Origin of the sequence: Gandjariella thermophila (genome assembly GCF_005405885.1) — a bacterium.
Lineage (GTDB): Bacteria > Actinomycetota > Actinomycetes > Mycobacteriales > Pseudonocardiaceae > Gandjariella > Gandjariella thermophila.
The window spans coordinates 55910-113580 of the sequence record NZ_BJFL01000004.1; the positions used below are offsets into that span (position 1 = coordinate 55910).

The following is a 57671-nucleotide window of genomic DNA, read 5'->3' on the forward strand; positions in this document are numbered from 1 at the left end:
GTCCGGCGCGGGCATGAAGTCCGGCCAGTAGAAGAACGACCGGGTCATGGTGAGCCCGTGCGCGCGGAGCACCCGCAACTCGTCGCGGATCAGCCGCGGGTCATAGTGCTCCCGCCACATCAGCGGACCGCCGTTTCGGGACCAGAAGTTGGCGCCGAGCCAGTTCACCGCCGTGCCGTCCACCTCGACCATGCCGAAGTCGCGCCGCATCGTCTCCGTCCCTCTCCGCCGGGTCAGGACTTCACCGCGCCGGCCGTCAGGCCCTGCACGAGCGCCTTCTGCAGCAGCAGGAAGCCGAGCACCACCGGCACGCTGACCACCAGCGACGCGGCCATCACCTGGTTCCAGTAGACGTTGGCCTGGGTCGCGTAGGCGCGCAGCCCGATCGCCAGGGTGCGGGTCTGCGGGCTGGTCAGCACCGACGCGAACAGCACCTCGCCCCAGGCGGTGATGAACGCGTACACCGCCACCGCGACCACGCCGGGCAGCGCGGCCGGCAGCACCACCCGGAACAGCGCGCCCAGCGGGCCGGTGCCGTCCACCATCGCCGCCTCGTCCAGGTCGCGCGGGATCGAGTCGAAGTAGCCGACCAGCAGCCAGATGGAGAACGGCAGCGCGAAGGTGAGGTAGGTGAGGACCAGCGCGGTGCGGCTGCCGAGCAGGGCCAGCCCGGTGGCCCGGTCCACATTGACGAAGATGAGGAACAGCGGCAGCAGGAACAGGATGCCCGGGAACATCTGGGTGGACAGCACCATCGTGAGGAAGCCGCCGCGGCCGCGGAACCGGTACCGGCTGAGCACGTATCCGGCGAGCACCGCGATCGCGATCGCGCACGCCGTCGCGCCGGACGCGACGATCGCACTGTTGACGAAGTAGCTGGCCAGCGGAACGGTCCGCCACATGTCCACGAACGGTGCGAAGGTGATCGTGGACGGGATCCAGGTGAACGGGCCCTGCATGTCGCGCAGCGGCTTCACCGAGGACGCCAGCATCACGTAGAGCGGCACGGCGGTGAACACGGTGAGCGCGACCAGCACCAGGCGGCGCAGCCACCGCACCCAGAGCGCATCAGACATCGCGGCGCCTCCGGTTGGTCAGCCACAGGTAGATCGCCGTCAGCCCGAGCAGGAACAGCAGCATCAGCACGGACATCGCCGAGCCGAGGCCGAAGTTCCAGGTGACGAAGGACGACTGGTAGATGTGCAGGGACAGCACGTCCGCCTCGGCCGGCGCGGACTGTCCGAACAGGATGTACGGTACGTTGAAGTCGTTGAACGTCCACAGGAACAGCACCAGCAGCAGCACCGCGTTCACCGGGCGCAGCATGGGCAGGGTGATGTCGCGCAGCCGACGGGACGGCCCGGCACCGTCCACCGCCGCCGCCTCGTACAACTCACCGGGGATGCTCTGCAGCCCGGCGGTGAGGGTGAGGAAGGCGAACGGCCACATCCGCCAGACCGACACCACCACCATGCTGGCGAAGCTGTTCGTGCCGACCAGCCAGAACGGCCGGGAGTGCACCAGCCCGAGGCCGGTGAGCACCGCGTTCACCAGGCCGGTGTCGCGTTGCAGCATGAAGCTCCAGGTGATCACGGAGGTGAACACCGGCAGCGCGAACGGCACCAGGAACAGGGTGCGCAGCACGCCGCGGCCGCGGAAGCGGTGCTGCAGCGCCACCGCGGCGGACAGGCCGAGCACCCAGGAACAGGCCACCACCAGCACGCTGAACGCCACGGTGATGCCCAGCGAGCGGAGCAGACCGGCCCCGACCGGCGAGTACGGGTCCGCGGCCACGGCGAAGTTGTCCAGCCCGACGAACGGCGCCCGGGTCCAGTTGCGCAGGGTGAACTGGTTGAGCCGGAGCAGGCTCATCCCGACGCCGACCGCCATCGGCACGATGTGGATGGCCAGTTCGGCGAGCAGCGCGGGCAGCAGGATGAGGTAGGGCAGCGCCTTCCGCGTGGGGCGGGGCAGGCCGGGGCCCGCCCGGCCGGTCCCCGGGCGGGCCGGCCCGGCGTCGCCGGCCCGTTCCGGGACGGTGAGGGTGCTCATCCGGAACTCTTCATCTGCTGGTTGGCCGCGGCCAGCTTGGCCTGGATCGCGGCGTCGTCCACCGGCTTGCCGCTGGCCGCGTCGGCGAGCAGGTCCTTCACCGCGGTGCCGACGAGGGTTTCGAACTGCGCCTCCTGCGGGATCATCGGCAGCGACTCGGAGGTGTTCGCCAGCACCGAGCGGAACGTCTGGATGTTCCGCGTGTGGAACCGCTGGTCGTCGTATGCCTGCGGGGTCACCGGCAGCGACCCGAACGCGGCGTTGAGGATCTTCTGCTCGTCCGGGCTGGTGAGGAACTCGACCAGGCGGAGCGCCCCGTCATGGTTTTTGGTGTTCGCGAAGACACCGAGGTTGATCCCGGCCACGTGGCTGTTCACCGGCTTGCCACCGGCCGGAAGCGGGTCGGGCAGCGGGATCGGCGCGATACCGTAGTCCTGTTCGGACATTCCATCGCTCTTCAGCCCGGCGGCCGCGTTGCTCTGAATCATCAGCATGGCCGCCCTGCCGGCGGCGAAGTCGCCGTAGAGCTGGGTGTCGTGCGCGTACTCGGCGTTGCCCGGGTTGACCACCTTCTGCTGGGACACCAGGTCCACGTACTGGCGGACGGCCGCGACCATCTGCGGCGAGTCGAACCGCGGGTCGCCGCCGTCGAACAGCGCGGCGCCGTGCTGCCGGCCGAAGACGAAGGCGAAGTGCGCGTTCTCGGTGTACTGGGCGCCCTCGATGGCCAACCCCCACTGCCCCCTGGCCGGGTCGGTCAGCTTCCTGGCGTCGTCCAGCAGTTCGGCCCAGGTGCGCGGCGGCGAGCCGATGCCGGCCTCGGCGAACCGCTTCTTGTTGTAGAACAGCCCGTACGCCAGCCCGTACAGCGGCACCGCGGCGGGCGGCTGCCCCGGCGCCCCGGTCGCCGTCATGCTGCTGGCCAGGAACCGGTCCCGGCCGCCCACCGCCTGCAGGGCCCTGTCGTCGAAGGGCAGAAAGGCGCCGGTGGCCTGCAGCGAGGCGGACCAGGTGTTGCCGATGTTGACCACGTCCGGCCCCTGACCGCTGGAGGTGGCCGCCAGGATGCGGTTCTGCAGGTCACTCCACGGGATCACTTCGAAGTTGACCTTGATGCCGGTGCGGTCGGAGAACTTCTGCAGCTCCGGGAGCAGCACAGACCGGTCGGCGTCCAGCGTGGGTCCCTGATTGCTGGCCCAGTAGGTGAGCGTGTTCGGCTGCGAGTTGTCCGCCCGCCCCGAGCCGCCGCAGCCGGTGACGCCCACGGCGATCAGCGTGCCGGCCAGCAGTGCGGTGATCCTTCGTGACCTCACGTTCGCTCCTCACGTCCGCGTGCCCGGCCTCCGCGTTGAGGCGCCGCCGGAGCCTGAGATGCGGGTCACATCGCATCCGATCAGTTAACCGGTTAAGTCGTCAAGAGTCAGCCGTTAACGGTTTGGTGAACCGGTTCAGCCCACGGCGCCGCACCGGCCGGTGGTGCCGCGGGGCACCAGGATCGGCGCGGCCGTCTCGACGTCCCGCGGCTCGCCGCCGGCCAGCAGGTCGAGCAGCAGCCGGACTGCCGCCGCGCCGTGCTCGGCGATGGGGCGGCGCACCGCGGTCAGCGGCGGGCGGACCAGCCGGCACAGCGCCGAGTCGTCCCAGGCCACCAGGGACACCTGGGCCGGAACCGCACGGCCCAGTTCCGCCGCGACGCCCAGCGCGGCGGCCGCCATCAGGTCGTTGTCGAAGACCAGCGCGGTCGGCGGCGCGCCGGACGCGAGCAGCCGGCGGGCCGCGCGGGCGCCGGCCTCGTCGGAGTAGTCGGTGTGCACGGTCCGGGTGTCCCGCAGGCCGAGCCGCCGCGCGGTGCGCTCGAAGGCCGCCGTGCGCGTGCCGGTGTGCACGAACTCCTCGGGGCCGGCGACCCGGGCGATCCGCCGGTGCCCCAGCGAGAACAGGTACTCCACGACCTCCTCGATCGCGGCTCCGTCGTCGCTCCACACGCACGGCAGCCCGCCGGTCCGCTCCGGCCCGCCGAGCAGCACCGCGGGCAGGCCCAGCTCGCCGACCAGGTCGATGCGCGGGTCGTCCATCCGGAGGTTCATCAGGATCACGCCATCCACCCGGCGCTCCGCCCACCAGCGGCGGTAGCAGGCCAGTTCGGCCTCCACCCCGTCCACCACCTTGAGCAGCAGCGCTCCGGACTCGCTGCCCTCGGTGGCCAGCACGCTCTCGATACCGGCGATCAGCTGCATGAAGTAGGGCTCGACGCCGAGCACCCGGGGCGGCCGGTTCAGCACCAGGCCGAGCGCGCCGGCGCGGCCGTCGGAGAGGGCGCGCGCCGCGCTGCTCGGCGCCCAGCCGAGCCGCTCGGCGATCTCCAGGATGCGCCGGCGCGTGGGTTCGGACACGCCAGGCCGGCCGTTGAGGGCGTAGGAGACGGCGCCCTTGGAGACACCGGCGGCCTGGGCGATGTCGTCGATGGTCACGCGCTTCACGGTGCTCCCCGGAGCTGCTGAACCGGTTTTGCCCTCGAACCTACCTCGTCACGATAGGCGGCGCGGCGCCCTCAGTGCTTGTTCCTGAACGCGCGCCGCGATCGCGTCGCCGGGGGTGCGATCGGGACCCGGCACTCCGGTCGCGCCTGACCAGGCGCTCCGCCCCCGCGATCGCGGAGCTTCGCCCCGGCGCGTTCCCATCCGCGTCATCGCAGGGTCGGTCCGGTCCCGGTACAGACTGCCAGGGGATCAGCGGCCGGCGGCGGGCACCCGAGGAGCCCGAGTCGGCGGTGCCGCTCGGGGAGCCGAGGGGCGTTCAGCCGAGCGCGCTCGGGTCGGCGGGCACGTCCACCGAGTGCTCCCGCAGCATCTCCAGCGGGATCACCTCCAGGGCCCGCTCGTGGGTCGCGGCGAGCACCACCGGCGCCGCCACGCCGGCCTCGTAGGACTCCCGCCACCGGGAGGCACACACGCACCACCGGTCACCCGGGCGCAGGCCCGCGAAGCCGAGTTCCGGCCGCGGGGTGGACAGGTCGTTGCCGATCTTCCGCTGATGCTCGAGGAACTCGGCGGTGACCACCGCGCACACGGTGTGGCTGCCGAGATCCTCGTCGCCGGTGTTGCAGCATCCGTCGCGGTAGAACCCGGTCAGCGGCTCGGTGCCACAGACCTCCAGCTCTCCGCCGAGCACGTTGCGTGGGTTCGTCATGCCCCCAGCGTGCCACCTTCCCCAGCGCCCGTACCCGACGAATCACGCCGGATCGCCAGGGTGTCGCGCGGTGCACGCCGGCGCCGTTGGTTAGCATCGCGCGCCGTCGTCGGCCCGGGAGGCAGGTGTGCACGTGACGGAACGAGCGAACCCACGCCGCAGGGACGCCGCGGCCACCCGGGAGGCGCTGCTGACCGCCGCGCGGGAGTTGTTCGCCACCCGGGGGTTCGACCGGACGACCGTGCGCGACATCGCCGCGGCGGCCGGGGTCAACCAGGCCCTGCTGTTCCGGTACTTCGGCTCCAAGGAGGAGTTGCTCGGCGCCGCGCTGGCCGGGCGGGGGCGGGCGCTGCTCGAGGAGTCGTCCGCCGAGCGGTTGCTGGCCGACCTGCTGCGGCAGATGTTCGCCGAGGAACCCCGGGCGGCGGGCGGCAGCCTGCTGATGCTCGCGCTCAGCGGTCCGCAGCCGGGCGCGGCGGCGGAGATCCTCAGCCGTGAGGTGTCCGATCCGTACGCGCGGGCGTTGGCCTCGCTCACCGACGCCGAGGACGCGGAACTGCGCGCGGAACTGGTGCTGGCCTGGGTGCTCGGTCTGGCGCTGAGCCGGGTGGTCCGCCCGGAAGGGCCGCTGGTGCGCGCCGAGCCGGGCGAGGCCATCCGGCTGGTGCTGGGCGCGGTGTCCACCCTGCTGGAGCGCACCGAGGTCCCGGAAGCCTGACCCCGACGCCGGAGTGCCGCCCGGGGAAGCGGCACTCCGGCGTACACCGCGGCGCCGTCACGCCGGCGCCGCATCGCGCCGCCGTTCCACCGCCATGCGCAACATGTCGAGGACGAAGGCGGCGTGATCCCAGAGAAACCAGTGACCACCGGCGCACAGGTGCAGCCAGCTGTCCGGGGAACCGTGGTCGAGCCAGCCGGCGAGTTCCTGCGGCGCGGCAAGAGGGTCGGACGCGCCGCCGAACGCCACGACCGGATAGCTCATCGGCGGGCGCGGCACGTATCGGTGGCCGGTGCCGAGGCCGATGTCGTGCCGGAGCCGTTCGCAGACGATGTCGACGAATTCCGGGTCGTCCGCGGCCTGCGCGAGTTCGCCGCCGCATGACCGGAGGTAGCGGGCCACGCTGTCCGGCTGGTCGGGATCGGCGGCGGGCCGGGCGCCGCACTGGGGCGGCACCCGGCCGGACACGCCGAGCGCGGACGGCTGGCGGACGCGCCGTTCGCGGAGTGCCCCGGCCACTTCGAACGCGACGAGGGCTCCCATGCTGTGCCCGAACAGCCCGTAGCGGTCGACCGGGCGCTCGGCGAGGTCGGCGGCGATCTCGTCGCCCAGATCCCGCGCAAGCCGCTCGAGCCCACCGTCGGCGGCGTAGCGGGCCGGATCCCAGCCGAGAACCGTCGCGTCGAGTTCGCCGTCGGCGCCCCGGGTGAGCCGTTCGTAGCACCGCGGGCCGCCGCCGGCGTACGGCATCAGATACCACCGCGTTCCCGCCGTCACGCCAGCTCTTCCTGGTTGACGGCGGTGCCGGCGGGCCGGCGGCGCAGTGCCCTGCGGAGGTGCTTTCCGCCCAGGACGAACGCGTTCGCCGCGAGGACGAGAAGCACGCCCAGCACCGCCAGCGGCGACCAGGTGTAGTGCTCGAAGATGGTGGAGAGGGTCAGCGAGACCAGCGGGAACGCCACGGTGGCATAGGCGGCGCGGTCCGGGCCGATGCGGCCGAGCAGGGTCAGGTAGGCGACGAACGCGATGGCGGAGCCGAAGACGGCCAGGTAGAACAGGCCGGCCAGGTACCGGGGCGACCACTCGACGCTGAAGTTCGCACCGATGGCCAGGCAGCCCAGCGTGGTGAACAGCGCCCCGTAACCCATGCTCCACGCGGTGCCCTGCACCACGGGCAGGCCGACGGCCTGGTTCTTCGAGGACATGATGTTGCCGAAGGAGAACAGGAGTGTCGCGCCGAGGCCGAGGAGTACACCGAGGACGACGTCCCGCGCGTGGCTGGTGCTCATCACCTCTCGGCCGAAGATCATGGACAGGCCGACGACGCCGGCGAGCGCCGCCAGGATCACCTCGACGGACACCGGTCTTTTCAGGAAGATTCGCCCGTTGACGATGTTGAAGGCGACCGAAAGGCAGAAAATGATCGAAACGAGCCCGGAAACCAGGTACTTGGAGCAGTAGTAGAAAAGGACGTAGTTCGTGGAGTACATGAGCAGGCCCACGGCGGCGAACCGCAGGTGTTCCGAGGGTCTGAACCGCATGGGAAGGCGCCGCGCCCGGACCCAGATGAACAGGCACAGCGCGGCGAGAATGTAACGATAGGCGACCGATACCGCCGGGTCGACGCTACCCAACTGGAGCTTGATACCGATCCAGGTGGTCCCCCAGAGCAGAACCACCAATCCGTACAGCAACAGGTTCACGTGTCAACCTATCTTTCGTTTCTATCGGAGCGGCGCCGGTTCGGGGGTTTCGACCAGGCGAGCGTCGCTGAGCGCTCGTCCGTCGGCGGTATCGGTCATCGTCACCAGGATCCTGCGGTCGCCGCGGTAGGGCCGGCGGCCATGGGCCGCGGCCACGTTGTCCACCACCAACACGTCGCCGTGGCGATAGGGCTCGGCCACGGTGGCCGCATCGTACACCCTCCGTATCTCCTCGATCACATCACGTGGCACCTCCTCTCCGTTGCCGTGGAAGGTGTGGTACGGCAGGCTGTCCTCGCCGAGTTCCTCCGCGAACTCCTGGAGCTCAGGCTCGAGATTCCACCGGTTGAAGAACACGCCGTGGTTGAACCAGCTCGGCACGCCGGTGTCCGGATGCCGCATCGTGGCCCACCGCCGGTAGCGCACCGTGAGCCGGTCGCCGTGCCACCGGGCACTCATGTTGTTGGCGGCGCAGTACCGGTCGAGTTCGGCCACGTCGCGGACGCCGAACACGGAGCGCCAGTCGAAACCGATGCCCTCCCCGAAGGTGCGCTGGTAGATCCATCCCTCGCGCTCGAAGCGGTCCCGGATCTCGGCGGGGAGTTCCCGGTACACCGTTCTGGTGTCACATACCGGGGTCTCGCCGCCCTGCTCGGCCGGAATGTCACACCAGAAGTACAGGTAGCGCGGCCAGGTCAGGACGTGGGAACTCTCGTTGTGCACGAAGATCGACCGGTCCGCCGGGTACTCGGTGGAGGTGAAGACCGAACCGGCGACGTGCGACCGCGGCGTGGCCTTCTCCTTGTACTCGGACCATTCGCCACCGCTGAGCGCCCGGACGACCTCCTGGAAGGCGCCGGCCGACTCGATCGGGAACCCGCGCAGGAGGACCGCGCCGTGCCGGTGTAGCGCCTCCCGTAACGCCGCAGCGTGGGCTTTCGCCCAACCCGCCGGGTCGGAAACCGACTTCGCGTGCACGAACAGGGGGAACTCGCCGTAGCTGGAGCAGTTCTCGAACATCGTTCTCCTTCTAGTTTCGGGTCGCCTCGACGCTTTCCTGCTCCGCGGCGAGGACGGCGAGAGCCGCCACGTAGTCACCGAAGCGGGGGTTGCGGAACAGCGTCCGCAGCGGAATCTTGAAACCGAGCTTCTCTCTCAGCTGCACGGTGGCCTGTAAGCCGAGTAACGAGTTCCCACCGAGGTCGCGGAAGAAATGGTGGTCGGTGGCCGGTGCCTCGCACTGCAGCACCTCCTGCCATACCGTGGAGACCAACGTGGTGGGTGCCTGTTCGTTCACTGAGCCGCCTTTCTGCGCATCGCGAGTCTGGCCCGCATCCGGTCGATCTTTCCGCTCGCCAGCCGTGGAATCGTCGGGACGACGTGGATCCGCCGCGGCATCGCCGGACCCTCGAGATGGTCGGCGAGGTGGGCACGCAGGCCGGCAGGGTCGAGGTCGGGAGTCCGCGCCTCGACGAGAAGGTCGATCGCATGCCCGCCGTCCTCGTCCACCACCGCGATCGCGACCCGCACCCCGGCGTGGCCGGTGGCGAGAGCTTCGATCTGGGCCAGCTCCACCCGGACACCGCCGATCTTCACCTGGTCGTCGGTACGACCGCGGAACACGAGGTTTCCCTCGGCGTCCACGGTGACCATGTCCCCGGTGCGGAACCAGCGCAGCGGTGAGTCCGGCAGCGTGGTGAACCTCGCCGTCGCGGGATGGTCGGGAGCCAGGTAACCCAGGGCGAGGCCGGCGCCGGCGATCAGCAGCTCGTCCTCGACGATTCGGCACTCGGTGTTGTCGATGGGTCTGCCGATGGGCACCGCGGCCGCATCGGTGACTCCGGTGACCGGGTGATGCGTGGAGTCGACACAGGTCTCGGCCGGCCCGTACTGGTTGACCAGCATCGCCGGAGTGCTCGCCCGCACCCGGGCCGCCAGCGCGCCGGTGAGCTGCTCGCCGCCGGCGTAGAGCAGCCGCAGACTCGGCCAGGACGCCAGCAGACCCGCGGCGTGCACCGTCGCCAGCACGGACGGCACGAAGTGGGCCACGGTCGCCCGATGCGCGATGCCGAACTCCACGGCCTCTTCGATGTCGGTGTACGGCTCGTCCGGCACCAGCAGCAGGGTGGCTCCGTGGGTCAGGCTCGCCGCCGCTTCCCAGATCGAGAAGTCGAAGGTCGGCGCGGTGTGCTGGAGAATGCGGTCGGCGGGCCGCAGCGGGTACTGCCGCTGGCTCCAGTCGACCCGGTTGGCAAGCGCGGACGTGGGAAGCGCCACGCCCTTCGGCGCTCCGGTCGACCCCGAGGTGAACACGACGTAGGCCGCCTCGCCCGGCGCCCAGGCCAGCCGGGGTCCGCGCGGGGCGCCGCCGACGGCACCGGCGCCCGCCGCGCCCACCAGCACGGCACGCCCGGCGAGCTGGTCCAGGATCTCCCTGCGCCGTCCCGGCGGCTCGTGCGCGCGCAGTGGCACGTAGGCGAGGCCCACGCGCCAGCCGGCGAGCATGGCCGCAAGGTGCCGGGCGGACCGCCCGGCCTCGACGACGAGGCAGTCGTGGGCGGGCTGCCGGCTGGCCTCGATCGTCCTGGTGAGCTCGTCGACGAGGAGCCGCAGCCGCCGGTAGGTGATCTCCTCGCCGTCGGCCGTCACCGCCGCCGGCTGGTGCGGCCGGTCCCGCGCCGCCGCCTCGAACCGCCGGTACAGGAATGCGGTGTCCATCCGCGGTCACCCGCGCCGCAGGACGTGGTAGACGCTGTCCAGCGCGCGGAAGGTGGCGCCGATCTCCTCCTCGGTGTTGTAGATGTACGGAGCGATCCGGATGGCCGCGGGGTGGCCGTAGCGCTGGAAGTACGGCTGGGAGCAGAAGAACCCCGACCGGCACATGACCCCGTAGGAGTCACTGAGGCACCGGGCGATCTCGCTCGGCTCGTCGACGCCGGCGACGACGACGCTGACGATCGCCGCGCGGTTCTCGGCGGAGTAGCCGCCGAGAACCGTGAGATAGGGCCGTGCCTCGGCCTCGGACAGCGCGGCCTTCAGCATCCGCTCGTCGTGGTCGCGCAGCGCCTCGGCGCCGATCCCGTCGAGATAGCGCAACGCGGCGCCCAGCCCGTACACCCCGCCGATGTTCGGTGTACCCGGCTCGAACCGGTACGGCGCGCGGCGGATCCGGAACTCGGTGTCCACCACCCAGTCGACGGTGCCGCCACCCAGCATCGGCGGGACGTTCATCGCGTCGATCAGCCGGTCGCTGAGGTAGAGCACCCCGATACCGGTCGGGCCGAGCATCTTGTGCGCCGAGAAGGCCACCGCGTCCATCTCGGGGAGCACGCGCAGCGGCCGGTGTGGCGCGAACTGCGCGGCGTCGACGACGGTGTACGCGCCCGCCCGCTGCGCCATCGGCACGAGACGCTCGAGATCGGCACAGTGGCCGGTGACGTTCGAGCAGGCGGTGAACACCATCACCGCCGGCCGGCGGTCCAGCACCCGGACGAAGTCGTCCCCACGCATCTGCCCGTCTCCCGCGTCGATCCACGCGATCCGGCAGCGGCTGCGCCACGGGAGTTGCGCCGAGTGGTGCGAGTCGACCGGCATCCCGACCACGTCGTCCGGCCGGACCGGCAGGCCGGACGCGACGAGGTTCAACCCGGCCGTGGTGTTGGTGGTGAACACGATGTTTCGGGGCGCCACCCCCAGGTGGGCGGCAACCTGGGCGCGCACTCGCTCGTACTCCTCGGAGGCTTCCTCGGAGAGGATGTGCTTGCCCCGGTGGATGTTCGCCGACACCTCGGAGTAGTAGCCGGCGACCGCGTCGATGACCGAGGCGGGCTTCAGTGTCGTCGCCGCGTTGTCGAGGTAGATGATCTGTCCGGTGTCGACCTTTCGGCGCAGCACGGGAAAGTCGGCCCGTACGTCGGTGACCGTTCTCATCGCCTGGTCTCCCCCTTCCCGGCCGGCCCGCCGCAGTAGGCGAACTTTCCGGATCTCTCCGCTTCGATGTGCGTCACCACGGATGCGCGAACCTCGCCGGCGGTGGGCAGCACCTCACGCAGGCGCTCCTCGACCAGCCTGGTCACCTTCGCGTGGTCGCAGTCGTGCAGCATCAGCCGGCACCGCACCGCCTGCTCGCTCAACTGGTCGACCCGGTAGAACCGGATTTCCTCGATCTCGCCGATGGCCTGGTCGACCATTCTCGCGGTCACCCGGGCGGATCCGTCGCGCACGCACGCCGACGTCCGTCCGTGGTGCACGACCACCGGACCCGGGCTCCCGCACGGGCAGGCATCGGCGACAACCTCGACGAGGTCGCCGGTGCGGTACCGGATGTGCGGCGAGAGCACGTCACCGAGGCTGGTGACCACCAGTTCCCGGATCTCGTCGTCCGCGGTGGGAAGGAACTCGAAGTAGAAGCACTCGGTGTTGAGGTGGCGGGCACCGTACCCGCACTCCATGCCCAGCCACCCGAACTCCGACATCGACAGGACCTCGGCGACCGGAACGTCGTCGCCGAACACGCTCCCGATGGCGCGCATCGCCGGCCGGGCGCACATCGAGTACGTCAGGATGACCGCGGCGCCGGGAATGTGCGTGATGCCGCGCTCGGCCAGTGCCTCGCACAGGAACGCGAGGTGTGTCGGGTCCATGTACAGCCACGCAGGCTGGTACGCCTCGAGTTCCTCGATGATCTGGTCCACCATGGACGGCGGCGTGGCCAGGACGTCGTGCGCCACCGGGAGGACCAGGGTGCCGTCCGGTAGCACGCGGTCGTTCATCGTGGTGAACGGGGTGGCGCACTCGACGTCCGAACAGTTCGGCGCGGCGAGCCGGGCGACCCGCTTGTTGTGGCTGCCGACCACGTTGCGTCGAATCCCGTCGTTCATGGCGACCGTGCTCAGCATCCGTTCGGCCAGCACGTCCCGGTGCACCACCGTGATCAGCCGCTCGCCGGTGGTCCCAGAGCTGCGACTGGTGAACACGAGATCGGGGTTGAGTGACTCGTCCGGATTGACGACCTGGGCGGGAAACCCGCGCCGGTAGTCAGCCTTCACCGTGAAGGGCAGGCGACGGAACCATCTTTCGTCGGGTGGCCCGGCGGGGCGTAACTCGGATCTGTCGAAAAGCTCCCGGAAAAACGGAATGTGTTCGTAGGCATATGCGGCTTCCTCGCAGGCCGCGGCAAGACCCATTGTTCCTCCACAAGGCAAGAAGGTGCTGCGGGCTGATCGGTGGTCAGCGCGCCAGGATGTCGGCGGCCAACGCCGGGTCGATATTTCCGCCCGACAGGATCGCCACCGCCGGCCCCCCGTCCGACCACCGGACGCGCCCGTGCAGCGCCGCGGCCACCGCGACCGCCCCGGAGGGCTCGACGATCTGCTTCGCACCGACAGTCAACTGCCGCAGCGCGTCGACGATCTCCTCGTCGGTGACCGTGACGATATCGTCCACCAGGCTCCGGATATGCTGCCACGGCAGTTTTCCGAGGCTTGCCGCCCGCAAACCGTCGGCCACGGTGCGGTAGGTGTCCTTCTCCGGCCACCGGACGAGGCGCCCACTCCGGAAGCTCTCCGCGGCGTCGCCGGCGAGCGCCGGTTCGGCACCGATCACCCGCGCGGTGGGCCGCAGGGCCTTGACCGCGGTGGCCACCCCGCTGATCAGCCCGCCCCCGCTGACCGGAACGAACACCGTGGCCAACTCGGGTACCTGTTCGACCAGCTCACGACCCAGGCTTGCGTGCCCGGCGATCACCGCCCGGGAGTCGAAAGGGTGGACGAAGGCGGCCCCGGTTCGCTCCACGAGCCGCATCGGGTAGTGATCCCGGTCTTCGGGGGACACCAGCTCGACCGTGGCGCCCAGCGCGCGTACCGCGTCCACCTTGGTCCGCGGTGCGGTCGTCGGCATCACCACGGTCGCGGAAACCCCGAACACCTTGGCGGCGTAGGCGACCGCCTGGCCGTGGTTTCCGCTGGAAAACGCCACCACCCCGGTGTGGCGGGCCTGCGGCAGGATCTGGTGAACGGCGTGCAGCGCGCCCCGAATCTTGAAGGAACCCAACACCTGCGTGTTCTCGGCCTTCAGCAGAAGTTGGGCGTCCTGCGGTATCGGACTGAATGGAATTACTGGCGTTCGACGAACGACGGAGCGGATACATCGTAATGCCTCTGTCGCTTCGTCGATCGTCACAAGACGGTCATCCAAAAGAATCCCCCAGTGGACCCTTGGCTCGTAGCCGACCGCCCCCGCGACCGGCTTGCTCGAAACATTAGCCACCCGGTCAGTGCCGCATGACCTCCATCGGGGTGAACTGTTTCAGAACCCGGGACATCTTGACCATATTTCGACCCTATACTAAGATGCTGCGCCCCGCCGAATTGGCTCGCCGGAAGTCCGCCAAACGGAGCAAAACGCCTATCGAAAGCAGTACTTCCGCGCCGCACGCACGCCCATGCGGACCCAAAAAGTGGTGACTTGTTGTGACGAAGACCGCCGCCGACGCTACTCCATCAGACGGTCGTGTCGGCGACGCTGATCACCAAGCGACACAGCGAGCGCACCCCGGCGCTGCCGCGCGTGACCCGACTGTGATCAGGTGAGGGTGAGCGCACCCGGCCGTGGACGCACGTGTCGAGCGGACCGAACCGGCCGCCGGCCCGGTGCGCGGGTGCGGGGCCGCGCCGGGTTCAGCCGGCGGCCACGGCCTCCACCATCCGGGCGATGAGGGTGGCCGCCTTCTCCGGCTCGGTCAGCATCGCCAGATGGTCGGCATCCCACCGGTCGACCAGCCAGCCAAGCTGCTCCGCCCGCCGCGCCGCGGCCTCGTACGGCTCGCTCAGCCGCAGGTAGCCGCAGCCGCTCGCGGGCGGCCACGCGGCGGCACTCGGCGCCGCCTCCTCGAAGTAGTCCAGCGGGATCTCCGGAAGCTCCGCCACGAACCGGCCGCGCAGGTCGGCCTGCGGCAGCAACGCCGCCACCGCGCTGGCCGGAAACCATTCGTTCCACGGCGGCAGCCGTCCCTCGCGGACCAGGCGGGACAGTTCGGCGCGCTGCTCCACGGGCGCGATGTCCCACCAGCTCGCGCCGGCGTACGGCAACATCGCGTCGACGAACACGGCGGCGGTCGCCCTGCCGGCCAGGGCGTCGGCCACGCCGGGCAGCAGCGCCCCCGCCGCGCTGTGGGCGACCAGCACCACCTGACCTGCCGGATGGGCGCTGTCCACGGCCCGGGCCGCGGCTTTCGCGAGCCTGGCGTGGTACGGCGGACCGCCCGCGACCACACCCGCCAGCGAGGGCACCACGACGGGGTAGCCAAGCCGCCGCAGCCGCGCCGCGGTCGGGGTCCACGTCAGCGGACCGACGAGCGGGCTGTGCACCAACGCCAGGGCCGGCGGGGCGGTCATGTACCGATGATTGCGCACCCTGCCGTGTCCCCGCGCGCACCAGGTGGGCGAGCCGTTCCGGCCAGCGGCAGGCGGTACGGCGCCAGGTCCGGCGGCACCACACCACCGTCCGGGAAGAAAACCGCCCGGCGGCGTTGTTTACCATTCAACCAGTCAGTGGAGGTGCCTGATGCCAGCCGTGACCGTTGCCGACCTGACCGACCTGGCCCGCATCCCCGAGCCGCCGGCGGGCAGCCCCGAGCGCCCGATCGCCTCGGTGACCGATGCCCCGTCGGGCCTGGAGGGTGAGGGCTTCCCGGTCCGCCGTGCCTTCGCCGGCGTCGACCTTCGGCTGCTCGACCCGTTCATCCACATGGACCAGATGGGTGAGGTCGAGTACGCACCGGGCGAGCCCAGGGGCACGGCCTGGCACCCGCACCGCGGCTTCGAGACCGTCACCTACATGATCGACGGGACCTTCGAGCACGCCGACTCCAACGGCGGCGGCGGGGTGATCACCAACGGCGACACCCAGTGGATGACGGCCGGCGGCGGCATCCTGCACATCGAGAAGCCGCCCGAGGCGCTGGTCACCTCCGGCGGCCTGTTCCACGGGCTCCAGCTGTGGGTGAACCTGCCGCGCACGCTCAAGTTCGCTCCCCCGCGCTACCAGGACCTGCGCGGCCACGAGTCGACCCTGCTCAGCAGCGCCGATGGCGGGGCGCTGGTGCGGGTGATCGCCGGCGAGATCGCCGGGCACACCGGTCCCGGGTCCACCCACACGCCGATGATCATGCTGCACGCCACGCTGAGCCCGGGCGCCCGGCTGCGGCTGCCCTGGCGGCGCGACTTCAACGCCCTGGCCTACGTGCTGAACGGGAACGGCACGGTGGGCGTGGAGGGCCGGCCGGTACACACCGGTCAACTCACCGTGTTCGGCCCGGGCGGTGACACGATCACCCTCGGCGGTGCGGCCCACCAGGAGTCCCGCAGCCCGAACCTGGACGTGGTCCTGCTCGGTGGCGCGCCGATCCGAGAGCCGGTCGCCTGGGCCGGGCCGTTCGTGATGAACACCCGCGCCGAGGTGATCCAGGCGTTCGAGGACTACCAGGCCGGCCGGCTGGGCACCGTCCCGGCCGAGCACATGCCGCACGGCTCGGTCGGCGGCAGCACGGCCTAAACCGTGCGGAGCGCGGCGAGTAGCCGCTCGGCCAGGTCGGGCCGGCAGATCAGCAGGTCCGGCAGGTACGGTCGGGGCTGGTTGTAGCGCAGCGGTGCGCCGTCGATGCGGGACGCATGCAGCCCGGCGGCGAGCGCGACGCCGACCGGCGCGGCGGAGTCCCACTCGTACTGGCCGCCCGCGTGCACGTAGGCGTCGGCCTCGCCGCGCAGCACCGCCATGGCCTTGGCGCCGGCCGAGCCCATGGTGTGCACCTCGCCGCCGACGTCCGCGGCGAGCGCGCCGATGAACGCGGGTGGCCGGGTGTCGCTGACCAGCAGCCGCGGCCGGTCCCGTGGTGCGCCGCCGGCCCGCCACGGGGCGCCCTCGCCGGTGTAGACCTCACCACGGGCGGGCTGGGCGACCGCGGCGGCGGTGAGGCCGCGCCCGGACTGCCACAGCGCGACATGCACCGCCCAGTCGGCCCGGCCGGGGATGCCGAACTCGCGCGTCCCGTCGAGCGGGTCCACGATCCACACCCGGTCCGCCGCCAGCCGGGCCGGGTCGTCCGCGGACTCCTCGGAGAGCACCGCGTCGCCGGGCCGCTCCTCGGCCAGCCGCTCCAGCAGGAACGCGTTCGACGCCGCGTCGCCGCGCCGGCCGAGCAGCTTCGGATCGTCGCCGGTCCACTCGGCACGCAGGGCGAGCAGCAACCGCCCGGCCCCCTCGGCGAGTCGCGCGGCAAGACGGGTGTCAGCGGCGTTCACCGGTCGAGAAAGGCGAGCACGCGGCCGGCCATCGTCGCCGGGTCCCCGTCCTCGGGACGGAGCACCACCTCGGCCGAGCGCGGCGCCTCGTAGGGGTCGTCCACCCCGGTGAATCCGGTGATCTCACCGGCCCGCGCCCGGGCGTACATGCCCTTCGGGTCGCGGGCCTCGCAGACCTCGATCGGCGTGTCGACGAAGACCTCCACGAACGGCAGGCCGGCGGCCTGGTGCGCCGCCCGCACTCGATCACGGTCGGCCCGGTAAGGGCTGATCAGCGATACTACCGCCACCACTCCGGCGTCAGCGAGGAGCTTCGCCACCTCACCCGTCCGGCGCACGTTCTCCGCCCGGTCGGCGGCCGAGAAACCGAGATCCGCGTTCAGGCCGTGCCGCAGGTTGTCGCCGTCCAGCAGGTAGGCGGGCCGGCCAGCGGCGACCAGCCGCCGCTCCACCTCGACCGCGACGCTGGACTTGCCCGACGCGGACAGCCCGGTCAACCACACGGTCAGCCCTCGGGTGGCCCGGTCGTCCCGGCCGACCGCGGCCGCGTGCCAGACGACGTTCGCCGCGGGCAGCACCGGGCCGATGATCATGCCGGCGGCCACGGTGTTGTTGGTGGCCTCGTCGACGAGGATGAAGCTGCCGGTGGTGCGGTTCCGGCGGTAGGAGTCGAACAGTAACTGCTGCTGGGTGCGCAGCCGGATGCGGCCGATCTCGTTGAGCGACAACGAGTGCGCGGACGTGTCGCGGTGCAGCGTGTTGACGTCCAGCCGGTAGTCGACGTCCCGCACCACGGCCCGGGTGCTGCGGGTGGTGTGCTGGACGACGTACCGGCTGCCGGGGGTGAGCGTGGACCGCTCGGTGAGCCAGCAGACCATGGCGTCGACGTCCTGGCCGACGTGCGGCCGGTTGCCCCGCCGGCAGATCAGGTCGCCGCGGCCGACGTCGAGGTCGTCGGCCAGCCGCACGGTGACCGCCTGCGGCGGGAACGCCTCGTCAACCGGCTCGCCGCCGGGCGCGTGGATGGCGGACACCGTCGAGGTGAACCCGGAGGGCAGCACCACCACCTCGTCGCCCGGCTTGAACACCCCGCCGGCCACCGTGCCCGCGTAGCCGCGGAAGTCCCGGCCGCGGACGACGTACTGCACCGGGAGGCGGGCGTCGATGAGGTTGCCGTCCGAGGCGACGTGCACCTCCTCCAGGTGGTGCAGCAACGAGGTGCCCTCGTACCACGGCATGTTCGTGGTCCGGTGCACCACGTTGTCCCCGTGCAGCGCGGAGATCGGCACGAAGGTCAGGTCCGGCACGTTCAGCTTCATGGCGAACCGGCGGAACTCCTCGCGGATCTCCGCGAACCGCTGCTCGGACCAGCCGACCAGGTCCATCTTGTTCACGCACAGCACGAGGTGCTGGATGCCGAGCAGGCTGGCCAGGAACGCGTGCCGCCGGGACTGCTCGACCACGCCCCGGCGCGCGTCGACGAGGACCAGCGCCAGGTCGGCGGTGGACGCCCCGGTGACCATGTTGCGGGTGTACTGGATGTGGCCCGGGGTGTCGGCGATGATGAACTTCCGCCGTGGTGTGGCGAAGTAGCGGTGCGCCACGTCGATGGTGATGCCCTGCTCGCGCTCGGCGCGCAACCCGTCGGTGAGCAGCGCCAGGTTCGGGTAGTCCTCGCCGCGGTCCCGGCTGGTCCGCTCCACCGCGGCCAGCTGGTCCTCGAACAGCGCCTTCGAGTCGTACAGTAGCCGTCCGATCAAAGTGGACTTTCCGTCGTCCACGCCGCCCGCGGTGGCGAGGCGAAGCAACTGGCCCATCAGAAGTAGCCTTCCTTCTTCCGGTCCTCCATGCCCGCCTCAGAGATGCGGTCGTCGGCGCGGGTGGCGCCGCGCTCGGTGATCCGCGTGCTGGCGATCTCGGCGACCACCTCGTCCGGGGTGGCGGCGGTGGACTCCACGCAGCCGGTGCAGGTGGCGTCGCCGACGGTGCGGAATCGCACCAGGGCATCGAACGGCCGCTCGCCCTCGGCGAGGGTGACGAACCGGGTGTGCGCGAGCAGCATGCCGTCCCGCTCGAACACCGGCCGCCGGTGCGCGTAGTAGAGCGGCGGGAGTTCGATGCGTTCGTCCCGGATGTACTGCCAGATGTCCAGTTCGGTCCAGTTGGACAGCGGGAAGACGCGGATGTGCTCGCCCCTGCGGTGCCGGCCGTTGTACAGGTTCCACAGCTCGGGCCGCTGGTTGCGGGGGTCCCACTGGCCGAAGGAGTCGCGGAAGCTGAACACCCGCTCCTTGGCCCGCGCCTTCTCCTCGTCCCGCCGGGCACCACCGAACACCGCGTCGAAGCCGTGCGTCTCGATGGCCCGCAGCAGGGTGGTGGTCTGCAGCCGGTTGCGGCTCGCCTTCGGCCCGGTCTCCTCCACCACCCGGCCGGCGTCGATGTCGTCCTGCACGCGCGCGACGACCAGCCGCACGCCGAGCCGCCGCACCGTCCGGTCGCGGAACTCGACGACCTCGTCGAAGTTGTGCCCGGTGTCCACGTGCAGCACCGGGAACGGCAGCGGCGCCGGCCAGAACGCCCTGGCGGCGACGTGCAGCATCACCACGGAGTCCTTGCCGCCGGAGAAGAGCAGCACCGGCCGTTCGAAGGTGGCCGCCACCTCGCGGAAGATGTGCACGGCCTCGGCTTCGAGCATCCGCAGATGGCTCAGTTCATAGGTCGCGGTCACGGTCGAATCCCGCCCTTCACTCGGAGCGAAAGTAGAACGGGTTCTTGCACGATGGTCAAGCCGGGAGGAAGCTGACCCGCAGGTATTCCCCCGACCGAGGGAGGGACGAGCGGTGGACCTGGTGACCATCGAGGAGATCCGCCAACTCAAGTACCGCTACCTGCGGAACCTGGACCTCAAGCGGTGGGACGACTTCGCCGACACGCTCACCCCGGACGTCACCGCGAGCTACGGGGAGAACCTCTCCTTCGGCAGCCGGGACGAGGTGGTGGCGTTCATGCGGGAGATGCTCGGACCGGCGATCATCACCGTGCACCACTGCCACCACCCGGAGATCGAGGTGGACGGCGACCGCGCCGCCGGGATCTGGCACCTGGACGACACGGTGATCATCACCGAGCACCGGATGCTGCTCCGCGGCGCCGCGTTCTACGAGGACAGCTACGTTCGCTGCGACGACGGCCGGTGGCGGATCAGCAAGACCGGCTACCGGCGCACCTACGAGGCCACGCTCTCGCTGGACGACGTGCCCAGCTTCCAGTTGACCGCCAACCGGTGGGTCGAACCCGCGACGCAGCCGGCCGCGGAATAGTCCGGCGTTGACCACCACGTAGAACAAGTTCTAGTCTGGCCTGGTGCTGACCCAGCCATTCGCCGACGCGATCGCCGAGGCCGAGAAGATCATCACCAGCGCGCCGCACGTCCAGGGCGAGCAGGACCTCGTCGAGGGCTACGACTACCTCGCCGGCAGCATCCGCGCGTCGATCCAGATGGCCTGGGCGTACGAGCGGGACTTCCCGTTCTTCGTGCAGTCCACCGGCCCGTACACCAAGATGGGCCTGGACAACCCGGACACCCTGTACTTCCACGCCCACCTGCGGGACGACGCGGAGTACGTGGTGACCGGGAAGCGCGGCACCACCCGCGACCTCAGTTTCCAGGTGCTGAACGGCGACTACTCCCCGGTGGACGTGCCGGACAGCCTGTCCGCGTTCGACGACCGCACCCTGGAGATCGCCGAGGACGGCGGCTTCCAGGTCCGTTTCGGCCCGGAGAAGTCGGGTGTCGGGCCGAACTACTTCCCGCTCGGCAGGGGTTCGGCCATGCTCATCGTCCGCGAGGTCTACAGCGACTGGTCCACCGAGCGGCGCGGCATGATCCGCATCCACCGCGCGGACCGGGTGGGCGCCGCCCCTCCCCCGCTGGCCCGCGACACGCTGACCAAGCGCTACGGCGTGGCCGGCAAGATCCTGATCAGCCGGCTGAAGACGTTCCTCGCCTTTCCCGAGTGGTTCTACCTCAGGCTGCCGGTGAACACGATGACCGAGCCGCGGCCCACGCCCGGCGGGCTGGCCACCCAGTTCTCCTCGGTCGGCCACTACGACCTGGACGACGAGCAGGTCATGGTGGTGACCGTGCCCGCGTCGGACGCGCCGTACCAGGGCTTCCAACTGGGCAGCATGTGGTACCTGTCGCTGGACTACATCAACCACCAGACCAGCCTCACCGCGGACCAGGCCCGCATCGACCCGGACGGGAAGATCCGCTACGTGATCAGCGAGCGGAACCCCGGCGTGACGAACTGGCTGGAGCGCACCGGTCACCGCCGCGGCTACCTGCAGATCCGCTGGCAGCGGCTGTCCCGCGAACTCAAGCCGGCGGACGGGCCGGAGGTCGAGGTGATGGACCTCGCCGAGTTGCCCCGGCGGCTGCCGTACTACGAGCAGGCGCGGATCACGCCGGAGGAGTACGCCGCCCGGATCGCCGAGCGGCAGGCCGCGGTCGCCACCCGGATGCTGGGATGAACGCGCTCCTGCACGACAGGGTCGTCGTGGTCTCCGGGGTCGGCCCGGGGCTGGGCCGGGCCATCGCCGTGCGCAGCGCGCTGGCCGGGGCGGACGTCGTGCTCGCCGCGCGCACCGAGTCCCGGCTGACCGAGGTGGCCAAGGAGGTCACCGAACTCGGCCGGCGCGCGGTCACCGTGCCCACCGACATCACCGACGACGACGCGGCCGCCCACCTGGTCCAGGCCGGCCTCAAGGCGTTCGGCCGGGTGGACACCCTGGTCAACAACGCCTTCGCGATCCCGCCGCTGACCGACCTGGCCGACGCCGACCTGGACCGCATCCGGCAGGCCTTCGAGACCAACGTGCTGGCCGCGCTGCGGCTGACCCGGCTGTTCAGCCCGGCGCTGGAAGAAGCCGGCGGCTCCGTCGTGATGATCAACTCGTCGGTGCTGCGGCACTCCCGGCGCACCTTCGGCGCGTACAAGATGAGCAAGGCCAGCCTGCTCGCGCTCGCGCAGAGCCTGTCCACCGAACTCGGTCCGCGCGGCATCCGGGTCAACTCGGTGGCCCCCGGCTACATCTGGGCCGATTCACTGAAGTGGTACTTCGACTACCTCGCCAGCGAGCGCGGCGTGCCGCCCCGGCAGGTCTACGAGGAGACCGCGGCCACCATCGACCTGCGCAGGCTGCCGGAAGCGGAGGAGATCGCCGACGCCGTGGTGTTCCTCGCCTCCGACCTGGCCCGCGCGATCACCGGTCACTGCCTCGACGTCAACGGCGGCGAGTTCCACCACTGAGGAGTCTCCATGATCGTGCCAGCTCGCGGCACCGAAGCGACCACAGAGCGCGCTCCGGCCGCCAGGCCGCACGATCCCGAAGGCAGGGCACCCCTTCGCAGCATGTCGGTGGCGCACGCGAGCTGTGCCCTGCCGACGGGATCGTGGGCGCGCGGACTCGCGTGGAAGGAACTGCACGATGGGCACCGGTAGGGACAGCGTCGGCACCGTGGACGACCTGCACGCCTCGGCCACCAGGATCACCGGGCTGGACGACTTCGGCACGGACCACTACCGCGACGGGCTGGCCGTGCTGCTGGAGTCCTACGCGCGGGACGCCGGGCTGACTCCACCGGGCAACAAGGTGAAGCGGGCGTTCCTGCGCGGCGCGCTGGTGGCCCGGCTGCTCAGTGAGGCGGCGTGGAAGCAGTACCCGGAGCACGCCGACGTGCGCATCGAGCGCCCGATCTTCGTCACCGGGCTGCCCCGTACCGGCACCACCGCGCTGCACCGGCTGCTCGCCGCCGACCCGGCGCACCAGGGCCTGGAGGTGTGGCTGACCGAGGTGCCGCAACCCCGGCCGCCGCGCGAGAGCTGGGCGGACAATCCGGTGTTCCAACGCATCCAGGCCGGCTACGAGCAGCACCACGTGAACCATCCGGAGTTCATGGGCGTGCACCACATGTCCGCCGAGGCGGTCGAGGAATGCTGGCAGTTGCTGCGCCAGTCGATGCGGTCGATCTCCTACGAGTGCCTGGCCCACCTGCCCACCTACTCCGCGTGGCTGGCCGGGCAGGACTGGGCCGAGGCCTACCGCAGGCACCGGCGCAACCTCCAGCTCATCGGCCTGCCGGACGCCGATCGCCGGTGGGTGCTGAAGAACCCCAGCCACCTGTTCGCGCTGGACGCCCTCTTCGCCGTCTACCCGGACGCCCTGGTGATCCAGACGCACCGATCGCCGCGCACCGCGATCGCCTCGGTGTGCAGCCTGGCCGCGCAGGCCACCGAGGGCTGGTCGGAGACCTTCCGTGGCGCGGTGATCGGCCGGGACCAGCTCGAGCTGTGGGCGCGCGGCCTGGCGACGTTCACCGAGGACCGGGCCCGGCTGAACCCGGCGCAGTTCTTCGACGTGCGCTACGAGGACTTCGTCGCCGATCCGCTGGGCACCGTGGAGGCGATCTACGCGTACTTCGGGCTGCCGCTGACCGGCGAGGCGCGGCACGCGATGCGCGCGCTGCACGCGGAGAGCACCTCGGGCGCGACCCGGCCGGCGCACCGCTACCGGCTCGCCGACTTCGGGCTCACCGCCGAGCAGGTCGATGAGCGGTTCGCCGACTACCTGCCCACGCTGGCCGGCTGAGCCAAGTACCGGGTTTCGCCAGGTCACCGCGTGCGCCTTCGGCGGGCCGGACCACTGCTCACTGTTCATGACCACCGCCCGGGCCGGCGTCTCCGCTCCGGAGCCGGCGGCCGGTGCGCTGTTCCACCTTCGGCCGGGGGCGCGGCCGTTCGCGGGAAATCTCACCGGCTGACCACCCAGGTTGACCTGCGATCGACCGCGAACCCAGTGTCATGGCCAGAATCTCGAATATCGTCTGAAATCTCGTACATCCGGAGAAGGACTTGGAACGAACGAGGAGCTTCCTGCGCTCGCTGGGACTGCCCGGCGGCGACCCGAGCGAGGCGCCCACGAGCACGAAGCGGTTCCCGGACGGCGCCCAGTTCCGGGTGGAGATCCCCAGTGTCGAGGGCCCCGAAGCGCTGGATGCGGTGCTCGACGAGGCGGACGCGCGCGGTGTGCTGGTGCACCGGGTGTCCTAGGGCAGCGGCGGGATGCTGCTCACCGGGCGGGAACTGGACGCCATGGCCCGCGCCGCGGCCGCCCGCCAGGTCGAGGTGAGCCTGTTCGCAACGGAACGCACCTCACCCCGTCCGCGGTGGCGCTGTCCCGGGAACGGGTGCGCCGCGCCGAGATCGGGCTCGAACTGCTGCGCCGGTGCGCGCCGGACGCGGCTGGCTCGATGCCCGCGGCGGCCGACCTGACGGTTCCTGAAGTGTCCGATGTGGACGATCGGGGGCGATGCGGTGAGGATCACCCAGCCTCTTGACACGCCTGGGCGCAGTGGCGCGTGGCCGCCGGCTCGTCGACTGGTCGGCGCCGGCGGCGGGTAAGTTCCCGCGCGGTGTACCCGCCCACCCCGCTGCGGCCCGCCGCTGCCCGGCGGCGGACCGTGCGGCCGGGCACCCGCGGTGTTCTCGGCGTTTTGGGTTTCCTTGATGTTTGCATTCCGCCGATCGCGGCAATGCCGGATGTGCGGTGCGTACGGCCATGACCACATCCCGCTCCCGAAATGGGGCCGGCAAGCTCTCTGGCGAGATGCCTGCGTGATTAACTAGATCGGCGGTATGACACAATCGCCGGCATGACTTTCACGGTTCAGGACGTTCCAGCGCTGAGCACGTTTCGGATCGCGGGCGTTTCGCTGGTGGCGGGGTCCTCCGGCCGGCGGCGGCGCATCCGATGCTCGGTCGTCGCACCGGTTCCTGGCGATGCGGGTCCACTGCTGGGCGGTGAACTCCTGTTGCTACAGAATCCACTGAGCCGTTCCGTCGAGGGCGAAATCGCGCAGGTTGTCGCACAATGGGACGATGTCGGACTGGCCGGTGTGGCGATACCCGTCGGACCGGGCCGAGATCGGCTCCCACTGGCCTGCCTCGCCGAAGCGGAAAAACGACGATTACCCCTGCTGGCGCTGCCGAACAACGCCGCGGTCATCGAGTTGGCCCGGGAAGTCGACCGGGCCGTGCTGGCCGATCAGCAGGCCCGGCTGAACCGGATGCAACGGATCGGGACGGCATTCACCGACCTCACCGTGTGCGGCTGCGGCACGCGCCCGATGGACATCCTCGACCGGCTGGCCGCGTTGGTGAACCGGCCGCTGGTGCTGTTCGACGAGTTCGGCCGGGCCGTGGAAACCCGCCGCCCGGCCGAACTCGACGACCACGTGTTCCGCGAGCACGATCACGCCTGCGCGGCCATGGCGGAGCCGGGCAAGGCCGAGGCGAGCACCGCCGATCCGGACCGACACTGCCTGTGGCTACCGCTGAGCCTGCGCGGCGTGCCGCACGGCTCGCTGCACCTGCTGGCCACGGACCGCCCCTTCGACGAGGTCGACATGATGGCCCTGGACCGTGCGGTGGCGGCGTTGGCCACCACTCTGCTGCTCCGCCAGCGTGACCAACGGCTGTCCCTGCAGGCGCAGCGCAACCTGGTGGCGGACCTGGTCTCCGGGCGGCGGGCCAACGAGCGCGAGTTCGCCCGCCGCGCCCGGGAGCTGGGCGCCAACCTGGCCGGTCGGCAGCTCGCCGCGGTGGTCGTGGTGCCGATGACCTCCGCCGAGGGCGTCACCGAGCCGCCGGAGTGGCCGGCGATCGTGGACTGCCTCACCGCGGCGGCCGGCAACCACGGCGGCACAGCGCTCTGCGGTGGCACCGCCGAGACCACGGTCGCCCTGTTCGGCGTCGGCGACCGGGAGCGCCTGGCGCTGGTGGCCGAGGACGCGCTGAACCGGCTGCACCGCCAGCACGGGCTCGGCGCCGCCGTGGCCACCTGCCTGGCCGACTTCCCGGTGCTGCCGCACGCCTTCGACGCCGCCACCCGGCTGGCCCACTACGGGGCGCAGCGGGCCCCCGGCGTCTACCCGGTCGAGCAGTTCCGGCTGGAGCTGCTGTTCGAACGGCTCAACAGCAGCGCCGAGCTGTACCACTTCGTGCGGGACGAGATCGGTCCGTTGCTGGAGCACGACACCCGTGGCGGCCAGCCGCTGCTGCCCACCCTGCGCGCCTACATCGCCAACCGCTGCTCCAAGACCGTCACCGCGCAGCGGCTGCGCATCGTGCGGCGCACCCTGTACCGGCGGCTGGTCGAGATCGAGAAGATCCTCGGCCGCGACCTGGACGACGGCCACGCGGTCATGCGTATCTCACTCGCGCTCTGGGCCTGGGACCTGATTTCCGCGCGGTAGCGCATCCCGCATTCACTACTCCGCACGAATACATTCAGCCGTACTGACGATTCCCGTGCGCGCCGCGGTGGCGGCGCGGTCAAGTCAGGCGTGTCAAACATAGCCATTCCTTAACACTCACGGACACGTGCGGCGAGCGGCGACCCTACGGGTCGCTGGATGACGCGAACTTCCGAATGAGTCGCGGGTGCTGCCGGAATGCGATTTCCTGTTTTCGTGGACGCCTGAATAAGGCACTGTGATGATCGTCATGCGCGGGTAACGCGCTGTCGGTCCTGAGCTGCACGGTGAGCCGAAACGTGTCACCGGGCGCCGGTCGATGTCCCGACTCGCGCGTTGAAGGGGCGACTCGAACCGGCCACCGTGGTCGGCGAAAGGGGCTGACCGAGGGGAGCGTAAGGACAACGTGAAACGCACAACGGCGGCGACTGCCGATGTCTTGGGGACCGTTCGGCGTCATCTTTCGCCCGGTTTGGCGCTCGGGTACAAGATGATCGGGCATGGCGCGTACGAGGTCGCCGCGGATGGCGCGACCGTGCGCCTGTCGGACGGCCGGGAACTGGTGGACTTCGGTTCCTACGCGGTGGCCCTGCTCGGCCATCGGCACGGCCCCGTGGTGGACGCGGTCGCCGAGCAGCTTGCCAGGATGCCCACCGCGACCAGGGCGCTGGCCAATCCGGCGGTGACCGGGTTCGTGGACGAGCTGCTCGCCCGGTGCGGTCCTCGGCTGCAGCGGGTGTGGCTGGGCAGCGACGGTGCCGACGCGGTGGAGGCCGCGGTGAAGCTGGCCAGGCGCGGCACCGGCCGGCCGCGCGTCCTCGCCGTCGAGGGCGCCTTTCACGGCAAGACGCTGGGCGCGCTGGCGCTGACCTGGTCCCCGGCCTTCCGGCAGGGGCTGGAGAGCGCGCTGGCACCGGTCACCCACATCGCGCCCACCGACCGCGGCGCGGTGGCCCGCGAGGCGGCCGCCGGGGACGTCGCGGCGCTGATCGTGGAGCCGATCCAGGGCGAGAACGGCGTGCGGCCGCTAGACGCCGACATCGTGGCGGGCTGGGCAGCGGACGCCCACGCGGCCGGCGCCTTCGTCATCAGCGACGAGATCCAGGTGGGGCTGCGCCGCTGCGGAGAGTTCTCGCTCGCGCTGGCCCGGGGCTGGCAGCCGGACGCGGTGCTGTTCGGCAAGCCGCTCGGCGGTGGCGTGGTGCCGCTGTCCGCCGTGGTGGCCACGCCCGAGCTGTACGGGCCGCTGACCGCCGACCCCACCTTCCACAGCGCCACGTTCGGTGGTCACCCGCTGGCCTGCGCGGCCGGCACCGCCGCGCTGCGCGCCATCGACGACCTCGCCGGGCGGGGCGCTGCCGTGGCCGATCGGGTGGAGCGAGAACTGCGCGGGCTGGCCGACCGGCATCCGCTGGTCGTCTCCGGGCTGCGCGGGCAGGGACTGTTGTGGGGCATCGACTTTCCCACGCCCGCGGTCGCCGGTTCGGTGCTCACCGACCTCGCCGAGCACGGGCTGCTCGTCTCGCCCTGCCTGAGCGCCTCGCGGACCATCCGGCTGCTGCCGCCCATGGTGACCACCGAGGCGGAACTGCGGCGCGCGGTGGACGCGCTGGACGGGGCGCTGGCGGCGGCCGTGGACTACCTCCCGGAGGTGGCGTCCTGATGCGTGTCAAGCCGGGGCAATCCGGTGCTCGCGACACGGAAGGTGGCTTCCGGTGACCCCGAACCCGGCGCCGCCGGCCGCGATCCGGCCGCGAGCGGCGCTGCCGATCCGGTTGGCCATCTGGGCCGCCGAACGCTTCCCGCCGACCACCGCCGCCGTGGTGCTCGTGGCGTACGCGGCGGTGATGCTCCTCGGCCGGGCCGCCACGCATCCCGGTGCGCTGCCGGCCTCGGCCACCGACCTCGCCACCGCCCTGGGCGCCCTGGCCTTCTACCTGATGGTCCGAGTGTTCGACGAGCACAAGGACTTCGTGCGGGACCGGATCGCCCATCCCGACCGGGCGGTGCAGCGGGGCGTGGTCAGCCTCGCCGACCTCAGGGTGGTCGCCGGCGTCGCCGTGGCGGTGCAGGTGCTCGCCTGCCTGTGGGCGGACCACGGCGTGGGCCCGGTCGGCGCGTGGTGGGCCAGCACGATGGCCTGGATCGCCTTGGTGGCCAAGGACTTCTTCCTGGGCGAGCGGATCGCCGGCCATTCGGTGCGGCAACCGGTGGCCAGCATGCCGGTGTCCGCGCTGGCCTGCCTGTGGATGGCGCAGACCGGCGCGGGAGGCGAGCCGCTGCCCTGGGCGGTGGCCGGCGGGCTCGCCGCGCTCGGGCTGCTCGTGTCGGCCGTGTTCGACCTGGCGCGCAAGCTCGTGCCGGAACCGGGCGGCGCCGGCCGCTCCTACGCGGCCGCGCTCGGGCCGCGGCGGGCGTGCCTGGTGCTGGGCGCGGTGCTGCTCGCCGAGTCGGCGGTCATCGCGGCGGTGCAGCGGCTCGTGGTGCCCGGCCGGGTCGCGCCCGCACTGGTCCTGCTGGCCGCCGCGCCCGCGCTGCTCACGCTGCTGTGGGCCGCCCGGCCCCGGCTCGCCGGCCGGGCAACTCTCGCGGCGTTGCTGGGCCAACTCGGCGTCGTGGTCGCCGCGCTCGTCGGGACCAGGGGAATGGGGTGAACCGCATGGCATCGTCAATGTCCGCCCGCCGGGTGCTGGTCACCGGCGCGACCGGCCTGGTCGGTTTCGAGGTGCTGGACCAGTTGCGCGGTCGGCCCGGACTTGCGGTGCGCGGGGTCAGCCGCCGCGGCTCCACCACCCACCGCGACGTGGTGCGCTGGCACATCGGCGCCGAGCCGGTGCCGGACGAACTGGCCGGGCCCTGGGACGTGATCGTCAACACCGCCGCGGACGTGCGATGGTCGCTGCCGGTGGCGGAGTCCTACCGGGCCAACGTGGCCACAGTGGACGCATTGGCGCCGCTGGTCTCGCCCGACACCCACGTCGTCCAGGTCTCCACTGCCTACGCCGCCGGGCACCGAGGGGACGTCTTGTCCACCGACCCGGCCGACTACCGCAACGCCTACGAGTGGTCCAAGGCGCACGCCGAACGGTTGGCCAGCGAACTGTTTCCCCGGCTCACCGTGGTGCGCCCACCGCTGATCATCGGGCGGCGCCGGGACGGCAGGGCGGCCCGGTTCTCCGGGATGTACACCATCCTGCGCGGCATCGCGACCAGCACGGTGCCGGCCATCGCGGCGGGGGACGGCGCCCGGTTCGACCTGACCCCGGTGGACGACCTGGCGCGCATTGTGGTCGACGCCGTCCTCTCGCCCGAGGCGCACGACGGCAGGGTGTACGTGCTCGCCGGCGGGGAGGACGCGCCGGAGGTCAGCGACGCTGTCGACATCATGGTGGCCACCCTGAACGAGTGGCGCGCCGCTCGCGGTCGCGGCCCCATCACGTCGCCGAGGGTCATCTCGCCGGAGCGGTGGAACCGGTTCTTCCTGCCGTTCTCCCGGCAGCACCTCTCCCGCCGGCAGAACGACATGATCGACCTGCTCAGCGTGTTCGAGCCGTACACCGAGTCCACCATTTCCCTGGACCGCACCCACCACATCCGCGACGTGCGGAACTGTATTCCCGCGGCCGTCCGCTACTGGGCGGACGTGAATCCACGACTCGCCGCGATGGAACCCGTTGCGTGGCGGTCGGCGACCACCGCCTGACCGTCGGCCACCCCTTTCTCCGTACACCCCTTTCGATTGGAGATGACGTATGCAGTCCGTCAGCACCGTCCGCGACCAGGTCCGCTCGCTGGTCATCGACGCCGCCCCGGTCGAGGTCGAGCAGGTCGCCGAGACCACGACGTTGACCGACGACCTCGGCTACGACTCGCTCAGCCTGCTGGAACTGGTGAACATGCTGGAGAACGCCTTCGAACTGCCCACCGTCCCGGACAACGAGGTCGCCGAGATCACGACCGTCGGTGCGGTGCAGGACCTGGTGCTGCGCATGGTCGAGGAGCGGCGCGCGCGGACCGCGGGCTGAGAAGGAAACGCCAACCCCAGCGACGACGAGAATGGGTGACCACATGACCCGATACCTGGTGCATCCGCCGGCCACGGCGGAACCGGCTGGTGCCCGGCTGGGCGCGGAACACGCGCCGCCGATCCCGGAAACGCTTTCCGCGGTGCCCGAGAAGCGCGTGTTCTTCGCCGTGGACAGCTACTTCCGGGACAGTTGGGAGGACCTGCGCGCATTACCGGCAGAGGAGATCGACCACGTGCTGCGGCGGCACGCCACGCTGCTGCTCAAGCCAGAGTCGATGGTGGCCCGACGCGCCGACGTGGCCCTCGAATGGCTCCGCGAGCAGGGTGTGGTCGTCGCCGCCGAACGGGTCCGGATCAACCCGCACCAGACCCGCGCCCTGTGGCACTTCCAGTGGAACGTGGCCACCCGGGAGCGCCGGGATCTCTGCGACCTCATCGCCGCCGCCGGGGATTCGCTGTTCGTCGTCGCGCGGCTGCCCGAGGACCCGGTGCCGGCCACCGTGCGGTTGAGCAACCTCAAGGGGCCCGCCGATCCGGCTCGCCGGCAGCCGTGGCAGTTGCGACACCGGCTCGGCGGCGACAACTTCCTGCTGAACTTCGTGCACGCCGCGGACGAACCGGCCGACCTGGTGCGGGAGCTGGGCATCCTGTTCGACGGTCCGGCACGCCGCCGCATCTACCGCGCCCTGCTGTCCGGAGTGGACCGCTACCCGGACGCCCAGCGCTACGTCACCCGGTTGTACCGCCAGTCGTCCGCGCACGACCTGCGGCTGCGCGGTGTGCTGCGGCGGATGACGGACCTGCTGGGCAACGCCGCCGCATCCCCGGCGGCCGCCGAACTGCTCGCCGCGCTGAACGCGGCGGAGAACGGGCTGCCGGTGCGCTGGACGGAACTCCGCGCGCTGGCCGCGCGCGCCGGGCTGACCGTGCCGCCATGGGATGACATCGTGCTCGGCTCGCACCTCGCGATCACCTCGGACCCGGGCACGCCGATCCTCACCACGGTGTCGCCCGACCAGTGGCAGCGGCGCGACCCCGCGGCGGACCGCGTCCCCGCCGTCCCGCGCCCCGCGGCCCGGCCCGGCGAGCGGCCCGCGCCGCCGACGCTGCACTACGGCCAGGCCATCGCCCGCCGCACCGTGCACAAGGCCGGCATCGAGGAGGTGATGGTCACCGACAGCGCGTCACTGTCCACAGAGGAGTTCCTGGTGGCCGCCGAACTGCCCACCGCGCACTCGTACTACAGCGACACCACCACCCCCGCGCTGCGCTTCGAGCTGATGCCGCTGCTGGAGGCATGCCGGCAGGCCGGGTACGCGGTGATCCACCGCCACCTCGGGCTGCCCACCGACCGGCGGTTCATCATCCGCGGCTACCAGATGCACCTGTGCCCGGAGATCCTGTTCGCCGCGCGGCCCCGGCCGATCCGCGTGTCGATCAACTGCCGGGTGGAGCGGAGCTGGGAGCGAGCGGGTCGAGTGGCCGGCATGCACCTGGGCTACTCAATGTCCACTCCGGACGGTGAGCCGATCGGCACGGCACGCGTGGCGCTGTACTGGGTCGGGCCGGCGCAATGGGCGCAGATGCGTGCGGAGTCGCGGGCCCGCCAGGGGATGCCCGACGAGATCGGAGCGGCGCCCGTCTGGGGCACGCCGGTTCCGGCGCGCAGCGTCGGCCGGGACTGCGACCGCAACGTGGTCCTGGCGGACGTGGACTGCCGGGACGGTCGGTTCGCCGCCGGTGTGGTGGTCAACCCGGGCAACCACGGCATGTTCGAGCACGAGCAGGACCACGTGCCGGGCATGGTGTTGATGGAGGCGGCGCGGCAGTCCGCGATGGTGGCCGTGGCCGAGGCCGTCGGATTGCCGCCCGAGGCGCTGTCCGTCGCCGGCATCGACGCCCAGTTCACCGCCATGGCCGAGCTGGACCTGCCGCTGCGGATCACCGCCAGCGCGCGGACCGCGACGTCCGGCGGCGCACCCGTCGGCACGGTCACCGCGGAGATTCGGCAAGGCGACGTGCGGATCTTCCGCGCCTCGGTGGACGTTGCCGGAGCCACCGTGGCCGAGCCGGCATACGCGGCCGCGGCGGACGGCGGGCGGACCGGATGACCCGGGCCACCGAAGCCGACGTGTTGACCGCGCGGAGCGAACCCGGGCCGGTCGCCCGATTCGCCGGCGGCAAGGGGCACAACCTGTACCGGCTCACCCGCGCTGGTCTGGCCGTGCCGCCCTGGGCGGCCGTCGGCACCGACGTGTTCGCCGCGTTCCGCTCGGCCACCGGGCTCGGCGAGCGGATCGCCCGCGCGGTCGCCGAGCTGAGCCTGGACACCGCCGACGAGGTGGCCGCGCGGATCGCGGAGTCGTTCGCGGCCACCGAACTCGACCCGACCAGCGTGGCCGCGATCGAACAGGCGCACCGGCATCTCGGCGACCGGCCGCTCGCCGTGCGGTCCTCGGCAGGCGACGAGGACAGCGCCCAGCACTCCTTCGCCGGCCAGCACGCCTCGTACCTCAACGTGGTGGGACTCGCCGAGGTGCTGGAGAAGGTCAAGCTGTGCTGGACCTCGGCGTACTCGGCCCGGTCGCTGACCTACCGGCTGATGCACGACCTGCCGACCAATCCGGTGGACATGGCGGTGGTGTTGCAGGCGATGGTGCCCGCCGAGGTGAGCGGGGTGCTGTTCACCGCCAACCCGCTGACCGGCCGCACCGACGAGGCACTGATCAGCTCCGTGTACGGACTGGGTGAGGGCCTGGTGTCCGGCGCCGCGGACGCCGACACGGTGACCGTCGACCGGGCCAGCGGCACGGTCAAGGACACCGTCGTCGGGCAGAAGACCGAACGGATGGACGTCCACCCGGCCGGCTCGGGATGCGTCACCGCTGACGTCGACCCCGCCCAGCGGGACCGGCTGTCGCTGTCCGCCGGACAGCTCGACACGCTGCGCGGCGCCGCCGCGCGGATCGAGGCACTGTTCGGCGGCCCGCAGGACGTCGAGTGGGCCTTCGCGGACGGGCGGCTGTGGGTGCTGCAGAGCCGGCCGATCACCAACATCGCGCCGGACCCGGACGCCGAGATCCGGCTGTGGGACAACTCCAACATCGTGGAGAGCTTCGGTGCGGTCACCGCCCCGCTGACGTTCAGCTTCGCCCGGCACTCCTACCACCGGGTGTACCGGGACTACTGCGCGCTGCTCGGCGTGCCCCGCGCCCAGCTCGACCGGATGGACTCGTGGCTGGCCAACATGCTCGGCTACTTCGACGGCCGGGTGTACTACAACGTGCTGAACTGGTACAAGGTCATCCGCCTGCTGCCCGCGTACCGGCTCAACGCCAGGATCCTGGCCGCCGCCACGGGTGTCCGCGAGCCGTCCGCCGAACTCGCCGCCGGCACTCATCCGCTGGAGTGCCGCTGGCCCGCGCAGGAGGCGATCGTCCGGCTGCGCGTCGCCGTCCGGTTCGGCTGGGCGGCGCTCACCGTGCACCGCCTGGTGGAGCGGTTTCTCCGCGACTTCCACGCGGTGTATGCCCGCTACGACGCCGTCGACTACACCGAACTGCGCCCCGAGCAGGTGTACCGGCACTACCTGGAGGTGGAGCGGGCGCTGCTGTCCCGGTGGGGCGGCACCGCCGTGCTGGACCACGTGATCTGCCTGAGCTACGGGGTGCTGCACCTGCTGACCAACCGCTGGCTCCCGGACATGCCGGAGTGGGTGCGCTGGCAGGTGGTCAAGGTGGGCGAGGACGACGTCGAGTCCACCCAGCCCGCCCGGCGGCTGGCGGAGATCGCCCGCACCGTGCACGCCGACCCGGACCTCGGCCCGGTGGTGCGCGAGCTACCCGCGGAAGGCCTGCAACGGTGGCTCACCGAGGCCACCGGCGAGCCCGCCGCCTGGCTGCGCCGCGAGCTGGACCGCTACCTGGACGACTTCGGCTACCGCAACGCCAACGAGCTGAAGCTGGAGGAGCCCGACCTGCGGGACGACCCGGTGCAGTTGTTCGGCATGCTCAAGGACGCGGTCAACGAAAACACTGCCCGACCATCCACCACGGACGGTGGAGAGTCCTATCTGGACGACCACCTGGGCGGCTGGCGGCGGGCGGTGTATGACCGGGTCCGCCGCCGGGTGCGGGACGCGCTGCGGGAGCGGGAGCGCGTCCGGTTCGCCCGCACCCGCGCGTTCGGCATCGCCCGCCGGATGTTCCGGGCCATCGGCGAGGGGTTGCACCGGGCGGGCGCGCTGGCTGACCCCACCGACGTGTTCTTCCTGCGCCTGGAGGAACTGCGCGACGCCTTCGCCGGCACCATCGCCCACCGCGAGTTGCGCCCGCTGGCCGGGCTGCGCCGCCGGCAGCGGGACAAGCAGCGCATGCGACCCGCGCCGCCGCCCCGGTTCACCACCCGCGGCAGCGTGTACTGGGGCGAACTTCGCCCCGACGTGCCGGCCGACCCGGCCGGCGACGGCGGCACCCGGCTGCGCGGCACTCCGTGCAGCCCCGGTGTCGTCACAGGTGAGGCCCGGGTGGTGGACAACCCGCGCGAGGTCGGCTCGAAGATCGTGGTCACCTACCGCACCGACCCCGGATGGGTGGGCGTGCTGCCGTCGGCCGCCGCACTGGTCATCGAACGCGGCAGCCCGCTGAGCCACGTGGCCATCGTCGCCCGCGAGCTGGGCGTGCCCACGGTGGTGCAGATCCCCGACCTGACCACCCGGGTGCGCACCGGCATGACGCTCACCGTCGACGGCGGCCAGGGGACCGTCGAGATCACCGAAGCCGCGCCCGACGAATGACATCCGAAGGAGACTATGTGGCAACACGGCTGGAGACCGACCGCAGGGAAACCGTGGAGCACCGGCTGCGGAAGTTCCACGATGTCGGCATCGCCGACGTCCTGGAGGTGGTCGGTTACCTGCGCGAGCCCGGCGACAGCGTGATCGCCGGCGGCTCGCTCAGCTTCGGGCTGGGCAACCGGCTGTCCGACTTCGACGTGGTGGTGTGCGGCCGAAGCACCGACACCTCGCTGATGCCGCTACAGCACTGGGTGAAGTCGCTGCGGGTGGACGTGTGGACCCGCGCGCACCGCGACATCGACGCGGTGTTCGCCCTGGCCGACCGCGCGCTGGCCAGCACGGCGCCGATCGCCGGGGCGCTGGGCAGCGTCGAGGAGGAGCAGCAGTTGAAGCTGCTGCACCGGATCGCGTTCGGGCTGCACCTCGACGGGCCGCCGCTGGCGCCGTCGGGCGGCCGCGACCATCTCGAGGTCGCCCGCGACCTGGTGGTCCGGGAGTACGCGGAACGCATGCGGGAATCCGCCTGCGTCGCGCAACTCGCGGCGCGGGCCGGGCGGTGGCTCGCCGCCGCGGTGAACGCCCGCTCGGCGGTGGAGGAGGCGCTACACGCCACCCTCGCCGCCAGCGGCGTGCCGTTCACCGGGGACAAGTGGTTGGCGGAGCGGTTGACGGAGGTGCCCGACCTGCGCGCCGGCCACCAGGACTTCGCCGTGCTGCCCGAGCCCGTCGACGATCCCGCGTTCGTCGCGGAGGCCATCGCCTGGTGTGAGCGGCTCACCGGCCTCGACCTGGACGCCGACCAGCTGCGCCCCGCGCTGCGCTGGATCCATGACGGCCTGCTGCTACACCGCGTCAACCACGAGGACCTGCTGGTCGCCCCGGACGTCGGCGGCCTGTGGCAACTGGACTCCGGCGAGGCCCACGCCTGGCGCGGCCTGTGCGAGATCGGCGAGGCACCGGCCACCGGACCGGACCGGGTGAGCTTCCCGGGCGGCCGCTGCACCGCGGAGCAGACGAGCCTGTGCCTGCGGCTGTACGAGCGCGGGCTGCTGCGACTGGACTGGGACCGCGGGGTCACCGTGGCCGAGCTGACGTTCCCGGAGGTGGCTGGCTCGTGAAGACGATCGACGTGGACGCCCGGCGGTACGCCTGGTGCCGGGGGCAGGCGACCTGGTGGATGGGGCTGCCGGTGGCCGCGCTGGTGGAGGACATGCGCGGCGCGCTCTCCGAGGGCCAGGACGGGCTGGTCCGCCGCAACGCCCGGGTGGTGGGGCAGAGCTGCGCGGTGGTGCTGAACCTGGTGCTGTTCCACGAGCGCCCGCTGCCGGTGCAGCGCATGCGGGCCTCGTGGGCGCTGGACCGGCTGACCGACCACCCGCTGGGCGAGGAGTGCCGGCTGCTCGTCGCCGGACGGCGGGACGACTCCGCCGACGAACTGCTCGCCCGCACCGAACGACTGGTCAAGCAGGTGCGCGCGCTCGTCGGCGACCTGCCCGACCCGCTGGTACCCGAGGGGTACTTCCCGTCCCTGGCCACCGCGCGCGAATGGCTGCAGCTCATCGAGGCGGTCGGCGAGGAAGGATTCCTGCCCCGCGAATGGAAGAAGGACGAGTAACCCGATATGCCACAGGTCACGTTGGACATGCAGATCAACGCGCCCGCCGAGGCGGTCTGGCACGTCGTCACCGACGTCGAGCGCTACCCGGAATCCATGCGGAGCGTGCGCTCGGCCAGCATCCTCGACGAGGAAAGCGAGACGACCCGGCGCACCGCGTGGTCGGTCACGCTCAAGGGCTCCATCCTGGAATGGGAGGAGAGGGAGACCCTCGACCCGGGCCGGATGGTCATGCGGTTCCACCAGCTTTCCGGCGACATGGAGGTCTTCGACGGGGAGTGGACCGTCGAGGCAGTCGACGCCACGCACAGCACCGTGCGGCTCACCGTTGAGTTCGAGATCGGCATCCCGCTGCTCGCCGACATGCTCAACCCGGTGGCCCAGCGGTCGTTGCGAGAGAACTGCATCGAGATGTTGCGGGGCATCGAAGTCCGCTCCACCGGGGCCGTCGCCGACATGGTGGCCAACCGATGACGGGCACGCTGCACGGGGACCGGGAGAAGGTCGCCGAGCGCCTGCTGCATGCGTCGGTGAGGAACTCCTTCGATCCCGAGGTCGACGTGGACTGGGCCGCGCCGCTGGACGAGGACCTGTTCTACGTGCCGCCGCACCGGCTGTCGCTGTACGGCACCGATTTGTGGCACCGGCTCGACCACCGGCAGCGGGTGGAACTGTCCAAACACGAACTCGCCAGCACCGCCAGCATGGGTATCTGGTTCGAACTGCTGCTCATGCAGATGCTGCTGCGCCACGTGTACGCGAAGGACCCGCGCAGCAGGCACGTGCAGTACGCGCTCACCGAGATCGCCGACGAGTGCCGGCACTCCACCATGTTCGCCCGGATGATCGAGCGGATGGGCTGCCCGTGCTACCGGCCGCGCCGCGTCGACGAGGTGCTGGCCCAGCTGCTCGCCGGGATCGCCAGCGGCCCGGCGATGTGGGCCGGCATCCTGCTCGCCGAGGAGATCCTCGACCGGTTCCAGCGGGAGTCCATGGTGGACGACTCGGTGCAGCCGTTGGTGCGCACGGTGAACCGCATCCACGTCATCGAGGAGGCCAGGCACGTCCGCTACGCCAGGGAGGAACTGGTGCGGCAGATGGTCCACTGTCGCGGGCCCGCGCTGACCTACCACCGGCTGATGACCGCGCGCGGCGCGCACGTGATCACGCACAGCCTGATCCATCCGGATGTGTACCGGGCCGTGGGCCTGGACCCCCGGCAGGCCCGCCGGGCCGCGCTGACCAATCCGTCCTATCGGGACACCTTGCGGTGGGCCGGCGCCAAGGTGGTCGACTTCCTGGACGACGCCGGGCTGGTCGGCGGGCCGACCCGGTGGTTCTGGCGGAAGTCGTTCGTGCGGCCATGAGCGCACGCGAGGCGCGTAGCGCCGTGGTGCTGGGCGCGCGCAACCTCGGCGGCGCCGTCGTCGGCCGGCTGGTCCAGGAAGGGTGGCAAGTCACCGCGGTGGCCCGCAGCGACGACACGCTGCGGGCCACCCGCGCCCTCGGCGCCACCGCGGTCCGCGCCGACGCGTCCGACCCGGCGGAGCTGGCCGAAGTCCTCGCCGCGGCCCGTGCCCGGCAGGGCGGGTTACACCTGGTGGTCAACGCGGCCCGGCCGGACCGGCCGGCGGGCGACGTGCCGTTCGGTGGCGGGCCGATCGCCGGTGCGGACCTGGCGACCTTCCGCGCCTGGGCGGTGGTCGCGGCGGAGCAGGCGTTCGTGTTCCTCGCGCAGGCAGGCGCCGCGCTGCGCGGCGCGGGCGGTGGCACCCTGGTACAGGTCACCGGCGGATCGAGCCGGCGCGCCACCGCCGGGCGCGGGCCATGGTCGGCCGGCGCGTTCGCCACCCGGGCGCTCACCCACGCCGCCGCGGAGGAACTGCGCGAGTTCGGCGTGCACGTCGCCCTGCTCGTGGTGGACGGCACGATCGGCGCGCCCGACGCGGCGGCCAGATCCGCCGAACTCGCCGACATCGCCGACGCCGTCGCGGTCCTCGCCACCGAACGTGCCCACCGGCACACCTACGAACTCGTGCTCACCCGAACCTGGCAGGCAGGACCAGGCTAACCGGGCCAGGTATCGGCCCGGTGCGCCGCCGAGAGCCCCGGCGGCCGCGCGCACCCGGAGACCGGTTCCCAACCCGGGGAGAAGGAGCCCTTTGGACACCACTGGCATTCCGCACCCGCCCGGTCGCATCCCGCTGCTCGGCGACGTGCGCGGCATCAACTACCGCACGGCGGTGCAGGATTCCCTCCGGCTCAGCCGCGACATCGGGCCGATCTTCAGATGCGAGTTCCTCGGCACCAAGATCGTCACCGATTGAGGCACAGCGCGTCCGGCTCCGGAGACCAGTTTCAGGAGCTGTGGTCGGCGAACGGGCCGGTGGCGGCGAAGGCGAGCTTGGCGAAGCGCTCGCCGATGCGGACGACGAAGCCGACCGGCGGATCGCTGCTGGTCCGCGTGGCGCTACTTGGCCTGGCCGACGCCGGCCTGCCACTGGTCCCAGGGAACCTCCCAGTCGCCGTAGGTGTCCCACACCGGCAACGGCTGGCCGCCGGAGTTGGTGATCTCCACCACGTCGCCGATGCCGAAGTGGTCGAAGAACCACTGGGCGTTGTCCGGGCTGAGGTTGACGCAGCCGTGCGAGACGTTGCTGTTGCCCTGCTGGCCGACCGACCACGGCGCGGAGTGCACGAACTCGCCGTCGTTGGAGATCCGCAGGTCGAGGTCGACCTTCTCCCGGTAGTAGCCGGGCTGTCCCGGGCAGACGCCGTAGCTGCAGGAATCCATGATGATCGACGGCTGCTTGTCCGAGATGACGTGCGGCCCCTCGTGGGTGGGGAAACCCGGTGCGCCCAGGCTCATCGGCATGGCCTTGACCATCTGGCCGTTGTCGAAGATCTGCAGTTGCTCGGTTCGGCCGTCGGCCTTGGCGATCCACGCGTCGTGCACCTTGTAGGTGGCGGTGTTGTCCTCCGCGCCGTAGACGCCGTTGCCCATGTCCAGTCCGAACACGTGCGCGGTGATGCGGATGGTGGTGCCGGGCTGCCAGTAACTCTGCGCCCGGTAGTGCACGTTCCTGTCGTCCACCCAGTACCAGGCCCCGGGCTGCGGCGGGTCCGTGGTGGCCTCCAGGTGCTTCACCACCTCGGCCTTGTTCGCCACCGGCGCGGTGAACTGGAACACCATGGGCTGGCCGACGCCGATGCCGGTGGCCTGCACCACGTTCGGGCCGGGGACGACGTTCGCGTAGGCGCGCTTGGCCGGGGTCAGCGTGGTCACCGTCGCGTCCTTCTCGGTGGACCGCCCGATCGCGTTCTTCGCCTTGGCGGCGACGCGGTAGCTCGTCGCGTACTCCAGCGGCTGGGAGGACCGCCACGACGTCCGATCGGCGGACAGCGTGCCCGGTACCTGGCGGCCGGTGGCCGCGTTCGTCACGGTCACCTCGGACAGCGTCCCGGCCGTCGCGGTGACCGTGATCGGCGTGGTCGGGTTGATCGGCTGCCCGCCGTCCGGTGCGACGGCCACCACCACCGGTGGCGCCGACGGCGGAACGGGGGTGCCCGGGATCGCCTGGCCGCTGCACCCCGCCACGGTCAGTGATAAAGCAACCACGGCGTGCAGGCACCAGCCCCGCCGCCGGTTCCCCGTTCGCATCGCGCCCCCAACTCGTCGGTATGGGCCTACGATGGCCGCCGCCAACGTCCCCATCTAACACGGTACGGAGCGCGGCGTCGGCGGGCATCGCGAGGGTGAAGACCACCGCCGGTTCACCGTTCGGTCAGGTGACCGAACCGGAACAGTTGGCATGGCGCGTCTAGTGTCCCGGTGTCCGGCGTCCCGAGCCGGCAGAGGAATACGCCATGCGCAGGATCAGCCGCTGGGCCGTGGCGGTCACGGCGCTCGCCGGGCTGGCCGGGGTCGCGGCCGCGGTGGTGCCGAACCACGTGGGCCCGCACGGCGACGGGACGGCCACGGCCACGTACGGCTGGCGGATCACGCCGGCCGGCGACGGGTCGACGCTCTACGCCTCGGCCGGCGGCAACGACAAGGTCCGGGTCTACCGCCGCACCGGCGACCAGGTGACCGAGCAGGCGCCGATCGCGCTGCCCAGAGGGTCGTTCCCGGCCGGGCTGGCGCTCGCCCCGGACGGCGCTCGGCTCTACGTCGCCGACAACGGCGCCGGCGCGGTGTCCGCCGTGGACCCGCGCGCCGGCCGGGTGACCGCCACCGTGGCGACCGGACCGAACCCGTTCACCGTGGGCCTGAGCGCGGACGGCCGCACCGCCTACGTGTCCAACTGGGGCGGCGACACCGTCTCCGTGGTGGACACCGCGTCGATGGCCGTGCGCGGCACGCTGACCGTCGGCAGCCATCCGACCGCGATCATCCGCAACCCGGTCACCGGGGCGATCTACGTCGCCGTGACCGACGCGGACCGGATCGTGACCACCCGCTAGGGTGTTCCCGACCGAGCCGCGCCTGGCCGCGCACACCGACCCGAGCTACGCCGCCCAGGACCTCACCATCACCGACAACAGCCGGGTCGACGAGTGGTCGCGGGAGTTCCACCAGTTCGTCGCCAACGGGCAGCTTCCCAAGGTGGAATTCGTGCGGCTCGGCGGCGACCACACCATGGGCACCACGCCGGGCGCGCGGACGCCGAAGGCCTACGTCGCGGACAACGACCTGGCGGTCGGTCGCATCGTGGACGCCGTCTCACACAGCCCGTACTGGGCGAACACCGCGATCTTCGTCACCGAGGACGACGCGCAGAACGGGCCCGACCATGTCGACGCCCACCGCACCACGGCCCTGGTGGTCAGCCCCTACACACAGACCGGCCGGGTGGACTCCACCCTGTACTCCACGGTGTCCATGATGCGCACCATCGAACTGCTGGCCGGCATCGGCCCACTCACCCAGTTCGACGCCGCGGCCACCCCGATGAGCGCCAGCTTCGCCGGCACCCCGAACCTCGCCCCGTACACCGCGGTCACCCCGGCGCAGCCGCTGGACGAGCGCAACCCGGCGACCGCCCCGATGGCCGCCGACTCCGCCGGGATGGACTTCAGCGACGCCGACCGGGCCCCGGAACAAGCAGCTGAACGAGGCGATCTGGCAGAGCGTGCGGGGCGCGGGCAGCCCGATGCCGGCGCCCCGGCATGCCGTGCCGTCCGCCCCGGACGATGACGACGATCACTGACCGCCGCGCGTTCCCGGCGAACATCCCGCCGGCCGAGCGTGGCGTGCCATAGAGAGGCTCGTAGCAGCGCGGTGCGGCTGTGCTGCCAGCCGTGTTAGAGCAGGGCGACGCGCAGGTGCACCCGCTGCCCCCGGACCATTTCGACGCGGCGATCAGCCGCTTCGGCATCATGTTCTTCGCCGATCCGGTCGCCGCCTTCGGCAACATCCGCGGCGCGCTGCGCTCCGGCGGCCGGCTGGCGTTCGTGTGCATGGCCGAGCCGGGTCACAACGACTGGATGCGGGCGGTGTCCGCGATGCGTGCGCACGTGCCGGCGCCGGATCTCGGCGCGCCCGTCCGCCCCGAGGCACGGAAGCCGCCCGGGCACGGACCTTCGCCCGTACCCGGGCGGCTCGGCAGGCCGGGGCTGGCAGAGCAGCCCTCAGCGGCCGGGGACGAACTCCTGCGCCTTGGTGCTCACGCCCCGGGTGACCACCTCCCAGGCGTCCGGGTCACCGCGCAGCAGCGCCTCGGCGGTGGACTTCATCTGCTCCCAGGTGGCGTGCGGCGGGATCGGCGGGATGTTCGGGTCGCAGCGCACGTCCAGCACCACCGGCCGGTCCGCGGCCAGCGCCCGGTCCCAGGCCGAGCCGAGGTCGCCGGGATCGTCCACGGCGACGCCGTCCAGCCCGATGCCCGTGGCGAAGTCCGCGTAAGACATGTCCGGAATGTCCTGGGACTCGGAGAACTTCGGCGCCCCGCCCATCGCACGCAGCTCCCAGGTGACCTGGTTGAGGTCGTTGTTGTGGAACACGCAGATGATGCACCGCGGGTCCGTCCACTGCCGGTAGTAGCGGCGGATGGTCAGCAGCTCCGCCATCCCGTTCATCTGCATCGCGCCGTCGCCGACCAGCGCGATGGCCGGCCGGTCCGGGTGGGCGAACTTGGCGCCGATCGCGTACGGCACGCCCGGCCCCATCGTCGCCAGCGTGCCGGACAGCGAGCAGCGGATGTTGCCGCGCACCCTCAGGTCACGCGCGTACCAGTTGGCTGCCGAACCGGAGTCGGCGGTGACGATGGCGTTGTCCGGGATGCGCGCGGACAGCTCCCAGACGATGCGCATCGGGTTGACCGGGTCGGCGTCCACCATGGCCTGGCGTTCCATCACCCGCCACCATTCGGCGACGTTCTTCTCCACCTTCTCCCGCCAGGACCGGTCGGTCTGGCGGGTCAGCCCCGGGATGATCCTGCGGAGGGTGGCCTTCGCGTCGCCGACCAGGTTGACCTCGGTCGGGTAGCGCATGCCGATGAACTTGCCGTCGATGTCCACCTGGATGGCTCGGGCCTGGCCGAACGGCGGCAGGAACTGGCTGTACGGGAAGTTCGAGCCGACGATCAGCAGGGTGTCGCAGCCCTCCATCAGCTCGTAGGTGGGGCGGGTGCCGAGCAGCCCGGCCGCGCCGGTCACGTAGGGCAGTTCGTCGGAGAGGACGTCCTTGCCGAGCAGCGCCTTGGCCACGCCGGCACCGGTCAGCTCGGCGATCTCCCGCACCTCGGCGGCGGCGCCGCACGCGCCCTGACCGACCAGGATGGCCACCTTCTTCCCGGCGTTGAGCACCTCCACCGCCCTGGCGACCTCCTCGTCGGGTGGCACCGGGGCGCTGTGCGCGTGGCTCGGCGGGCTGGACGGCACGTGCTTGAACACGTGCTGCGGCGGGCGGTACGGCTGCTCCTGCAGATCGGACGGGATGATCAGCGCGGTGGGCGCGCGCTCCGCCTCGGCCACCCGGATCGCCCGGTCCAGCGCGTTGGGCAACTGCTCGGCGACGTTGACCTCGACCAGGTACTCGCTGGCCACGTCCTTGAACAGCGCCTGCAGGTCGACCTCCTGCTGGTAGCTGCCGCCCATCGCGCTGCGCGCGGTCTGGCCGACGATGGCCACCACCGGCACGTGGTCGAGCTTGGCGTCGTACAGGCCGTTGAGCAGATGGATCGCGCCGGGACCGGAGGTGGCCATGCAGACGCCGGTGCGCCCGCTGAACTTCGCGTAGCCGACGGCCTGGAACGCCGCCATTTCCTCGTGCCGCGCCTGGATGAACTGCGGCTGGTTGCCCGCCTTGTCGAACGCGGCGACGATGCCGTTGATGCCATCGCCGGGATAGGCGAAGACCTGCTCCACACCCCAGTCCCGGAGCCGGTGGATCAGGTAGTCAGCGACGGTCTCGGCCATGTTTCCTCCATCAACTCGCCGGGAATTCCCGCGCATGGGTTACCCGCCCACGGGGGCGGGCACACGCGCGGACGAGGGAGGCTCCATGGCCGTCGGCCGGTTGATCAGACCACCCGCCACCACCATCAGCCCTCGGGCCGCCGAGGTTGACGCCGACCGCCTGGCGGCGGAGCTGCACACCCGGGTGCGCGGCGAGGTGCGGTTCGACCCGGGCAGCCGGGCGACGTATGCCACCGACGCGTCCAACTACCGGCAGGCGCCGATCGGGGTGGTGTTGCCGGAGACGGTGGACGACGGCGCCGAGGCGGTCGCGGTGTGCCGGGAGTTCGGCGCGCCGGTGGTTTCCCGGGGCGGCGGCACCAGCCTGGCCGGGCAGGCGTGCAACGTCGCCGTGGTGATCGACTGGAGCAAGTACTGCCGCCGGATCGTGTCGGTCAACCCGCGACGCCGCACCGCGATCGTCGAGCCCGGCATCGCGCTGGACCCGCTGAACAACCAGCTCGAGCCGTACGGCCTGCAGCTCGGGCCGCGGCCGTCCACGCATGTCACCTGCACGGTCGGCGGGATGATCGGGAACAACTCGTGTGGCTCCACCGCGCAGGTCTACGGCAAGATGCTGGACTCGGTGCTGCGCCTGGAGGTGCTCACCTACGACGGGCTGCGCATGTGGGTGGGCGAGACCAGCGACGAGGAGTACCGACGGATCCTCGCCGAAGGCGGCCGGAAGGCCGAGCTGTACCGGGGCATGCGGGAGCTGCGCGACGCCTATCTCGCCGACATCCGCACCCGCTACCCGGACATTCCGCGCCGGGTGTCCGGCTACAACCTGGACTCGCTGCTGCCCGAGCACCGGTTCAACGTGGCCCGCGCCCTGGTCGGCAGCGAGAGCACGCTGGTCACCGTGCTCCGCGCGGAAATCCAACTGGTGGAGCGGCGGCCGGCGCGGGCGCTGGTGGTGCTCGGCTACCCGGACGTGTTCGCCGCCGCGGACGCGGTCCCCCGGATCACCCCGCACCAGCCGTACGCGCTGGAGGGCCTGGACCGCCGGCTGGTGCAGCTCGAGCACATGGAGCACCTCGCCGAGGAGGCGATCCGGCAGTTGCCGGAGGGCAGCGGCTGGCTGATGGTCCAGTTCGCCGGCACCGACCAGGACGAGGTGGACCGGCGCGGCCGGCGGCTGGTGGACGAGCTGACCGCCGGCCGCGACGGCCCCACCGTGGCGTTCCTGGACGACCCGAGGCGCGAGGACGAGCTGTGGAAGGCCCGGGAGGCCGGGCTGGGCGCCACCGCCTACCCGCCGCAGGGCCGGGAGACCCACGAGGGCTGGGAGGACGCCGCGGTACCGCCCGAGCGGCTGGGCGCGTACCTGCGCGACTTCCACGCCCTGCTGGACCGCTACGGCTACGCCAGCGCCTCGCTGTACGGGCACTTCGGGCACGGCTGCGTGCACACCCGCATCCCGACCGATCTGCGCACCGCCGAAGGCATCGCCGCCTACCGCCGGTTCGCCGAGGAGGCCGCGCGCCTGGTGGCCGACTACGGCGGGTCGCTGTCCGGCGAGCACGGCGACGGCCAGTCCCGCGGCGAGCTGCTGCCGATCATGTTCGGCGAGCGGGTGGTGCGGGCGTTCGGCGAACTCAAGGCGCTGTTCGACCCGGACAACCGGATGAACCCGGGCAAGGTGGTGCACCCCTACCGGCTGGACGAGAACCTCCGCCAGGGCACCGCGTTCCGCCCGTGGCAGCCGCGCACCCACTTCGCCTTCCCCAACGACGACCACCGCTTCGCCAACGCCGCCGCCCGCTGCGTCGGCGTGGGCAAGTGCCGGGGGCACGAGGACGGCGTGATGTGCCCGAGCTACCGCGCCACCCGGGAGGAGGAGCACTCCACCCGTGGCCGCGCCCGGCTGCTGTTCGAGATGGTGGCCGGCGACGTGATCACCGACGGCTGGCGGTCGGACGCGGTCCGCGACGCGCTGGACCTCTGCCTGGCCTGCAAGGGCTGCCGCAGCGACTGCCCAGTGGACGTGGATATGGCCACCTACAAGGCGGAGTTCCTGTCGCACCACTACGCCGGCCGGCTCCGCCCGCTGGCGCACTACTCGATGGGCTGGCTGCCGCTGTGGGCGCGGATCGCCGCGCTCGCGCCGCACGCGGTGAACGCGCTCACCCACACCCCCGGGCTGGCCCGGCTGGTCAAGGCGGCCGGCGGGGTGACGCCGCAGCGGGAGCTGCCGCGGTTCGCCGAGCGCCGGTTCACCGACACCGTCCGCGGCGCCGGTGACGGGCGGCTGGGCACCGTGCTGCTCTGGCCGGACACCTTCACCAACAGCTTCCACCCGCAGATCGCGCACGCCGCGGTGGCCGTGCTGACCGACGCGGGATTCGGCGTCACCGTGCCGGACCGGACCGTCTGCTGTGGACTGACCTGGATCTCCACCGGGCAGCTCGGCGTGGCCAAGCGGGTGCTGCGGCGCACCCTGGACGCGCTCGCCCCCCAGCTGCGCGACGGCACGCCGATCGTGGTGCTGGAACCGAGCTGCGCCGCGGTGTTCCGCGCCGACCTCCCGGAACTGCTGAACGGCGACGAGGACGCGCACCGGCTGGCCGGGCAGACCCGCACGCTGGCCGAACTGCTCACCGAGCGGGCCCCGGACTGGCGGCCGCCGGAGCTGCACCGCCGCGCCATCGTCCAGCCGCACTGCCACCAGCACGCCATCCTCGGCACCGCGGCCGACCGCGCGGTGCTGGACCGCGCCGGCGTGGCCGCCGAGGTGCTGGACGCCGGCTGCTGCGGGCTGGCCGGGAACTTCGGCTTCGAACGCGGCCACTACGCCGTGTCCATGGCCTGCGCCGAGGACAAGCTGCTGCCCGCGGTGCGCGCGGCCGAGGAGGACACGCTGGTGCTCGCCGACGGCTTCAGCTGCCGCACCCAGATCGAACACGCCCGCACCGGCCGAACACCCCGGCACCTGGCCGAGGTGCTGGCCGGCGCGGTGCGCCGGCGCTGACCAGCCGGCTCAGGCTCCCGCCTGGACCGGCTTACCCGTGGTGGCCGGCGTGGGCACCACCGGCGCGGGCGACGGCATCAGCATCAGCGCCACCAGCGTGATCACCGCGCAGCCCACGATGTACCAGGAGATCGGCGTGCTGGTGCCGAACCGGCTGAGCAGTGCCGCGGCGATCAGCGGCGCCGGGCCGCCGGCGACCACCGAGGCGAGCTGGTAGCCCAGCCCGGCGCCGCTGTAGCGCACGTTGGTGCCGAACGCCTCCGCGATCAGCGCGGCCTGCGGCCCGTACTGCATGTCGTGCACCAGCAGCGAGACGATGATCGCGAACAGCGCCAGTCCGGCCGATCGGGTGTCCAGCAGGTGGAAGTACGGGAACGCGTACGCCCCGGTGAGCACGGCACCGATGCCGTACATGGTGCGCCGCCCGATCAGGTCGGAGATGTACCCGAACAGCGGCACGCTGACCAGGCCGATCGCGGCGGCGATCAAGGTGTCGGTCAGCACCTGGCCGCGCGGCATGTGCAGCTGCTTGGTGCCGTAGGTCAGCACGAACGTGACGAACAGGTAGAACGGCGCCTGCTCGGACATCCGCACGAAGGCTGAGGCGAGAATCTCCCTCGGCTGCTCCTTGATCACCTGCCACACCGGCCGGTGGGCCACCGCCTTCTGCGCCTGAATCGCACGGAACTCCGGGCTCTCCAGCACCCGCAGCCGGACATACAGCCCGATCCCGATCAGCACCACGCTGAGCAGGAACGGCACCCGCCAGCCCCACACCTCGAAGTTCGCGCCCGTGGACGCGCTGAAGAACTGCACCGCGCCGGTGGACAGCACCAGCCCGATCGGCACGCCCATCTGCGGGAAACTCGCCATCAACCCGCGCCGGCGCACCGTCCCCCACTCCATGGACATCAGCACCGATCCGCCCCACTCGCCGCCGACGCCGAGCCCCTGGATGATCCGCAGCACGGTGAGCAGCACGGGCGCGGCCAGCCCGAGCGTCTGGTGGCCGGGCAGCACGCCGATCAGCACGGTGGCGATCCCCATCAGCATCAGCGTGGTGATCAGCGTGGCCTTGCGGCCGATGCGGTCGCCGTAGTGACCGAAGATCGCCGCGCCGATCGGCCGAGCGGCGAAGCCGATGAACAGCGTGCTGAACGACTCCAGCACGCCCGCCTCGGGGGAGCCGCCGGGAAAGAACAGTTTGGGGAACACCAGCGCCGCGACGGTGCCGTAGAGGAAGAAGTCGTACCACTCGATCGTGGTGCCCACGGTGCTGGCGATCACCGCGCGGCGGCGCTGTGTCGACGACCGGGACGCGTCATCCATGGCAGCCTCCCGACAGGCTCAGCCACTTGGCCACTCTGCCAATGTGGACGCGAGTGTGATACTCTCCCGCTCGGCTGTCAAGGGGGTTACGGTGTCCGACGCGCTGCGACCACTGACCCGGCCGCGGCTGTATGAGCAGGTTGTCGCGCAGTTGCGGGAACATGTCGCGGACCAGGGACTCAAGGCCGGTGACCGGCTGCCGCCCGAGCGGGAACTCGCCGAGCGGCTCGGAGTGAGCCGGGCGTCGATCAAGCAGGCCATCGTCGTGCTCGAGGTGCAGGGGCTGGTCGACGTGCGCCACGGCGGCGGCACCTACCTGCGCAAGGACACCCTGCACAGCGAGCCGGTGGAACACCTGGTGGATCGCCGCCGCCGGCTGCCGGACGTGCTGGACGCCCGGGACGCCCTGGAGACCAAGCTGGCCGCGCTGGCCGCCCAGCGCCGCACCCCAGAGGATCTGGCCGCGATCGACGCCGCCCTGGCCGAGATGCGTGCCCAGGTCGACCGCGGCGAGTCCGGAGAGGACGGTGACCGCCGCTTCCACGAGGCGGTCACCGTGGCGGCGCACAGCGGGCTGCTCGCCCACTTCATGCGGCAGATCACCGAACCGATCGCGGAGAGCCGGCGGGAGTCCCTGCGGCAACCGGGCCGGCCACCACGGTCGCTGGCCCAGCACGAGCGGATCGCCGACGCGATCCGGGCCGGCGACGCGCGCGCTGCGATGCGCGCCATGCACCGGCACGTGGAGACGGTCAGCCGGGTGCGGCTGCTCAACTGGGATCCCGAGAACGAAGCCGGCTGACCGTCACACCGCCGGGTTTGTGCCCACCGCCGCACGGGTATCCCCGCGCCCGAAGTCGTCCCCTCTCCGCCGGGTTCGAGGAGGCTCCAGGGCGTGACGCGACTCGTCGAGGTGGCCGTGTGGTGGCTGGTGTTGGTGCTGTTCTGGCTGGCCACCCTGTCCGCGACGAGCCGCGCCGAGTTCCTGGTCGCGCTGATCGCCGGGTTGCCCTGCGCGGTGGCCGCCACCGCCGCGCGCGCTGCGGGAGGTTGGCGCTGGCGGGTCCGCCCGGCGTGGTCGAGGTGGCTGGTGCCGCTGATCCCGGCCGCGATCGCGGACACCGCGCGGGTGCTCGCCCGGGCCGCCCGCGAGCCGCGTGCGGGCCGGCGCGAGCCGCACCGCGTCACCGAGCGCGAACTGCGCCGGATCCCGCTGGTGGCCGGTGAGGACGAGGCCCGGTCGGCGGGCTGGCGCGCGGTGGCCGCCGCGCTGATGTCCGCCACACCGGGCACCGTGGTGCTCGACTCGCCGCCGGAGGAACCGGTGCTGCTCGTGCACGACCTGGACGGCCGGCCGTCCCGGCTCGAAGGAGTGGTGGCCCGGTGAACCTGTGGCTGATCGGGGCGGTGGCGCTGCTGCTCGGCGGGATGGTTCCGGCGCTGTACCTCGCGTCCCGGGGCGACCCGGTGCCCCGGCTGGTGGGCCTGGTACTGTCCGGCCAGGTGGCGACGCTGGCGCTGCTGCTACTCGCCCAGGGTTTCGGCCAGTCGTCCTACCTGATCGTGCCGCTGGTGCTCGCGGTGCTTTCCTTCCCGGGCGTGCTGGTGTTCACCCGTCTGCTCAGGGCCCGGCCGTGACCGTGCCGGGGGTGGTCGCGGCCGTGCTGGTGACCGCGGGCGTGCTGGTCGTGGTGTGCGCGGCGGTCGCGGGCGTGCTGTTCCGCCGGCTCTATCTCCGGCTGCACGTGCTCACCCCGATCAGCTCGGTCGGTGCCCAGCTGATCGGCCTGGGTCTCGCGGTGACCAACGGGTGGAGCCTGACCACCGCGACCGACCTGCTGGTCGTGGCGGTCGTGACGGTGACGGGGCCGGCGCTCGGCGCGGCCCTCGGGCGGCTCGCCGCGCAGCACGACGGGCTGGTGCCGGAGGACCCGCCGGCATGACCGAGACGAATGTACTGCTGATCGTGTCGCTCACCCTGGTCGCGGTGGCCGGCACGGTGGTGGTGGCCACCGGTGAGCCGAGCCGGCAGGCCGTGGTGCTCTCCGTGTTCGGACTGCTGCTTGGCCTGCTGTTCGTCGTGCTGCAGGCGCCGGACGTGGCGCTCTCCCAGATCGGCGTGGGCACCGCCGTGGTGCCGCTGATGGTGGTGCTGGCCGTACGCAAGATCCGCCAGCTGGGGAGCCGCCGGTGAGCCGGGGCGTGCGCACGCTGATCTTCCTCGCCGGCGCGGCCGGGCTGGGGATGCTCCTGGTGCTGGCGTTCCTGCGCTGCCCACCGTTCGGCGGCGACTGGCATCCGTACCGGGACATGGCGGTACCCGCCGCGCTCGCGCACGTCACGCCGAACGTGGTGTCCTCGGTGAACTTCGACCAGCGCGGTCTGGACACCCTGGGCGAGGAGACCATCCTGCTCGGCTCGGTGCTCGGCGCCACGGTGCTGCTGCGGCCCGGCCGGCACGAGACCCGCCGCGAGCCGCAGGACGTGGGCCGGGTGCTCCAGGTGACCCGGCTGGGCGGCTACGTCATGCTGCCGCTGGCGCTGACGCTAGGGCTCGACGTGGTGATCCACGGGCACCTGACCCCGGGCGGCGGCTTCCAGGGCGGCGTGGTGCTGGCCACCGGGCTGCACCTGACCTACGTGGCGGGCAGCTACCCCGCCCTGCGCCGGCTGCGCCCGGTCAGCTGGTACGAGTACGCCGAGGCGCTGGGCGCCGGGACGTTCTCGGTGCTGGGCGTGGTCGGGCTGGTCACGTCGGCGGCGTTGCTGGCCAACTTCCTTCCGCTGGGCCAGTTCCAGCAGCTGTTCTCGTCCGGGACGGTGCTGGCGCTGTCCGTGGCCACCGGCTGCGAGGTGGCCGCCGGGGTGGTGGTCCTGCTCGCCGCGTTCCTGGAGCAGACCATCATGATCGACAGCAGCCGGGAGCGTGCCGGATGAGCCTGTACGCCTACCTGGTGGCCGGATGGCTGCTGCTGGCCGGCTTCTTCGGCGTGGTGCGCAGCCGGGACCTGGTGCACACCGCGGTGTGCGTCTCGGTGGCCCAGTCCGGCACCTACGTGCTCCTGCTCGGCATCGGCTTCCAGCGCGGCGCCGGCGCACCGGTGTTCGCCCCGGGCATCCCGACCACGTCACCCGTGGTGGATCCGGTGGTGCAGGCGATGGCCCTCACCGACATCGTGGTGTCCGCGACGGTCACCGCGCTGCTGCTGGCCATCGCGGTGCAGATCGCCAAGCGGCACGGCACCGTCGATCCGGACGAGTTGCACGCGCTGCGGGGCTGACGTGGCGACCGGCTTCGCGGCGTTCGGCACCGCGCTGCCCGCGCTGGGCATCGCCGTGCCGCTGGTCGGCGCGTGCCTGCTGCTCGCCCTCGACCAGGTGCTGCCCCGGGTCGCGGTGGACGCGCTGGCGGCGGTGGTGGTGCTCGGCGTCGCCGTGCTGATGGGCGCGCTGGTCGCGATCACCGCCTCGGGGCGGGTGGTGAGCTGGGCCGGCGGCTGGCGGCCGGCCGGCGGGGTGAGTGTCGGCATCGTCCTGGTCGCCGACCCGTTCGGCGCCGGCCTGGCGTTTCTGGTCGCGCTGCTCACCCTCGCCGCGCTGCTGTACGGGTGGCAGTACTTCAGCCACGCCGAGGCGCACCTGCCGGTCCTGCTGCTGCTGTTCGTTGCCGGTATGACCGGGTTCGCGCTCACCGGCGATCTGTTCGACATGTTCGTGTTCTTCGAGCTGATGGGCGCGGTGGCGTACGCGCTCACCGGGTACAAGATCGAGGAACCGGAGTCGGTGCAGGGCGCGTTCAACTTTGGAGTGATCAACTCGCTGGGCGCGTACCTGTGCCTGGCCGGGATCGGCCTGCTGTACGCCAGGACCGGTCAGCTCGGCCTGGCCCAACTCGGCGCGGCGCTGTCCGGTCACCCGGCCGACCTGCTGGTGCTGGTCGCGTTCACACTGGTGGCGACGGGATGGCTGGTCAAGGCGGCGGCCGTGCCGTTCCACTTCTGGCTGGCCGACGCGCACGCCGTCGCGCCGACCCCGGTGTGCGTGCTGTTCTCTGGCGTGATGGCACCGCTCGGGGTCTACGGGGTGGCCCGGGTGTACTGGGCGACGCTGTCCGGCACCGTTTCCGCGGCGGGCGTGCAGCGGGCGTTGCTGGTGCTGGGCGTGCTCACCGCGACGGTCGGCGCGCTCATGTGCGCCACCCAGCGGCATCTCAAGCGGCTGCTCGCTTACTCCACGATCGCCCACATCGGACTGTTCCTGCTCGGGGTCGCCGCGCTGGAGCCGGCCGGGCTCGCCGGTTCGGCCCTGTATCTCGCCGGACACGCCGGCATCAAGGGAGCGCTGTTCCTGCTCGTCGGTGTGCTGCTGAGCCGGTACGGCTGCGTTGACGAGATCACCCTGTACGGCCGGGGTCGGGGCAGCCGCGCGCTGGGCTGGCTGTACGTGGTGGCGGCGCTCGCGCTCGCCGGTCTGCCGCCGTTCGGTGTGGCGCTGGGCAAGGCGATCAGCGAGGAGTCCCTCGCCGCGACCTGGCTGGCCGTGGTGTTCACCGCGGTGTCCGCGGTCACCGGGGCGGCTACCCTGCGCGCCGGGCTGCGGGTGTTCTTCGCGGTGGGCCCGCCGCCCCCGGAACACCACGACGAGGACGTCACCACCGGCGAGCGGGAGGAACGCGAGGTGGAACCGGCGCCGGCCCGCACCCCGCCCACCATGCTCGTCGCGATCCTGCTGCTGCTCGCGCTCGGACTGGTCACCGGCCTGCCCGCGGTGGGCTCGGCCGCCGGCCGGGCGGCGGAGCGGTTCACCGACCGCGCCGGCTACCTCGACCAGGTGCTGCACGGCGCGGCCGCGCCGGCGGTGCCGACCCCGCACGGTGCGGCGTGGACCGCGCTGGGCGCCGGGCTGGGCGTGCTGTCCGCGGCTCTGGCGGTCGGGTTGGCACTGCTCGTGTTGTACGCGCCCCGGCTGCCCCGCACGCTGCGGGTGGCCGGAGCCCGCACGGCTCCGGCCACCCACGCGCTGCACCGACTGCACTCCGGGCATATCGGGGACTATGCCGCCTGGCTGCTGGTCGGTGCCGTCGCGCTCGGGGTTCTGCTCGCGCTGCCGGGCAGCGCGGCAGGCGCGACCGGGGTCACACCCTGATGCCGCGGGCGGCCAGCCAGGGCAGCGGGTTGATCTTGTTGCCCTGGCTGCCGTTCACCCACACCTCGAAGTGCAGGTGCGGGCCGGTGGCCTGGCCCCGCATGCCCATGGTGGCGATCTGCTGGCCGGCCGCCACCCGCTGGCCCTGCCGCACCAGGATGCGGTCCATGTGCCCGTAGACGACCACGGTGCCATCGTCCAGCCGCAGCCGCACCCACAGGCCGAAGCCGCTGGCGGGCCCGGCCTGGATCACCACCGCGTTGGCCACCGCCACTTCCGGCGTGCCCATCCTGTTGGCGATGTCGATGCCGTAGTGGAACCCGCCGGACCGGGGGCCGAACCCCGAGGTCAGCACGCCTTGGCTCGGCTTGACGAACCCCGGCCGGCCCTGGGTCTCCGGCGGCGCGTCGGTCGGCGCGGGCGCGGTCGTGGTGGCCGGCGGCTGGTCGGTGGTCGACGTCGGCGCCGGTGCGCCGTCCGCGGGGCCGCCTGCGGGATCATCCGGGGTGTCGTAGGTGCTGGCCGGCTGCGGGACCACCGGCGCGGCCTGTGCCTGCGGCGCCCCGGTCGGGTCGTTGCGCGCCGGCGCGGGCGCGGCCTCGGTGTTGGACGCGGCGGCCACCGTGCTGGGCGCGGCCACGCGCAGCCCCTCGGCGTGCAGGGTCACGGCGTGCGCCCTGCCGGCCCTGGCGTGATCGCTGGCCAGCAGGCTGGCCGCGCCGATGGCGGTGGCCAGCACGCCCGTGGTCACCGTGGCCGCGACCCGCCTGGTCCGGCGCAGCGGCTGGTCGACCCGGCGGTGCCGGCCCTGACCGCGGTGCAGCGATGCGCCCTTCGGGGCAGGGCGCGACATGCCTGTATTCCGATGTCGAGCCAAAGCTCTGCCTTCCATCTCGGGGTGGGCTCGGTCGCGGACTCCGGCGGGGGACCGGCTGAGTCGTTTCGGGGCCGACTCGTGTCCGCACAGTGACCGAACCGTGATGGCGGGGCGGAACGTAACCGAGGGTGATGTCGAGTGGCAACGATCGGCGTATTAACTGGCAATATTCAGTGAAATAGCGCGCCGAATGCTACTAACCGTACACATGCTGATACCCGAAACGCGACCTGCCGGGCGCTGGGACCCCGGACTCGCGCGCGCTGTGGTGGAGTTGATTGCCGCGGCTTGACGCACGCATGAGGGAGCGATGACGGGGCAGCAGAGCATGGACGCGACGATCGACCGCATTCTCGGCGAAACCACGACGATCGCCGTGGTGGGCCTGTCCACCCATCCGGAGAAGGCCGCGCACAGCGTGCCGGCCGCGATGCAGGCGGCCGGCTTCACCGTGATCCCGGTGCACCCGACCGCCGACCGGATCCTCGGCCAGGTGGCCTACCGAAGCCTCGGCGACATCCCGGCAGCGGTGGACCTGGTCGACGTGTTCCGGCCGGCGGACGAGGCCCCGGACATCGCTCGGCAGGCGGTGCGCATCGGCGCAAGGGCGCTGTGGCTGCAGCTCGGCCTGCGCAGCGACGAGGCCCGGCGGATCGCCACCGAGGCCGGGCTCGACTACGTCGAGGACCGGTGCCTCGCCGTGGAGCACGGCCTGCGCGGCGGTGGCGGACCGGCCCGGTAGCGGGCCGGTCCGGCCGGGACTACTGGTAGCGCGGGTCGACCGGCGGCAGCGGCAGCACCGGCTGCCCGGCCAGCAGCGTGTTCATCGTCTGGTACCAGGTCCGCGCCGGCACCTTGCCGCCGTAGATGTTGCCCTCCCCGCACAGGCTCGGCGGGTCGGTGTCGCAGATCGGCCGGGGCGCCGAGCCGTCGGCGAAGGTGAGCACCGCGCCGGCGAGCTGCGGCGTGGCGGCCAGGAAGCCGGCCGACTTGTACTCCTGGGTGGTCCCGGTCTTGGCCATCACCGGCCGGTTCCACCCGGCGGCGGCCGCCGCCGCGGCCGACGTGCCGGGACCCTGGTCGTCCTTGCTCAGACCGACCACCAGGCTGTTCGCGATCGGCGTGCTGAGCACCTGCTGGCAGCCCTGCTCGCGGATCGGCACCGGTTTGCCGTTGCGGTCCAGCACCTGCTCGATCGGCGTCGGCGGGCACCACACGCCGCCACTCATCAGCGTGGCGGCCACATTGGACAGTTCGAGTACGTTCGTCGGCGTCGGCCCGAGGGTGAATGACGCGCGGTTCTCGCTCTTGACCGCGTCGGCGATGGTCTTGCCGGTGCGCTCCGGGTCCTTCGTGGTGGCCAGGCTGCGCATGCCCAGCCGCACCGCCATGTCCACCGCCGCCGGCACCCCGACCTTCTCCTCCAGCCAGACGAACCCGCTGTTCGGCGAGGTGGCCAGGGCGTCCTGCAGGGTCATCTGCGGCGGGTAGTTGGGGCTGGCGTTGTGCAGGCAGTACCAGTGCTCGCCGTACCCGGCTGACGGGCAACTCGACCCGCCGCCCTTGAACACCGAGGAGGTGTACAGGTACGGGGTGGGCAGGATGTCGCTGATCCGGTGGCCCTGCTCCAGGGCCGCCGCCGAGGTGAAGATCTTGTGGATCGACCCGGCACCGAACGGGATCATCTGCGCGGGCAGGTCGTAAGAGGTCTGGCCGGCCGAGGCGTTGTTGCCGTAATCCCGGTTTGCCACCAGCGCGCGGACCCGATGCTTGTCGGTGCCCGGCTCGACGATGGACATCACGTTGGCGATGCCCTTGGTGGTCTTGGGCACCTGGCTCTCCGCCGCCTGCTTGGCCACGTCGGTGGCGTGCCGGTCCAGCGTGGTCCGGATCGTGTAGCCGCCGCGCTTGAGTTGGTCCGTGGGCAGCCCCGCCTTGGCCAGGTACTCCTCCACGTAGCGGCAGAAGAAGCCGTCCTTGGCGCCCTCCCCGATGCCGACGCAGTCGCTGGCCGGAACGCTCAGCGGGGACACCACGCCGAGCGGCGCCTTCTTGTAGTCCTCGGCGATCTGCCGGGCGCTCGCGTCGGCGGGGTTGCCGAACGCGCCGTTCTCCCGCATCCGGTCGATCACCATGTTGCGCCGCGCCAGCGCCTCCTCCGGGGACTTGCCGGGATTGAGCGCGCTCGGCCGGTTGACCAGCCCGGCGAGCAGTGCCGCCTGCGGCACGGTGAGCTTGTCCGGGGTGGTGTTGAAGTAGGTGCGGGCCGCCGCGGCGACCCCGTAGGTCTTGTTGCCGAACGGCACGACGTTCAGGTAGCCGGTGAGGATTTCGTCCTTGGATTCCCTCTGCTCCAGTTGCAGCGCGATCCGCGCCTCGCGGAGCTTGCGGGCCACGGTGTGCGCGGTGGCCTGCGCGTAGGCGTCCTGGTCCGCGTCACCGACCACATAGGCCAGGTAGTTCTTGACGTACTGCTGGGTCAGCGTGGACGCGCCCTCGGTGGCCTGGTCCTCCACCCCCGCCTTGGCCGCAGCGCGCGCGATGCCGTGCCAGTCGACGCCGTGGTGCTCGTAGAAACGCTTGTCCTCGACCGCGACGATGGCCGCCTTCATGGTGTTGCTGATCTGCGCCGAGGACACCGGAATGCGGTACTGGTCGTACAGGTAGGCGACGAGTCCGCCATCCTTGTCCAGAATCGTGGTGACCATCGGGGGGTCGGCCTTGGCCAGTTCTCCGGACATCTCGTTCACCGTGTCCGTGGCCCGGTTCGACGCCAGGCCCACCCCACCGAACACGGGAAAGAGCATCGCCGCCAGCAGAACACCGGCCGTCACGCACAGGCCGCAGAGCCTGATCAGTCCCGTCGCGCGCGCGAACCCCACGGTTCGGTTACCCCTTCCACACCATGCGTGCTCTCCGCCGTCACCGCGGCCGGCCCGAAGCCCTCCGACTCCAAGCCCCCGAAACGCGGCACCCACCCCGTTATGAGTCGCGCCGGACCGGCTGGAGGTTGCTCGCGCTGACGAAGGTTTCGCGCACATTCGTCACGCGATCAGCAGGCCGAGGGACCAAGGTACTCCCCCGCCGAAATCATCAGCGCACCGGCAGGGTTTCGTGGCCGAGGCGCTCAGGGCATGCCGCGCAGGCCGATCGTCGCGCTCGCCCGGCGCACGGTGA

55 protein-coding genes and 3 pseudogenes (2 of these 58 running past the window's edge) are annotated in these 57671 nt (G+C 71.6%); 34 read left to right on the forward strand and 24 right to left on the reverse strand.

Annotated features, from left to right (window positions below):
* The 6 genes from FFT21_RS06080 to FFT21_RS06105 form a co-directional block, all read right to left on the reverse strand.
* On the reverse strand, positions 1-210 hold the start of the coding sequence (locus FFT21_RS06080) for a cellulase family glycosylhydrolase (RefSeq protein ID WP_137812780.1). It extends 1734 nt beyond the left edge of the window; the window shows 210 of its 1944 coding nt (coding positions 1-210); the start codon lies at positions 208-210; the stop codon falls past the left edge of the window.
* Between the two features lie 23 nt (positions 211-233).
* A complete protein-coding gene (locus tag FFT21_RS06085; RefSeq protein WP_137812781.1) occupies positions 234-1076 on the reverse strand; it encodes a carbohydrate ABC transporter permease in 843 nt (280 codons plus the stop codon).
* Positions 1069-2052 (reverse strand): carbohydrate ABC transporter permease, encoded by a 984-nt coding sequence (locus FFT21_RS06090; RefSeq protein WP_137812782.1) that lies wholly within the window; start codon positions 2050-2052, stop codon positions 1069-1071. Before FFT21_RS06090 ends, FFT21_RS06085 begins: the two co-directional genes overlap by 8 nt.
* Entirely contained in the window at positions 2049-3365 is a 1317-nt protein-coding gene (locus FFT21_RS06095) for an ABC transporter substrate-binding protein (protein WP_137812783.1), read from the reverse strand. Before FFT21_RS06095 ends, FFT21_RS06090 begins: the two co-directional genes overlap by 4 nt.
* Before the next feature lie 135 nt (positions 3366-3500).
* Positions 3501-4523: a LacI family DNA-binding transcriptional regulator gene (locus FFT21_RS06100; protein WP_225978125.1), complete on the reverse strand. Its 1023-nt coding sequence runs from the start codon at positions 4521-4523 to the stop codon at positions 3501-3503.
* 325 nt (positions 4524-4848) lie between these two features.
* The gene (locus FFT21_RS06105; protein ID WP_137812785.1) at positions 4849-5241 is read right to left on the reverse strand and encodes a DUF2237 family protein; all 393 of its coding nucleotides are present in this window, start codon (positions 5239-5241) and stop codon (positions 4849-4851) included.
* Positions 5242-5374: 133 nt separating this feature from the next.
* Here FFT21_RS06105 and FFT21_RS06110 point away from each other — a divergent pair, with 133 nt between their 5' ends.
* Positions 5375-5959, forward strand: coding sequence for a TetR/AcrR family transcriptional regulator (locus FFT21_RS06110; RefSeq protein ID WP_137812786.1), 585 nt, complete (start codon positions 5375-5377; stop codon positions 5957-5959).
* Positions 5960-6016: 57 nt separating this feature from the next.
* On the opposite strand, the gene FFT21_RS06115 is transcribed toward FFT21_RS06110, so the two are convergent.
* The 9 genes from FFT21_RS06115 to FFT21_RS06155 form a co-directional block, all read right to left on the reverse strand.
* The gene (locus tag FFT21_RS06115) at positions 6017-6736 is read right to left on the reverse strand and encodes a thioesterase II family protein (RefSeq protein ID WP_137812787.1); all 720 of its coding nucleotides are present in this window, start codon (positions 6734-6736) and stop codon (positions 6017-6019) included.
* A complete protein-coding gene (locus FFT21_RS06120; RefSeq protein ID WP_137812788.1) occupies positions 6733-7662 on the reverse strand; it encodes a DMT family transporter in 930 nt (309 codons plus the stop codon). The genes FFT21_RS06115 and FFT21_RS06120 overlap by 4 nt, the downstream gene beginning before the upstream one ends.
* Positions 7663-7683: 21 nt before the next feature.
* Entirely contained in the window at positions 7684-8682 is a 999-nt protein-coding gene (locus tag FFT21_RS06125) for a TauD/TfdA family dioxygenase (protein WP_137812789.1), read from the reverse strand.
* Between the two features lie 10 nt (positions 8683-8692).
* Complete coding sequence (locus FFT21_RS06130) at positions 8693-8959, reverse strand: phosphopantetheine-binding protein (RefSeq protein ID WP_137812790.1); 267 nt, start codon at positions 8957-8959, stop codon at positions 8693-8695.
* Positions 8956-10380: an amino acid adenylation domain-containing protein gene (locus FFT21_RS06135; protein ID WP_137812791.1), complete on the reverse strand. Its 1425-nt coding sequence runs from the start codon at positions 10378-10380 to the stop codon at positions 8956-8958. The genes FFT21_RS06130 and FFT21_RS06135 overlap by 4 nt, the downstream gene beginning before the upstream one ends.
* Positions 10381-10386: 6 nt before the next feature.
* Complete coding sequence (locus FFT21_RS06140; protein ID WP_137812792.1) at positions 10387-11592, reverse strand: aminotransferase class V-fold PLP-dependent enzyme; 1206 nt, start codon at positions 11590-11592, stop codon at positions 10387-10389.
* Complete coding sequence (locus FFT21_RS06145) at positions 11589-12710, reverse strand: phenylacetate--CoA ligase family protein (protein ID WP_137812793.1); 1122 nt, start codon at positions 12708-12710, stop codon at positions 11589-11591. Before FFT21_RS06145 ends, FFT21_RS06140 begins: the two co-directional genes overlap by 4 nt.
* A 181-nt stretch (positions 12711-12891) precedes the next feature.
* Positions 12892-13842, reverse strand: coding sequence for a threonine ammonia-lyase (locus tag FFT21_RS06150; RefSeq protein WP_225978126.1), 951 nt, complete (start codon positions 13840-13842; stop codon positions 12892-12894).
* Positions 13843-14339: 497 nt separating this feature from the next.
* On the reverse strand, positions 14340-15056 hold the full coding sequence (locus FFT21_RS06155; protein WP_137812795.1) for a lipase family protein: 717 nt from the start codon (positions 15054-15056) through the stop codon (positions 14340-14342).
* A gap of 169 nt (positions 15057-15225) precedes the next feature.
* Between FFT21_RS06155 and FFT21_RS06160 the strand changes: the two genes are divergently transcribed.
* Positions 15226-16215 (forward strand): pirin family protein, encoded by a 990-nt coding sequence (locus FFT21_RS06160; RefSeq protein WP_137812796.1) that lies wholly within the window; start codon positions 15226-15228, stop codon positions 16213-16215.
* Here the strand turns inward: FFT21_RS06160 and FFT21_RS06165 are convergent.
* The 3 genes and pseudogenes from FFT21_RS06165 to cysD form a co-directional block, all read right to left on the reverse strand.
* Complete coding sequence (locus tag FFT21_RS06165) at positions 16212-16961, reverse strand: 3'(2'),5'-bisphosphate nucleotidase CysQ (RefSeq protein WP_137812797.1); 750 nt, start codon at positions 16959-16961, stop codon at positions 16212-16214. The two genes, FFT21_RS06160 and FFT21_RS06165, sit on opposite strands and share 4 nt — an antisense overlap.
* Complete coding sequence (gene cysC, locus FFT21_RS06170; RefSeq protein WP_137812798.1) at positions 16958-18778, reverse strand: adenylyl-sulfate kinase; 1821 nt, start codon at positions 18776-18778, stop codon at positions 16958-16960. The genes FFT21_RS06165 and cysC overlap by 4 nt, the downstream gene beginning before the upstream one ends.
* Positions 18778-19746, reverse strand: a pseudogene (gene cysD, locus FFT21_RS06175) (sulfate adenylyltransferase subunit CysD); the annotation flags it as partial. The gene cysC and the pseudogene cysD, both read right to left, overlap by 1 nt.
* Before the next feature lie 55 nt (positions 19747-19801).
* On the opposite strand from cysD, the gene FFT21_RS06180 reads away from it, so the two are divergent.
* The 19 genes and pseudogenes from FFT21_RS06180 (at position 19802) to FFT21_RS28765 (ending at position 39041) form a co-directional block, all read left to right on the forward strand.
* Positions 19802-20281 carry a nuclear transport factor 2 family protein gene (locus tag FFT21_RS06180; protein ID WP_137812800.1) on the forward strand — a complete coding sequence of 160 codons (480 nt, stop codon included), beginning with the start codon at positions 19802-19804 and terminating at the stop codon, positions 20279-20281.
* Positions 20282-20324: 43 nt separating this feature from the next.
* Positions 20325-21494 carry a DUF1214 domain-containing protein gene (locus FFT21_RS06185; protein WP_137812801.1) on the forward strand — a complete coding sequence of 390 codons (1170 nt, stop codon included), beginning with the start codon at positions 20325-20327 and terminating at the stop codon, positions 21492-21494.
* Positions 21491-22273 carry an SDR family oxidoreductase gene (locus tag FFT21_RS06190; RefSeq protein ID WP_137812802.1) on the forward strand — a complete coding sequence of 261 codons (783 nt, stop codon included), beginning with the start codon at positions 21491-21493 and terminating at the stop codon, positions 22271-22273. Before FFT21_RS06185 ends, FFT21_RS06190 begins: the two co-directional genes overlap by 4 nt.
* Positions 22274-22451: 178 nt before the next feature.
* Positions 22452-23612, forward strand: a complete 1161-nt coding sequence (locus tag FFT21_RS06195; protein ID WP_137812803.1) for a sulfotransferase family protein — start codon at positions 22452-22454, stop codon at positions 23610-23612.
* Positions 23613-23875: 263 nt separating this feature from the next.
* Positions 23876-24163, forward strand: a pseudogene (locus FFT21_RS06200) (hypothetical protein); the annotation flags it as partial.
* 26 nt (positions 24164-24189) lie between these two features.
* The gene (locus tag FFT21_RS29090; RefSeq protein WP_192909420.1) at positions 24190-24360 is read left to right on the forward strand and encodes a hypothetical protein; all 171 of its coding nucleotides are present in this window, start codon (positions 24190-24192) and stop codon (positions 24358-24360) included.
* 315 nt (positions 24361-24675) lie between these two features.
* Positions 24676-26277: a PucR family transcriptional regulator gene (locus FFT21_RS06205; RefSeq protein WP_137812804.1), complete on the forward strand. Its 1602-nt coding sequence runs from the start codon at positions 24676-24678 to the stop codon at positions 26275-26277.
* A 490-nt stretch (positions 26278-26767) separates the two neighbouring features.
* On the forward strand, positions 26768-27940 hold the full coding sequence (locus tag FFT21_RS06210) for an aspartate aminotransferase family protein (protein ID WP_137812805.1): 1173 nt from the start codon (positions 26768-26770) through the stop codon (positions 27938-27940).
* 52 nt (positions 27941-27992) lie between these two features.
* A complete protein-coding gene (locus FFT21_RS06215) occupies positions 27993-28931 on the forward strand; it encodes a UbiA prenyltransferase family protein (protein ID WP_137812806.1) in 939 nt (312 codons plus the stop codon).
* 5 nt (positions 28932-28936) lie between these two features.
* On the forward strand, positions 28937-29980 hold the full coding sequence (locus FFT21_RS06220; protein ID WP_137812807.1) for an NAD-dependent epimerase/dehydratase family protein: 1044 nt from the start codon (positions 28937-28939) through the stop codon (positions 29978-29980).
* A 49-nt stretch (positions 29981-30029) separates the two neighbouring features.
* Complete coding sequence (locus FFT21_RS06225; RefSeq protein WP_137812808.1) at positions 30030-30302, forward strand: acyl carrier protein; 273 nt, start codon at positions 30030-30032, stop codon at positions 30300-30302.
* Positions 30303-30345: 43 nt separating this feature from the next.
* Positions 30346-32415, forward strand: coding sequence for an AfsA-related hotdog domain-containing protein (locus FFT21_RS06230; RefSeq protein ID WP_192909407.1), 2070 nt, complete (start codon positions 30346-30348; stop codon positions 32413-32415).
* Positions 32416-32435: 20 nt separating this feature from the next.
* Positions 32436-35099, forward strand: a complete 2664-nt coding sequence (locus FFT21_RS06235) for a phosphoenolpyruvate synthase (RefSeq protein ID WP_225978128.1) — start codon at positions 32436-32438, stop codon at positions 35097-35099.
* 17 nt (positions 35100-35116) lie between these two features.
* Positions 35117-36217, forward strand: a complete 1101-nt coding sequence (locus FFT21_RS06240) for a hypothetical protein (protein ID WP_137812811.1) — start codon at positions 35117-35119, stop codon at positions 36215-36217.
* Entirely contained in the window at positions 36214-36714 is a 501-nt protein-coding gene (locus FFT21_RS06245) for a hypothetical protein (RefSeq protein ID WP_137812812.1), read from the forward strand. Before FFT21_RS06240 ends, FFT21_RS06245 begins: the two co-directional genes overlap by 4 nt.
* A 6-nt stretch (positions 36715-36720) precedes the next feature.
* On the forward strand, positions 36721-37188 hold the full coding sequence (locus FFT21_RS06250) for a type II toxin-antitoxin system RatA family toxin (RefSeq protein WP_137812813.1): 468 nt from the start codon (positions 36721-36723) through the stop codon (positions 37186-37188).
* The gene (locus tag FFT21_RS06255) at positions 37185-38081 is read left to right on the forward strand and encodes an AurF N-oxygenase family protein (RefSeq protein ID WP_137812814.1); all 897 of its coding nucleotides are present in this window, start codon (positions 37185-37187) and stop codon (positions 38079-38081) included. Before FFT21_RS06250 ends, FFT21_RS06255 begins: the two co-directional genes overlap by 4 nt.
* Positions 38078-38785: an SDR family NAD(P)-dependent oxidoreductase gene (locus FFT21_RS06260; RefSeq protein ID WP_137812815.1), complete on the forward strand. Its 708-nt coding sequence runs from the start codon at positions 38078-38080 to the stop codon at positions 38783-38785. The genes FFT21_RS06255 and FFT21_RS06260 overlap by 4 nt, the downstream gene beginning before the upstream one ends.
* 91 nt (positions 38786-38876) lie before the next feature.
* Positions 38877-39041 carry a hypothetical protein gene (locus tag FFT21_RS28765; protein ID WP_153816536.1) on the forward strand — a complete coding sequence of 55 codons (165 nt, stop codon included), beginning with the start codon at positions 38877-38879 and terminating at the stop codon, positions 39039-39041.
* 143 nt (positions 39042-39184) lie between these two features.
* On the opposite strand, the gene FFT21_RS06265 is transcribed toward FFT21_RS28765, so the two are convergent.
* A complete protein-coding gene (locus tag FFT21_RS06265; RefSeq protein ID WP_225978129.1) occupies positions 39185-40333 on the reverse strand; it encodes a L,D-transpeptidase in 1149 nt (382 codons plus the stop codon).
* Positions 40334-40581: 248 nt separating this feature from the next.
* Between FFT21_RS06265 and FFT21_RS06270 the strand changes: the two genes are divergently transcribed.
* The 3 genes and pseudogenes from FFT21_RS06270 to FFT21_RS30650 form a co-directional block, all read left to right on the forward strand.
* Positions 40582-41178 (forward strand): YncE family protein, encoded by a 597-nt coding sequence (locus tag FFT21_RS06270; protein WP_137812817.1) that lies wholly within the window; start codon positions 40582-40584, stop codon positions 41176-41178.
* A 1-nt stretch (position 41179) separates the two neighbouring features.
* Positions 41180-41911 (forward strand): alkaline phosphatase family protein, encoded by a 732-nt coding sequence (locus FFT21_RS06275; protein ID WP_137812818.1) that lies wholly within the window; start codon positions 41180-41182, stop codon positions 41909-41911.
* A 128-nt stretch (positions 41912-42039) separates the two neighbouring features.
* Positions 42040-42108 (forward strand): annotated as a pseudogene (locus tag FFT21_RS30650) (hypothetical protein); the annotation flags it as partial.
* A 237-nt stretch (positions 42109-42345) separates the two neighbouring features.
* On the opposite strand, the gene FFT21_RS06285 reads toward FFT21_RS30650, so the two are convergent.
* A complete protein-coding gene (locus tag FFT21_RS06285) occupies positions 42346-44133 on the reverse strand; it encodes a thiamine pyrophosphate-requiring protein (RefSeq protein WP_137812819.1) in 1788 nt (595 codons plus the stop codon).
* An 85-nt stretch (positions 44134-44218) separates the two neighbouring features.
* On the opposite strand from FFT21_RS06285, the gene FFT21_RS06290 reads away from it, so the two are divergent.
* Positions 44219-47143: an FAD-binding and (Fe-S)-binding domain-containing protein gene (locus tag FFT21_RS06290; protein ID WP_137812820.1), complete on the forward strand. Its 2925-nt coding sequence runs from the start codon at positions 44219-44221 to the stop codon at positions 47141-47143.
* A gap of 9 nt (positions 47144-47152) precedes the next feature.
* Here FFT21_RS06290 and FFT21_RS06295 read toward each other — a convergent pair whose 3' ends face one another.
* Positions 47153-48472, reverse strand: coding sequence for an MFS transporter (locus FFT21_RS06295; protein WP_137812821.1), 1320 nt, complete (start codon positions 48470-48472; stop codon positions 47153-47155).
* Positions 48473-48563: 91 nt separating this feature from the next.
* Between FFT21_RS06295 and FFT21_RS06300 the strand changes: the two genes are divergently transcribed.
* The 8 genes from FFT21_RS06300 to FFT21_RS06335 all read left to right on the forward strand — a co-directional run bounded on the left by FFT21_RS06300 (position 48564) and on the right by FFT21_RS06335 (position 53617).
* On the forward strand, positions 48564-49274 hold the full coding sequence (locus FFT21_RS06300) for a FadR/GntR family transcriptional regulator (RefSeq protein ID WP_137812822.1): 711 nt from the start codon (positions 48564-48566) through the stop codon (positions 49272-49274).
* A gap of 93 nt (positions 49275-49367) precedes the next feature.
* The gene (locus FFT21_RS06305) at positions 49368-49859 is read left to right on the forward strand and encodes a Na+/H+ antiporter subunit E (protein WP_192909408.1); all 492 of its coding nucleotides are present in this window, start codon (positions 49368-49370) and stop codon (positions 49857-49859) included.
* Positions 49856-50110 carry a monovalent cation/H+ antiporter complex subunit F gene (locus FFT21_RS06310; RefSeq protein ID WP_137812824.1) on the forward strand — a complete coding sequence of 85 codons (255 nt, stop codon included), beginning with the start codon at positions 49856-49858 and terminating at the stop codon, positions 50108-50110. The genes FFT21_RS06305 and FFT21_RS06310 overlap by 4 nt, the downstream gene beginning before the upstream one ends.
* On the forward strand, positions 50107-50415 hold the full coding sequence (locus FFT21_RS06315) for a monovalent cation/H(+) antiporter subunit G (RefSeq protein ID WP_137812825.1): 309 nt from the start codon (positions 50107-50109) through the stop codon (positions 50413-50415). Before FFT21_RS06310 ends, FFT21_RS06315 begins: the two co-directional genes overlap by 4 nt.
* Complete coding sequence (locus FFT21_RS06320) at positions 50412-50666, forward strand: hydrogenase subunit MbhD domain-containing protein (RefSeq protein ID WP_137812826.1); 255 nt, start codon at positions 50412-50414, stop codon at positions 50664-50666. Before FFT21_RS06315 ends, FFT21_RS06320 begins: the two co-directional genes overlap by 4 nt.
* A complete protein-coding gene (locus FFT21_RS06325; protein ID WP_225978130.1) occupies positions 50663-51409 on the forward strand; it encodes an MnhB domain-containing protein in 747 nt (248 codons plus the stop codon). Before FFT21_RS06320 ends, FFT21_RS06325 begins: the two co-directional genes overlap by 4 nt.
* The gene (locus tag FFT21_RS06330) at positions 51406-51753 is read left to right on the forward strand and encodes a sodium:proton antiporter (RefSeq protein ID WP_137812827.1); all 348 of its coding nucleotides are present in this window, start codon (positions 51406-51408) and stop codon (positions 51751-51753) included. Before FFT21_RS06325 ends, FFT21_RS06330 begins: the two co-directional genes overlap by 4 nt.
* Position 51754: 1 nt before the next feature.
* The gene (locus tag FFT21_RS06335; RefSeq protein ID WP_225978131.1) at positions 51755-53617 is read left to right on the forward strand and encodes a complex I subunit 5 family protein; all 1863 of its coding nucleotides are present in this window, start codon (positions 51755-51757) and stop codon (positions 53615-53617) included.
* Here the strand turns inward: FFT21_RS06335 and FFT21_RS29570 are convergent.
* On the reverse strand, positions 53607-54470 hold the full coding sequence (locus tag FFT21_RS29570; RefSeq protein ID WP_225978132.1) for a M23 family metallopeptidase: 864 nt from the start codon (positions 54468-54470) through the stop codon (positions 53607-53609). The two genes, FFT21_RS06335 and FFT21_RS29570, sit on opposite strands and share 11 nt — an antisense overlap.
* A gap of 334 nt (positions 54471-54804) precedes the next feature.
* Here FFT21_RS29570 and FFT21_RS06345 point away from each other — a divergent pair, with 334 nt between their 5' ends.
* Positions 54805-55236, forward strand: a complete 432-nt coding sequence (locus tag FFT21_RS06345; protein ID WP_225978133.1) for a CoA-binding protein — start codon at positions 54805-54807, stop codon at positions 55234-55236.
* Between the two features lie 19 nt (positions 55237-55255).
* Here the strand turns inward: FFT21_RS06345 and FFT21_RS06350 are convergent, their stop codons facing one another.
* Positions 55256-57328 (reverse strand): transglycosylase domain-containing protein, encoded by a 2073-nt coding sequence (locus tag FFT21_RS06350; protein WP_225978134.1) that lies wholly within the window; start codon positions 57326-57328, stop codon positions 55256-55258.
* Positions 57329-57621: 293 nt separating this feature from the next.
* Positions 57622-57671: the final stretch of a PfkB family carbohydrate kinase gene (locus FFT21_RS06355; RefSeq protein WP_137812828.1), read on the reverse strand. Its footprint extends 1033 nt past the window's final position; 50 of the gene's 1083 nt are visible here — the last part of the coding sequence; its start codon lies beyond the right edge, outside the window; the stop codon is at positions 57622-57624.

Excerpts from the sequence above, each read along its gene's own strand:
- FFT21_RS29570 (WP_225978132.1), bottom strand. The coding sequence starts at position 54,470 with ATGTCGCGCCCTGCCCCGAAGGGCGCATCGCTGCACCGCGGTCAGGGC.
- FFT21_RS06160 (WP_137812796.1), top strand. The coding sequence starts at position 15,226 with ATGCCAGCCGTGACCGTTGCCGACCTGACCGACCTGGCCCGCATCCCC.
- FFT21_RS06250 (WP_137812813.1), top strand. The coding sequence starts at position 36,721 with ATGCCACAGGTCACGTTGGACATGCAGATCAACGCGCCCGCCGAGGCG.
- FFT21_RS06090 (WP_137812782.1), bottom strand. The coding sequence starts at position 2,052 with ATGAGCACCCTCACCGTCCCGGAACGGGCCGGCGACGCCGGGCCGGCC.
- FFT21_RS06125 (WP_137812789.1), bottom strand. The coding sequence starts at position 8,682 with ATGTTCGAGAACTGCTCCAGCTACGGCGAGTTCCCCCTGTTCGTGCAC.
- FFT21_RS06345 (WP_225978133.1), top strand. The coding sequence starts at position 54,805 with ATGACGGGGCAGCAGAGCATGGACGCGACGATCGACCGCATTCTCGGC.
- FFT21_RS06270 (WP_137812817.1), top strand. The coding sequence starts at position 40,582 with ATGCGCAGGATCAGCCGCTGGGCCGTGGCGGTCACGGCGCTCGCCGGG.
- FFT21_RS06140 (WP_137812792.1), bottom strand. The coding sequence starts at position 11,592 with ATGAGAACGGTCACCGACGTACGGGCCGACTTTCCCGTGCTGCGCCGA.
- FFT21_RS06190 (WP_137812802.1), top strand. The coding sequence starts at position 21,491 with ATGAACGCGCTCCTGCACGACAGGGTCGTCGTGGTCTCCGGGGTCGGC.
- FFT21_RS06195 (WP_137812803.1), top strand. The coding sequence starts at position 22,452 with ATGGGCACCGGTAGGGACAGCGTCGGCACCGTGGACGACCTGCACGCC.
- FFT21_RS06285 (WP_137812819.1), bottom strand. The coding sequence starts at position 44,133 with ATGGCCGAGACCGTCGCTGACTACCTGATCCACCGGCTCCGGGACTGG.
- FFT21_RS06220 (WP_137812807.1), top strand. The coding sequence starts at position 28,937 with ATGGCATCGTCAATGTCCGCCCGCCGGGTGCTGGTCACCGGCGCGACC.
- FFT21_RS06225 (WP_137812808.1), top strand. The coding sequence starts at position 30,030 with ATGCAGTCCGTCAGCACCGTCCGCGACCAGGTCCGCTCGCTGGTCATC.
- FFT21_RS06290 (WP_137812820.1), top strand. The coding sequence starts at position 44,219 with ATGGCCGTCGGCCGGTTGATCAGACCACCCGCCACCACCATCAGCCCT.
- FFT21_RS06105 (WP_137812785.1), bottom strand. The coding sequence starts at position 5,241 with ATGACGAACCCACGCAACGTGCTCGGCGGAGAGCTGGAGGTCTGTGGC.
- FFT21_RS06320 (WP_137812826.1), top strand. The coding sequence starts at position 50,412 with ATGACCGAGACGAATGTACTGCTGATCGTGTCGCTCACCCTGGTCGCG.
- FFT21_RS06230 (WP_192909407.1), top strand. The coding sequence starts at position 30,346 with ATGACCCGATACCTGGTGCATCCGCCGGCCACGGCGGAACCGGCTGGT.
- FFT21_RS06205 (WP_137812804.1), top strand. The coding sequence starts at position 24,676 with ATGACTTTCACGGTTCAGGACGTTCCAGCGCTGAGCACGTTTCGGATC.
- FFT21_RS06255 (WP_137812814.1), top strand. The coding sequence starts at position 37,185 with ATGACGGGCACGCTGCACGGGGACCGGGAGAAGGTCGCCGAGCGCCTG.
- FFT21_RS06085 (WP_137812781.1), bottom strand. The coding sequence starts at position 1,076 with ATGTCTGATGCGCTCTGGGTGCGGTGGCTGCGCCGCCTGGTGCTGGTC.
- FFT21_RS06260 (WP_137812815.1), top strand. The coding sequence starts at position 38,078 with ATGAGCGCACGCGAGGCGCGTAGCGCCGTGGTGCTGGGCGCGCGCAAC.
- FFT21_RS06210 (WP_137812805.1), top strand. The coding sequence starts at position 26,768 with ATGATCGGGCATGGCGCGTACGAGGTCGCCGCGGATGGCGCGACCGTG.
- FFT21_RS06155 (WP_137812795.1), bottom strand. The coding sequence starts at position 15,056 with ATGACCGCCCCGCCGGCCCTGGCGTTGGTGCACAGCCCGCTCGTCGGT.
- cysC (WP_137812798.1), bottom strand. The coding sequence starts at position 18,778 with ATGGGCCAGTTGCTTCGCCTCGCCACCGCGGGCGGCGTGGACGACGGA.
- FFT21_RS06330 (WP_137812827.1), top strand. The coding sequence starts at position 51,406 with ATGAGCCTGTACGCCTACCTGGTGGCCGGATGGCTGCTGCTGGCCGGC.
- FFT21_RS06135 (WP_137812791.1), bottom strand. The coding sequence starts at position 10,380 with ATGGACACCGCATTCCTGTACCGGCGGTTCGAGGCGGCGGCGCGGGAC.
- FFT21_RS06295 (WP_137812821.1), bottom strand. The coding sequence starts at position 48,472 with ATGGATGACGCGTCCCGGTCGTCGACACAGCGCCGCCGCGCGGTGATC.